The following is a 57671-nucleotide window of genomic DNA, read 5'->3' as shown; positions in this document are numbered from 1 at the left end:
ACCGGCATTTTGCAGGGTAATCATCATCATTTGGCGTAATGAAGCCGAATCATCGACCGTCAATATTCTGATCATGTTCTTCCTGCTTGTTAAGATTAAAAACGATCTCGTCATGCAGACCGGCAATGTCTACCGCCTCTTGCAGACTTGGCGTGATGGCCTGCCATTGCAAAGGCAGCGATAATTGTTGCGCCTGCCTGGCAAAACCCAGTAGTAACTGCAAACCGGCCGCGTCAACACGCGTGACCTGACTCGCATCCACCGAAACTGGCTGACCAGCGACCAAGGCCGCTACAAGGCGCTCGTAACAAGCTGGCGCTTCAGCGATGGTCAGCCGTTCTGGTAACGCAATCTGATTATATTGGCTATCCTGCATAGTCAGGTTATCGACCCAACCCCGAAATTCCGTAGTGTGATTACTGAAAAAATTAACGCTTACGCTGGCGCCGCCATAAACTCACGCTGAACTCATCATTTAAGACTTGCTCTCGACGCGATGCGGACAGTACTTCATGTTGCTGGTAACGCTCCATCAGGGTTTGCATAGCTTGCATTTTCTGACGTGCCTGACGCCAGGCCTGCTGTTGTTGCAGCACCTGATTATGCTGCTTTTGTACCTGTTGCTCCTGCAATACAATCGCCTGTTCAAGCTGCACCAGAAATGCGCGCAGATCCAGTGCTTTGCGAGCTGAGACAATCTGCGGATCAACGCGACGAAATCGCTGCAAATACTCCTCACGATAGTGTTGCAGCTCATGTAACTGCTGCTGTTCACGATGCAGCTGCCGATTCGCTTGAGCCAGCTTTAGCTGCGTCGCCTCAGCATCCTGTTTTGCCAGTTCAATAACCGGTAACAACTTTTGGGCGCGCGTCATACATTTTTCCCGAAAGCATTATTTTCTTGCCGTGACAGGCTGACCAATCGAACCAGTTTGTCCCCCTGCCGTATTTGTCTGCAGCGTTTGCTGTAACGTAGACAGACTTGCCTGCCAATCATGCGCTTGATGCATGTCCTGCTTCAAGAGTTTGCGTAACTTTGGATACATTTCAATCGCGTGATCAATTTGCGGGTCACTGCCAGCGCTGTAGGCTCCGATATTAATCAAATCCTGATTCTGCCGGTAGGTTGCATAAATCTGTTTAAATAATTGCGCTTGTTGCAATTGCTCACGACTGGTCACCTGAGGCATAACCCGACTGATCGATGCCTCGACATCAATGGCTGGATACACGCCGGACTCAGCCAGTTGCCTGGATAACACGATATGACCATCCAGAATCGCTCGCGCCGAATCGGCAACCGGATCCTGCTGATCATCCCCCTCAACCAGCACGGTATAAATGGCAGTTATACCCCCTTGTCCTTCACCGGCATTTCCTGCGCGCTCGACTAGTTGCGGCAATAATGAAAAAACTGAGGGTGGATAGCCCTTGGTTGCTGGTGGTTCACCAATAGCCAAGGCAATTTCGCGTTGCGCCTGCGCATAACGAGTCAAGGAATCCATCAACAGCAGGACTTGCTTACCTTGGTCCCTGAAATACTCAGCGATACTGGTCGCCAACATCGCGCCATGCAGCCGCATCAAAGGAGAATGATCTGCTGGAGAAGCAACCACCACCGCACGTTTCAGTCCTTGCTCACCTAAAATATCTTCAATAAATTCTTTAACTTCCCGACCACGCTCACCAATCAGCCCCACCACAATCACATCCGCTTCGGTAAATCGGGTCATCATGCCGAGCAGCACACTTTTGCCAACGCCGCTTCCGGCAAACAGCCCCATCCGCTGCCCCCGTCCGACACTGAGCAAGGCATTTATCGCCCGTACCCCGACATCGAGATGTTGTCTTACCGGCGCTCTGCTCAGTGGATTGACCGGTTGACCATGGAGTGGCACACGATCCTTAACCTTAATTGCGCCTTTGCCATCCAGTGGTTTGCCCGCACCATCAACAACACGCCCCAGTAAGGCTTCGCCGACAGGTATCAGGGAATCATTCTGAATAGGTCTGACTTTGGCATTCGGCACTAAGCCGCGGATATCACCCGTTGGCATCAGGTACAAGACATCGTCATGAAAACCAACCACTTCTGCCTCAACAGGCGGCTGTCCGCGAGCCTGAATTTCACAGCGACTGCCAATAGGTGCCTGAAATCCCACGGCCTCTAAAGTCATGCCGACCATCCGTGTCAGCCGACCTTCAACAGCCATGACCGCTTCCGGCTGTAATGACATTAATCGCTGTTGATAATCCTGGATCTGCTGATGCCAGCGACGGAGACCAAATTCAGGTTGTGCCATGATCAGGCACCGCACCGAGCATATGTTCAATGGTTCGCTGTATTCGGGTCTCGATACTGCCGTCAATAGACGTATCGGCTGTCTCAAGCCGCACGCCACCCCGTGACAACAAGGGATCTTCTAGCCATTGCCAGCGATTATCTTCCGCATCGATCGACAAGCCTTCACGAACCAGTTCGATATCTTTCGGGTTTAAAAATACTTTTAGCTTTCGGTCATTGACGGGTAACGCAGCCAAAGCAGAACGGGTTGCTTCAAGTATGCGCTCCGGCTGACATTGCAGTTCGTATTGAACCACCTGTTGGGCGATGGTCTGCACCAGCATAAGCAGATCTTGTTCAATCCCCTCATCCAGCGCTTGCAATGGTGTATTTAAATGATCAATCAGTGCCTGCCATTGTGCAGCCTGTTCACGAATTGTCTTCTTACCCGCAGCCAGTCCCGCTTTTTGACCCGCTTCATGGCCTTCTTCATAACCGGCCTTGAAGCCCTCCTCGCGCGCTGACTCGTGAATTTTTTCAAGCTCTACGGCCGTGATGGGCTTTGGCTGCGATGTCGATTTCTCGCCCGGCGCCGTCATACTCGGCGCCTGCCAGCGCTGATAAGCCTGAGCCAGTTCTTCTTCTGACAGAATATGCGTTTCTCGCGTGATTAACACATCATCAGATGAAGTCATCGCCACCACTTCCGCCTAACATGATTTCGCCTTTATCAGACAAGCTGCGTGCGGTAGACAATATTGCTTTCTGGGCACTTTCAACATCACTGACCCGAACCGGACCCATCGCCTCCAAATCATCGCGCAACATTTCCGCTGCCCGCTGCGACATATTCTTCAGGAATTTTTCTTTCAGACTTTCATCGGCACCTTTCAGTGCCAGTTGCAGCTGATCCGTCTGAATTTCACGCATCAACGTCTGTATGCCACGGTCATCGACATCAATCAAATTATCGAAGACGAACATCAGATCCTCAATGTTTTGCCCCAGGTCCGGCTCGGCTTCTTTGATTTTTTCCATGATAGCCGCTTCGGTACTGCCATCAACAAAGTTGAGAATATCCGCCGCCGTTTTGGGACCGCCAACCGTTGCCGTCTGCGTTCCGGCATTACCAGAAAACTGTTTTTCCAGAATTTCGTTTAACTCATTCAACGCCGCCGGTTGGACTCCTTCAAGGGTGGCAATACGCAACAAAATTGTCGATTGATCGCGCTCTGGAAACAAATTCAACACAGCCGCCGCTTGATCGGCTTCAAGAAACGAACAGACAATCGCCACGATCTGAGGATGCTCCAGACGGATCACTTCATAAATCCCTCTGGCGTCCATCCATTTAAGTTGATCAAGGCCATTAGTATTGCCCCCGGATAAGATCCGATCCAGTAGGCTGCTTGCGCGATCTTCTCCTAAGGCACCGACTAACATTCGGCGCACATAATCATGCGAGCCAATACCCAGTCCGGTCTCTTTTTCCACGGTCTCAACAAACTGACCCAATACGCTGCGCACCTCATCACGGGTCACATTAGTCAACGTTGCCATCGATTGACCAATTTTCTGTACTTCCTTGGGATTCATGTGCTTCAGCACTAATGCCGCATCTGCTTCGCCAATACTGCGCAGGAAAACTGCCGCTTTTTCAGTGCCCGTTAATTTACGGCTTTGCTCGGCCATCAGGCATCACTCGCTGTCCAGTTTTTAACGACTTGCGCAACCAATGCCGGATCCTGTTGAACCAGACTGCGGACATTATCCAATTGCGCCTCCACTTTTTCAGAACCCCCAGCCAGTTTAGCAATCTCTTCATCGCCAGCACCAGCAGCCACCGCTTTACGCGCTGACTCGGTATCGTCGTCAACCGCATCGGTTTGGCTTTTCGCCGGCGCTTTGCTGATATCTCTAAATGCAGGCCGTATCACACCGAATATCAAAAACAACACCACCAGCGCACCTAAAACTTGTTTTGCCACGGTCCAGAACCAAGCCTGCTCCCAAAGTGGGATTTCAGGTAAAGGCTCTGCCTCAACCGGCGCTTTAAACGGCGCACTGACAATATTGAGGCTATCGCCACGTGCCTCACTAAAGCCAACGGCATCCTGAACCAAAGCCGAGATTCGGGTCAATTGTAACGCCGGTAATGGCTGGGGATCGCCTTGTGCATTGACGGGCTCATCAATCAGAACGGCAATACTGAGTTTTCGAATAGCACCTGGCGCCATGCGGCTATGACTAATACGACGATCCAACTCATAATTACGAATTGTTCGTGAGGTACTGGCGCCGGGCACCACTGTTTGCGTTGTCGTTTCGTCATCCTCGTTTGCTTGTGCTGTTTGCTCGGGAGCAATGGCACCACCAGGCGGTTGATTAGTCAGCGCGCCGGGCACACCAATTGCGCCCGCACTGCCAACCCGCTCTTCTTCGGTTAATTGCTCACTGCGAATTGCTGCAATATCGGGGTTGTAGCTTTCGGCCGTTTGCTCTGTCAGGGTAAAATCAACATCAGCAGCAACCTGAGCCCGCACGCCATCAAGACCGACCATTGGTGCAAGAATAGCCTCGATACGTCGAATATAGTGTTGCTCCAATTTCTGGGTATAGTCGAGTTGACTATCACTGAGTGCGACATTGCTATCACGTTCAGGCTGGCTAAGCAGATTACCGCGCTGATCCACCACGGTGACATCGCTGTTATTCATGTTAGGCACGCTGGAGGCAACCATGTGACTGATTGCGTTGATATGCCCTTGATCCAGACTACGTCCAGCAAACAAATTCACCACAACGGAGGCTGTTGGTGGACGACGATCTCGAACAAATACTGACTGCTTGGGAATGGCAAGGTGAACCCGCGCCGAGCGGACATTTTGGATTTCGCTGACGGAGCGCGCCAACTCCTGCTCCATGGCACGTTGATAGCGAGCCTGTTCTATAAATTGACTGGTACCGAATCCTTGTTCCTGATTAAGCATTTCCATGCCCTGCGCTGAGCTGCGGGGTAAGCCTTCTGCTGCCAGTTTCAGGCGTAGGCTTTGAACTTCCGATGCCGGTACTAGCAGTGCGCCGCTATTCTGGTCCAGTTTGTAATCAACGCCCATCTGATTCAATGTTTCAACCAGTTCGGCAGATTCCTGTGCTGCCATCCCCGAAAACAAGACTTGATAAGACGGCGTTTGTGACCACATCAGTACATAGCCCCCGACCGCAATACTGGCAGCGATAGCCACCAGAAACAGGATTTGCTTCACGATTGGCTGCTGCGCCATATTGCTCTGCATGACTGCCAAAGGGGTATTGGTCGAACGTGACGCAGTGGTTACCGGCGCATTTTCCATAAGCTTTTCTCAGTTACTAAGATGAACAGGTTAAATCGACATGCGCATGACTTCCTGATACGCCTCAATCAATTTGTTTCGCACCTGTACTGTCGCTTCGAAAGCGACACCCGCTTTTTCCGATGCAATCATGACATCACTGAGTTCAATCCCCGGATCACCCATCTCAAATCCGGTTTTTAATGCCGATGAGCTTTGTTGCAAGCTATTTACCTGATTGACTGCCTGCTTCATGACATCACCAAAATCAAGGCGCTCAGACGGCGCTGAATCTTGTTGTGGGCGAACCTGTTCAGGACTCGCCTGCGCTTGCATGGCACGTAACTGGGTCAGTAGCTGGTTGGGATCAATCGCATTAATCATCGTGGTAACTCCTGCTGAAAAAATGACGCTGTTAAGCTGCTATGCAGATTACTTGCCAGCTTTACCCGGAATGGCAATACCTTGCTCACGAAACCGGGATATTTTGTAACGCAGTGTGCGCTCACTAATCCCTAAATCCTTGGCTGCTTTACGCCGGCTACCTTGATAGCGCGCCAATGTTTCCAAAATATGGCGCTGTTCATGGTGGCGTAAATCACCTTCAATATTATCTTCCGCCAGCGCGGCTGTCGGCATGCTGACATCCGGCAACACCGTCATTTTCTGACTCATTGCCTGAAATGCTAAATCCTGCGCCGTGATCAGGTTGCCTTGTTGTAGTATCAAACTACGCTGCATGACATTATCCAGCTCACGCACATTGCCCGGCCAATCGTGGCTGAGCAAACGTTGTTGTGCTTCTTCACCCAGTTGCGGCAAAGGTGTTTGCTGTTGTTGGCAATGCCGGTTCAGCAATTGATTCGCCAACGGTAGAATATCTTCACGCCGTTCACGCAACGGTAATAATTGCAGGGGGAATACATTAAGCCGATAGAATAAGTCCTCACGAAACCGACCTGCCTGTACTTCTTCATTTAAGGTTCGGTTGGTGGTGGCAATGACGCGTACATTTAACGGAATTACCTTCCTGCCACCAAGACGTTCGACTTCACGCTCCTGTAAAACACGCAGCAACTTGGCCTGCAACGATAAATCCATTTCAGAAATTTCGTCCAGCAACAAGGTGCCTTGATGTGCTTGCTCAAACTTGCCTGCATAGGCCTGGCTGGCACCAGTAAACGCCCCTTTTTCATAGCCGAACAGAGTGGCTTCCAGCATTGACTCTGGGATTGCCGCACAGTTAATTGCCACAAAAGGTGCATCATGACGCGGGGAATGGCGGTGAATATAACGGGCAAGCACTTCCTTGCCTGTGCCACTTTCACCATTCAGCAAAACCGTGGCATCGCTGGCAGCGACACGTTCAGCAAGTCCAAGCAAATGTCGTGAACTTGGTGCCTCGGCAACAACCTCATTCGTGGCTGGAACTGTACGAATATAGCGCGCAACCCGAGCAAGCAGCTCATCGGCATCAAAAGGCTTCATCAAATAATCACAAGCCCCGTCCTGCATCGCATCAACGGCGCTTTTTACCGTACCGTAAGCGGTCATCAACACCACGGGTAATGCCGGCTGCAGTTTGCGTGCTTTTTTTAGCAACGTGTGACCATCCATGGGCTGCATTTGCAAATCACTGAGCAATAGCCCCACGCCATCAACGCGAAGTTGCTCCAGTGCTTTTTGTCCTTCCTCCATAGCAATTACCTGATAACCAGCCATCTCCAGCGTATCGCAAACAGCGAGCCGTAACGAAGCATCATCTTCGACAACAATTATTTTTGATTGAGTCATACGGCCGCTCCTTGGCAAACAGATTCGCGAGATGATTGAACCGCTTGATAAACCGGCAAACGTAGGCTAAAGGTACTGCCCTCGCCCAGTTCACTATCCAGCCACAATATGCCTTTATGTGCCTTGGCAATCGATTGCACCACCGCCAGCCCCAGCCCCGTACCAGCCGACCGAGTGGTATAAAAGGGCTGCAGGATTTTTTCATAATCGGCTTCAGCTATACCGACCCCATTGTCCTCGACACTGATTTCAATACAATATTGCTCAGCCTCATCCCGAATCAACTCGGCGCTAAGGATAATCTGGCCTGCTGCACCACACGCCTCACGCGCATTATTCAATAAATTTAACAGGGCACTGGACAGCGCCGTTTGACTCCCAAAAACATAGCCATCGTTCACTTGATTATTCAGTTGTAACTGATAGTGATCCGTAGCCATATTATTTTGAAACTGGCGTGCTGTTTCTTCGAGTAACTCTGCAACCGAAACAGGCGCTGGCGCGGCCATATCGCCACGCGAAAAGGCCAGCATATTTCTAACCAGCTGCTCCATATGGCTGAGACTGTCATGCAGGCGCTGCGCATAGCGTTGTTGTGTGCTACCTGATTCTGCTTTCAATAACGGCGACAGATACAACATGGCCGATGATAAAGGAGTACGGATCTGATGGGCTAACCGTGCCGCCATTTCACCCATGGCAGATAACCGTTGCAGATGTGAGACCTTGCTCTGCAGACGACGCGTTTCGGTCACCTCTTGAAGTAACACGATCTGTCCCGGTTCACCTTCGAGCGGATTGGTTGAAATATGGACGCGGCGACCATCACGCAAAGACACATCGTGACCATCATCTGGTCTAGGTTGAAATGCTCGGTTAATTACCGTGATCCAAGGTTCGTATTGCAATGGCTTACCCAGCAAATCAATCGCTGCCGGATTGTATTCCTGAATTCGACCTGCAGCATCAAGAACAATTACACCTGCCGGTAACACGGTTAGCAATCGGCTCATTCGGCTGGCAGAACGACTGTCATCGGTCTCGACAACCGTCAAGGTCGTCTCTTTTCGATAAGGCGGGTAAGGCTCAGTCCAGTTGGCACGCATACTTTTTGACTCCAGTATCAGGTTTTACTACTGTCTGCAAAAAATATGCCCTTAAATTTTTACCAACAATTACAATTGGTTAGATAACTTTTAGTCAAAAAAATGACTCACCATCCTGTTATTCACCTTCACGCTGGATACCATGTTTACGCATTTTCTCAACCAGTGTTGTACGCCGCATTTTGAGTCGTTGTGCCGCGTGTGCCACGACGCCGGCCGCATCATCCAGCGCTTGCCGGATCAAGAAAAATTCCAATTGTGCCAAATGTTCTTTGAGGTCCAGCCCCTCTTCCGGTAATGCATTCGCGATCGCTGGGGAAGATAGGGTTGTCACCTCGGCTTCCACCTCAGTCGAAGCAGGCTCTTTGTTGACTTGTCTAGCCAATGCCGGTTCCGGACGGGCTGCTATCACTGCGCTGACATGCGCTGGCAAGGCCTCACCTGCAATTCGATATTTTTCCGGTAATTGGTCAAAATCAACCAGATCGTACGGGTATAAAATCACTAGCCTTTCGATCACATTGGCCAATTCCCTGACATTGCCTGGCCAGTTATAGCGGCATAGTGCGGCCATGGCGGCGGTCGTTAATCTGACTGAGCCTCGATTTTCGTGTTCGATACGCTGGATGATTTCATAAACGAGCAACGGAATATCCTCCGGGCGCTCGCGTAATGCTGGCATTTCAATCGGAAACACATTCAGCCGATAAAACAAATCTTCACGGAACAAGCCATCTGCAATATGCCTTTCAAGATTACGATGTGTGGCGGCGATCACCCGGACATTTGCTTGTTGTGTTTTGGTACTACCCACGCGTTCAAACGTTCTTTCCTGGAGGACACGCAACAATTTCACCTGCATCGGCATCGGCATATCGCCAATTTCATCCAGAAACAAAGTGCCGCCCTCAGCCAGTTCAAATCGACCTTTGCGCGCCGTAATCGCTCCCGTAAAAGCGCCTTTTTCGTGACCGAAAAGCTCACTCTCCAACAACTCGCCCGGAATCGCACCACAATTCACTGGCACAAAAGGTTTATCACGGCGAGAAGAAAAATAATGCAAGTTACGCGCAACGACCTCTTTCCCTGTGCCGGATTCACCCAGAATCAAAACATTTGCTTCTGAATCGGACACCTGATCTATCATCCGTTGCACCTGTTTCATTGCCAGGCTGTTACCCACCAGCAAACGAAAATTCAGGTGCGCGCGATCTGCTTTCTCCTGTTGCCCACGATATACCGTCGCCTGTTGCAAGGCATTGCTAAGTTGGGGATATTTGACTGGATATTGCAAAGCGCCAATGATGCCAGGGAAATCAGACTCTGCTTGTTGTTCGTGTTCGAGGGTAAATACCGGTAGCCGGGACTCATGATTGACCAGCAAGCGAAGTAATTCTCTTGTCTGTTGGTCACTACCACAATCCCCGATAATAACCATGGCAATATTATCCAGGTCATCGACTGCGGCTCCCCATTCCGGTGGATGCGCGACCAGAACCGGATGACAGTTAATAAATGTGATTAGCGTCGATAAGGTCTCGCGACGATTGGCGTCGGCTTCGATAACCAGCACTTGATTACTGCTCATTCAGGCTCCCATCTTGAACAATTGATACCAGAAAGGATGGCTTTCTGCTCTAGAGAGACGAAGTTAAGCATCCACCTGACTGATTGTCAAAAAAATGACGGGAAAAATTCAACGATCTTCGTATGCCTGACGCGCTTTATTGCCCTGATTAAAGTCTGCGACTTTTTTTGCCATCTCACTCCGCTGCTGCTGACATAGCGATTGCAACGACTGATTCAGTGACTGCAGCATTTCAAAACTTTCACGCAAGTCACCCAGTGATGACGGATCAATATCTTGGTTATCGACGTCAGTATTGAGCTGCGTTATTAATTGTTGACGAGCTGGCTCTGCCGCCAGCAAGGCATCCCAATCTGCTGCCTGGGCTCTGGTTATCTGTTCGCGGGTTAACTGACAGGCTTGTTCCACCTGTGCGACAGTTAATGACATTTATCGGTTGACGCCCGGTTCGCCATGAAATTCAGCAGGAATCGCATCCCAACCGGATTTGATTTCAATCATCAGCGACGCGACTTCATCAATCATCGTTGCGTCATTTTTGAGATTGGCTTCCAGTAACCGCGCTTCCATATAATCATACAAGCGTCCCAGGTTAATGGCGACGTCACCACCGACTTCTGTATTCAAGCAGGCGCGTAAACTGTCGATAATGGAAATAGCCCAACTGATATGCTCACCTTTTTTGGCTACCTGGCCAGAAGCCATAAAGCCTTTTGCTGCCAGCAGCTTTTCAAGGACACCCTCCATCAGCATTTGCACCAATCGATGCGGTGTCGCCGTTTCGACGCCACCATGAATATGATTCTGGCGATACTGCTGCATTGCAACATTGGAATTCATGTTTTTGTCCTTTTCCATTTCAGTGGCGATCCAAACACATAATCATTATCGGCTCCCGGCTAAATATCTTTAACCATAGGCTTGATTTTGCAGCAATTCAAGTTCATACGTTGCTGCATTAAATGTGCTTATCGATCCCGATTGATATTCGAAAGCGGCAAGTTCGCTAACTGCTGATCCAGATAGCCACTCAGACTTTGCAGCTGGGCGACCAAGGTATCCATCGCCGTAAACTGTGCACGATAACGTGCCTCCAGACCCTCAAGTCGCAAGGCAAGTCGTTCTCGTGAATCACCGATATCTTCCAGCTGATTTCGCAGGCCATTAGTTCGCAAATCCAGAATACCGTCTGTACTGGTATAACGTGTCAGCACGCCAGCCAATTGCACTGCCAAACCGTTTTCAGAAGCAAATAAATCCGCGACAGCGCTGAAATTCTGATTAATGGCATTATCAAGACGCTCGCTGTCAATCTGCAGATTTCCGTTGTCCTGATTGGTGGTCACGCCCAGTTCTGCCAACGTGCTGATGTCGACACCATTAATGGCACTGGTCAACGTTTGGCGCAGTTGCGTTTGTACGCCTCTTAATGCGGAATCGCCTAATAAAGCGCCAGCCGCCCCCGTATCTGCATTATAAGAAGACAGATTGTTAATCGTGGTATTGAGCGTATTGTAGGCGGCCACAAAACTTTCAACGCGCGACTTAACTGCGCTGTTATCCAGTTCGATGTTAGCGGTGGCAACCGTTTCTGTATCCGCCTTGAGCAGCGTAAATGTCACACCATCAATCACATCATCAATTGTGTTGCTATCACGACTGATCTGTTGTCCATCAATTAATATCTGAGCATCTTGTGCCGCATTAATGGTGGTCAAAGTTTGTAATTGACCAAGATCCACGCCATCGCTGGCATTGTCATCACTAGCGGAAAGCGTAATTTGGTTTGTCTCACCCAACTTTTCGGAGGTCAGAATTAAACGCTGATTACCATCATCTAGATTTATAACCGACGCCAAAATGCCCGGATTATCGGTGGCCGAATTTATCGCCTGTTGTATGCCAGCCAGGGTGTTATTTTCTGGATCGATTGTTATCTCAAAACTGTCACTGCCAAGAGACAGCGTCAGTGTTCCCGTTCCGAGAGCTTCATCGGCTTGAAAACTGTCAGAGCGCACCTTAGCAGCTTGTGCTAATTGTTGTACTTCAATGGCATAACTACCGCGCACCGCATCCTTGTCGGCGCTAACAGTAAACAGAGACTCATCAGAAGAAGTGGCGTTGCGTTCCAAGAAGTTATCCGGCGTCTGTAATGCTTTGACACTATCCTGAAATCGGGACAACGCTGATTTCAATGTGCCAAACGCCGACAAGTCCTGTTGAATTGATGCTTGTTTATTATCCAGGCGTTGGGTAACCGGATCGCCTTCTGCGCTAACCAGTTGAGATACCAATCCGTTAACGTCAATGCCTGAACCAATGCCACCTGCCGTGATTGCCATGATTTGCTCCTATGCGGCAACTATGCCTGCGAGTTGAACAAACTCAACCCATCATCAAATTGTGACGCAATCGATCTTGCAATGGACAAGACTTCTTCTGACGGAATTTGCCGAATCACTTCTTCTGTTTCTTTGTCGATAACCGTCACGACATTTCTGCCGCTCAGTTCATCAACACTGAATTGCAGTGATCGCTGCATATTCTGAACATAGTCATTAATTTGTGACACCGCTTGCGAGACCTCTTGTGCCGCATTTTCTGATTGGGTGCCACCCGCCTGCGCTGATTGCGAAGTTGCTTGTATTGATGCAACATCTGTTCCAGCTTCAGCAGCCCGGTTATCAACTTTCAATGCCAAATCCCCGCTGGTCTTTTGACCAGCAGGGGGCAATGAACTCAGATTGTTAATATCCATTTTTTGACTCCTTCTAATTCAATAAAAGGAGGTGTCCGCAGCAGTCTACGGACACCATCAGGATATTAGCCCAACAGGCCCAGTACTGTCTGAGGCAAAGCATTTGCCTGTGACAGAATGGAGATACCCGCCTGCTGCAGGATTTGCGCACGGGTCAGGTTTGCAGTTTCTGCCGCAAAGTCCGCATCCAAAATCCGGCTACGAGAAGCCGACAGATTTTCAACGGTTGAACCCAGGTTCGCAATCGTGGATTCAAAACGGTTTTGAATCGCACCGAAAGTACTACGCAGGTCACTGACTGAAGTCAATGCAGAGTCAATACGCTGTATAGCATCATTAGCCGCTGTCACATCATTAACATCAACCGTCGACAGGCTACCGGCAGCTGCAAAGCTGGTTGCGGTAAATACCGTGCCAGCATCACCACCAGCGATTGTAACTGTTTCTGAGCTGGTGATAGTCAGCACATTGTCATCACCAAGGCTTGCTGTTGCATTGCCACCCAATGACGTATTAATTGCCGCAACCAAATCATCAATAGAAGTGTAAGTCGCATTAGCAACCGCAACCGCAGTCCCGTCACCAACTTGAACCGTCAGATCGCTAATAGTAAGTGTCAGAGCAGCAGTATCATCAACACCAGCTACCTGAGTACCACCAGAAGCACCTGTGATAGAGGTGGTTTGAAAGTTATCAACAACAGCTGTGTTAGCACCAGTTGCAACACTTGTTATACTGAAGCTATCAGCATCAACGGCAGCCGCTGTGTACACACCTGCGCCACCGCTCAAACCATCTAACTCAGTTTGAAGGGCGGTTACTAATGCATCGATGTCAGCATAATCACCATCTAACGTAACTGTCTCACCATCAACATCAAATACTAAATTACTTGTTACGACTTCAGCCGTACCAGCAGCACCTGTTGCGCCAGTGAACTCCGCTTCGGTAGTACCTGTACCATTATCGATAACAACGGCATCAGTTGGATTGGCTGCTGTTGCAGTTTTAGTGATCGTGATGTCTGTACCATCATCAGTCACTACGTACTCACCAGCATTTGCTACGTCTAACTGATCTTGGATTTCTTGGGTAACACCCGCAAGGTCTGTGTAATCAGCATTTAGATTGATACCAATGCCATCAACATCAAACGTCACCGCTGCACCAGCTTGGTAGTCAGTGACTGAAATACCGCCTGTAGTAGAAGCTGAACCACCAGCAAACGGTACGGCAGCAGTCGAGAAATCAAGACTTGATAAATCACCAGTGGTGTATGAACCAGCAACACCAGTTGTTCCTTCAGCAACCAAAGTATCTAAATCCACCGTAGTTGCAGAAGCAATCGCGCCAATATCAGCTTGACGGATACTGGTATTCAAATCTAAAGAAATCGTTTCACCCACATTGGCACCGACTTGGAAAAGCGCATTACCAAAGGAGCCGTCGAGAATTTTACGACCGTTGAATGAGGTTTGCGAGGCGATACGATCAATTTCCGCCAGACGTTGTTGAACCTCTTGATCCAATGCGGCACGGTCAGAAGCCGAGTTGGTTGCGTTTGCAGATTGCACCGCCAGTTCACGGATACGTTGCAGGTTGTTACCGATTTCGCCCAGTGCGCCCTCAGCTGTTTGTGACAGTGAGATACCGTCGTTGGCATTTCGAATCGCCTGATTCAAACCACGGATTTGCGTAGTGAACCGTTCAGAAATAGCCAGACCTGCCGCGTCATCCTTCGCGCTGTTAATACGCAAGCCTGAAGACAAACGTTCCAACGAGACAGCCAGAGACGATTGTGAAGTGGTCAGATTACGCTGCGCATTCAGTGAGGCAACGTTAGTGTTAATAATTTGAGCCATGGTGATTTCTCCTAAGGGAAGTCGGGCACCTACCCGTTTCATTATTGGCAGTTAGACATTCCAGACATCTTTACTGCCTCCGGAGTGGTTAACGACCCGGCTGAACTAAACTTTAGGTTCCATGAACAAATTTTTAACTTATTTCAGAAAAGCGTGTGCTGCATCACATATTGCTAACAGGCAATTTTTGCCGGTTGACTTGAGATCATAGTAAAACCGGCAACTTTCGCCCAAAGAAAAACCCGCTTACCGTTTCCAGTAAGCGGGTTTAAAAAGTACTATTGCGCGGTTGGCTTAGCCCAGCAATGTCAAGACGTTCTGCGGCAAGGCATTGGCCTGCGCTAAAATGGTGGTGCCTGCCTGTTGTAAAATCTGGGCACGCGTCAGATTAGCAGTTTCCGCCGCAAAGTCGGCATCCAGAATCCGACTGCGCGAGGCCGACAAGTTTTCAACCGTTGACCCCAGGTTGGCAATCGTCGATTCAAACCGGTTCTGAATTGCACCAAACGTACTCCGCAAATCATTGACTGCTTTCAAACCTGCATCAACGCGGTTAATTGCTTCATTGGCCGCTTCGACACTCAGCACATTCACGCCGGTCATATTGCCAGCCGGTTCCGTGGTTTCATCCAATCCCAGCGTAACCAGACCGGTGGCGCCACTGACGGTAATGACATCAAGCGCCGTGATGCTGACTGTACCGTCATCATTCAAACTGGCGCGGCCATTACTGCCTAAGGTCACATTAATTTCATCGACCAAGTCTTGAGCGCTGGTGTAGGTACCGTTGGCAACGGCAACCGCATCGGTCGTTCCCACTTGAATACTAAAATCATCTGCAACAGTAATACTTTGGCCCGCCACAGCATCAGTTCCATCGACACTTGTGCCATTATCAAAGGCACTTGAGCCGACACCAGTAAAGCCATCAACCACCGCGGCAGTTGACGCCACACCCGTTGCAATATTGGTGATTTCAATTCCCGCTCCGGAAACGGCAACGCTGTAGGTGCCTGCCGCCGCCGTATCCAGATCGGACTGCACCTTGGCTACCAGATCAGCGAGGCTGGCATAAGTGCCATCCAAAGTGACGGTATTACCATCAACATCAAAGGTCACCGTGCCAACTGTGCCTGTAGCGCCAGTACCATTAACCAAACCCGATGCGGTTGCTTCGGCATTGGCGGCAGAAATTGTGACCGCATCCGCACTGAGATTATTGGTGATCTCAATATCAAAGCCGGTTGCGTTAACAGAATACGTGCCAGCACCTGCCAAGGCATTCAATGCCGTTTCAATATCCCCAGCAATACCCGTTGCATCCGTCGCACCGCTATAATCGGTATTCAGGGTGACGGCTAAACCATCAACAGAAAACGTTGCATTATTGACCGAAAAATCAGATGCCGTTGGGTTAGTGCCATCATTCGGAATTGTCAGCGTTTGAGAAACACCACCCGTGCCAGCACTCGACAGGTCTTGTCCGACCAGCGCCGCCAGCGATCCGGTTGTATAACTGCCTGCCGTCGCATCAACACCATCGCTAATCAGGCCACTTAAATCTAAGGTGTTAGCCACCGCAACCGCGCCAATACTGTTGAGGCGCATACTGGTTTCCAGCTCCAGACGGATGGTTTCGCCGACATTGGCACCCACCTGAAAATTAGCATTTCCGAAGGTGCCATCCAGAATTCGTCGACCGTTAAATGCGGTTTGCGAGGCAATACGATCAATTTCAGATAGCCGTTGTTGAATCTCTTGATCCAGCGCTGCCCGATCAGAATCTGAGTTGGTCGCATTAGCAGACTGAACCGCCAGTTCACGGATTCGCTGCAAATTGCTGGTCATTTCGCCCAACGCCCCTTCGGCGGTTTGCGACAAAGAAATACCATCATTAGCGTTACGAATCGCTTGATTTAAACCACGAATCTGGGTGGTAAACCGTTCTGTAATGGCCAGACCAGCAGCGTCATCTTTAGCGCTGTTAATCCGTAACCCCGATGAGAGTCGTTCGAGTGAAACCGCCAGCGACTCTTGCGATGTATTCAAATTTCGCTGCGCATTTAACGAAGCGATGTTGGTATTGATGATTTGTGGCATAACATAAATCTCCTGATTTAGCAGAGGCCCCACATCACATCCCGCTTAGCCTCTGAAATAAGTATTTAGCCAAAGCTGTTTGGCATTAATATTCAGTCACTTGAGAGTAAAAACTCACCATGCGTAGGGATTATTTAGCAAGGACCACGCCAACTTTTTGTTATTTAAATAAAGTTAAATAACGATAAGTTTTGGACTTGGGCAAAAGTTTGCTGTGCTGCCTGCAGGCTGGTTACTTCTTTGGTCAGTCGGGTAATGGCTTCGGCATAATCCAAATCTGAAATTTCCGAAATACTGCTTTTCAAACTAAAACTGACCGCGTCATTGACAGCGGTCTGTTGCTCAATCGCATTCAACCGGCCGCCTACCTGCGCGCGCTTGTCGACGATATTATCGAGCGCCGCAGACAGATTGCTGAGAAACAGCCCATTATTGGGGGAATCGTTTGGTCCCACAGCATCATTTTCCAGCGCATCGGCAAAATGGCTAATTGTCTGAAAAACAGGTTGAGTGGTGGCTGAAAGACTCCGTTCAATCGTTAGTGCGTCACCATCATTGGGGGCGCCATCAAGCCGGAGTGATAAATTTGGAAACTCACCATTTAGTTCGGTGAGGTCCAAGGTGTCACCTGCCTGGTAGGGCAAGGTCACCGTATTGCCATCGGTGTCCGTTATTGTCAGATCAAAAGTGCCGGGATTCAGCAGATCTTCGGCAAAGCCAAATGTCAGTGGGGCAAACGTACTATCCACATTACTGTCTCCCACAATATCCACGGTTATCGCCCCCGTGACCCCAGCGAGATCAATTCGCGTATCCGCAACCGGCGTTTCAAACACAGCCGAGCCCGGATCATTGGTGGCCACGGTCACGCCAGTGCTGATTTGTAAATTCCGTTGTCCTTCGTCACCTTGATAGCTGCCAAAAATACCGTCATAAGGTTGCGTGCTATTCGCAAAGCCCGCGAACACAAAATCACCATTACTATCTCGGCCATTGGCCAGAGACAATAATTGTTGATTTAACTGTCTGATTTCGACAGCAATGGCTTTACGATCATCTTGAGTGTTACTGTCGTTTAAGCCCTGCACAGCCAACTCGCGAACGCGCTGCAAAATATCGGCAGCACTTTTCAGCGAGGATTCTTCACTTTGTAATTTATTCGTCGCGATAGTCGCATTTGCCAGATATTGTTCCGTAATATTCAGTTCGCGTTGCAGGTTTAACGCTCTTACAGCGCCAACGGGATCATCTGAAGGTCGGGTGATTCGTTTGCCGGAAGAAACCTGATTCTGGGTTTTTGCCAAATTGGCCTGCTGCTCCAACATAGCGGATAAATTCTGATCAAAAATCTGGGTGGTTGAGATACGCATCAGCGTCTCCTATATAGAATTGATCAGCGTGTCGAAGATGGTATTTGACACAGAAATCACTTGGGCTGCCGCCTGATAAGACTGTTGAAATTTGATGAGATTGGCGGCTTCTTCATCAAGGTTAACGCCGGAAACGGACTGCGCTCGGGCAATCGTTTGTTCCAAAAGCCCTTTTTGTGTTTGTTGGTTGCTTTCAGCTTGTTGTGTTCTGGTGGCAATATCTGCCAGCAGATTGCCGTAAATATCGTTAAAACTATCTGTTGGCGACCCCGTCGCACCTGGATCCAATGTTTTTTGTACCTGTAAGCGCGCCATCGCTAGCGCATTGCGGTTATCGCCGGTTGCGGTAAAGTTGCCGCCCGTAAAGTTATTGCCAATCGAAAAGCTATCACCCGTTTCCGGTACGCCTTGTAAAACGATAGTCAGCGGTAATTCTGAGGTGAGCCCCAGCGCATTTAAATCGAACTCACGTCCGCTATCCGTAACCGGGTTATAAGTGAAAGTGACCGTTTCCCCGTTGTAATCCACCGTATACTCGTTGGTGGTGGCATCAAAGGTCAGTAATGCATTGCCGGTCAACGCGCTCGCCGCATTAAAAGCCGGATCGCTGCCATCAACAACGGCAATGCTGACCGCTCCAGTACCGGCATTTGTTGCCGTTGTTTGAACCGCAACCGGAAAGGCAACAGCAAGATCACGAGGGTTGCTTATCGCGACACGAATATTGGCCGCATTGGCTGGCGGCGTGCCAAGCGGATCCGAAGGTTCAAATAAATTGCCACCGGCGGCACCACTCAGCGTTAAACCGGCGGTATGCTGGGCATTCATGGTTTGCGTAAAACCGACCGCCAGTGCATCAATCTCACTACGCACTTTATCAATCACATTACCGCGAACCGTCAGTAATCCCCCTAAGCGGCCGCCACTGATTTGCGCACTGACATCAATATTATTTGGCCCATAAGCCACAATGAGGCGTGTGCTGTCGGTCGGATCTGGCAAGGTGCTTAAGGTAATGTTTGAATATCCCTGCACCACCGATTGGCCATTGCCAATGAAAACACTCAACGAGCCGTTATCTTGCTCCACCGTATTCACTGATACCAACTTGGATAAATCGGTCAGTAATTTATCGCGTTGATCTAATAAATCGTTGGGCAGACCGGTCGATGAACCACTATTGGAAGCATCGACAATCGCCCGGTTTAATTCCGCAATATTTGCTGTCAATCGATTAATTTCACGGACATTCGCTTCAAGGTTTTGATTAATTTGCTGGTTAAATCCGGATAACTGACTATCCAGCGTATTAAAACGGCTAGCCAGAATTTCTGCTTCGGTCAGTAATACCTCCCGAGCGGCTATGGAAGTGGGATCATCGGCTACCGCTTGCATGGCATTGAAAAAACTATCGAACCCGGCATTCAACGATAATTCTTCTGAACCGAGAATATCGTCAATTTGTCCAGAAAACTCGGTAAACACTGCCAGACTCTGCTCTTGCGAGGTTGTCGAGCGGATCTGCTGCGTTAAGAATTGATCAAACAGGCGTTCGATATTATTGATTGCCGTGCCGTTACCAAAATAATAACTGCCCGTGAAATTGGCTGGTAACGTGACCTGATTCACACGCTGCCGGTTATAGCCTTCCGTATTGATGTTACTAATATTATGACTGGTCGTTTTTAAGGCACCTTGGGAGGCGAGCAGTCCAGATGTTCCGATATTCAGCAGACTCATCTTAGTTGTTCCTTATTGACTGAGTAACACGCATAAAGTCACTTGCCTCAACGGATTGGGCTAACGTGTCACCTTGCATGATGCGTTTCAGTTTGCTGGCGTATTGCGGGTCCGTGGCATAACCCGCCTGATGCAGCTTCTCAACAAACTGGTGTGGATTGTCGGCATGGTTTAATGCGCTCTGATAACGTGGGTTTTGCTGCAGAAAATCGACATAATCCGCAAAACTATCGGCAAAGTTGTCATAACGACGGAATGCCGATGCTTGTTGCACTGGCCGCCCGTTAATAAATTCGAGTACATTTTTACCCGTCGACTCACCTTGCCAGCGACTATCGGCTTTAATGTTGAACAGATTAAAACTGCTACCTTGCCGATCCGATAAAATATGTTTGCCCCAGCCGGTTTCTAAGGCAGCCTGTGCCATGATTGCTTCAGGTGCGGCACCAATCTCAGCAGCAGCTTGTTCAGCCAGTGGCCATAAATGACGAACAAATTCCGCAGGCGTCGAAAAGTGTGTCGGCAAGGTATCGTTTGGATGCCGACTTGCTTCCTCATTGAGAGATTGAGTTGAATCCGATTCAGGTTGTGTGGCAACCGCGTTCAACTCTTTCACCCGATCCAGTAATCGTGGTAACACGCTTCTGGTTTGAATACTGTCGGCGCTAAACGTTTGCCCACCAAGTGCTGAGCCGGTTCCGGCCATCTCACCACCCAGTTGACGCAGAATCATATCCTGCAAACCCAACCCGCCGCTGGCAGACAAATCCATCGCCAATTGTTGGTCCGCCATTTCGCGATAAGTATTGCTATGTTGTGAATCAAAAATGCCATCGGCAAGCTGCGCCTGACGCATACTTTTCAACATGATGCCGACAAACAACGACTCGAATTGAGCGGCCACCTGACGTAAGGTCTGATCCGCGGGTGCCGTCTCATTTGCCGCAGCCCGCAGTTGATTTAAACCTTGAAAATCAAGCGTCGTATGGCGCGTGGTTGCCATCGTCATCAGATCACCACCAATTCAGCACGCAAGGCACCCGCCTGTTTCAGTGCTTCCAATATTGCCACCAAGTCGCCTGGCGCGGCGCCGACTTGATTTACCGCCCGTACAATCTCATCCAATGTCACGCCCGGATTAAACAAAAACATCCGGCTATCTTCTTCAGAAATTTCAATATCAAAATTGGGCGTCACCACCGTCTGCCCTTGCGACAAAGCATTCGGTTGGCTGACTTGCGGATCAGCCGAGATGGTGACGGATAAACTGCCATGCGTGACTGCCGCGGGGCTGACACGAACATTTTGACCAATCACCACGGTACCACTGCGTGAATTCACCACGACTTTAGCGGCAGCCTCGGCCGGCGTTAACTCAATATTTTCAACAATCGATAAAAAAGGAATACGCTGCGAAGGATTGCGTGGTGCACTTACCCGAACCGAACTGCCATCCAGCGAATACGCTGTGCCGGTTCCAAGGGTCTGATTAATCGCATCAGTCAGTCTGCTCGCCGTCGTGAAATCAGCTTGGTGTAAATTTAAAACAATGTGATCCCCCATATTAAGGGCATTATTGACGGTACGTTCAACGGTGGCGCCATTTGGAATGCGCCCGGCGCTTGGCACATTGACGGTGACGCGCGATCCATCGCCAGCCTCGGCACCAAAACCACCAACCACCAAATTGCCCTGTGCCATCGCGTAAATTTGTCCGTCAGCCCCTTTTAGCGGCGTCATAATTAAACTACCGCCACGTAAACTGGTGGCATCACCTAGTGATGACACGGTGATATCGATGGTTTGTCCCGGCTTGGCAAATGGGGGTAAATCGGCATGGACAGTGACCGCGGCAATATTTTTACTCTTCGGATTGACGCCTGGCGGTAACGTCACACCCAACTCGCGTAACATACTTCGAAGTGTTTGCCCCGAAGCTAAAAACTGCGTTTTGTCACCGGTGCCAGTCAAGCCCACAACCAATCCGTAGCCGACCAATTGGTTAGCCCTTACTCCCGCAATAGACGTCAAATCCTTAACCCGTTCAGCCAACGCGGTGCCGGAAAACAAACAATAAACCAATAGGGATACCAGTATTTTTCTCATGTTTCACATCTCTTAGAAAGGCATCAGGGAACTGGCGAAGAATCGGCTCAACCAGCCCATCACATTGGCATCACCGGTTGCCCCATCACCGGTATAAGCAATTTGGGCATCGGCAATACGGATTGAGGACACGGTATTATCGGCATCAATATCTCGTGGGCTGACAATGCCGGATAAACGCAGATATTCATTGCCCTGATTGATAGTGACAATTTTTTCACCGCGCACCAGCAAATTACCGTTTGCTAATACTTCGACAACCGAAACGGTGACATTGCCACTCAGGAAGTTGTTTTGCTCGCTTTCACCTTCCCCTTCAAAATCACTGTTTGAATTCAGGTTGAAGGCTAGATTATTGTCAGTCGTACTGGCGAGCGGTAAGGCGCCCGGTAAATTAAACTGCGGCGTTGTGCCGAATACGGTCGGGTTTTGCATGGCGTAGCCGTTTTGTTTGCTGATGGTGGTTTCTGTCTCTTTCTCAGCATCCGTTTGTTCTTCCAGTCTTACCGTCAAAATATCGCCGACGCGACCCGCCTTGTAATCCTCATACAAAGTGATGTTGGTTTGCGGATTAAAAATAGCCCCATCAGACCGCTCAGGCACCGGCGTTGCCACTGGCCGTACCGCCGCAAAGGCAGGGTCTCGTTTCGGCAAATCGTTGGCGCAGGCAGCCAGCAATAAAATGCTGAATAACAAACCAGTCCGGGAAAAAATTGTGTTCATTGCCTGCTCCAATCACATCGCTAACATCTACAAAGCAGACTTTGTGCCAAATCTCTGAGATGCCGTTTTAACTATCGCTCAGCACCACATCTGGCAGGCAAATGAGAAATCAAAAAAAAGCCGGTAAAAATTGCCGCTAGGCAATCTTTACCGGCTGGAGTACAACTTCAATTAGAGATTCTGACTGGCGTATTGCAGCATTTGGTCGGCAGTGGAAATGGCTTTTGAATTCATTTCGTAAGCACGTTGCGTTTCAATCATATTGATGAGTTCCGTCACCACATTGACGTTGGAGGTTTCTAACGCCCCCCCGATAGTCGTACCAAACCCATCAAGCCCCGGCACACCAGCAACCGGCACGCCACTGGCCGCTGTTTCACGAAACAGATTTTCACCGACCGGTTGCAGCCCAGTCGGATTGACAAAATCAGCCAGCTCAATTTCACCGACGATAACCGGATTACTATCGCCGGGCACCGTCACACTGACCGTCCCATCAATACCCACGGTAATCGATTGCACATCTTCCGGAATATTAATGGCTGGCTCCAATAAGTAGCCGTTTGACATCACCATGTCACCGTCCTGATTACGCTGGAAAGTGCCATCGCGAGTGTAGGCGATTTCCCCATCTGGCATCAGGATCTGAAAAAAACCACGTCCCTGAATCGCAATATCCAAGGCGTTTTCGGTTTGAATAATATTCCCCATCGAATGTTGTTTTTCAGTCGCCACGGTGCGCACACCGGTACCGATCATTAAACCGGATGGCAATTGGGTATCGACTGAAGACTGCGCCCCCGGCTGACGTATGGTTTGATAGAGCAAATCTTCAAATACGGCCCGATCTTGTTTGAAGCCGGTGGTGTTCACATTCGCCAGATTATTGGAAATAACCGACATCCGGGTTTGTTGTGCATCCAGACCAGTTTTGGCAATCCACAAGGCTTGGTTCATGGTGTGACTCCTGAAATATAAATAGCGCTAAATAAATGGATTACGCGCCGAGTTGTAACAATCTTGCTGATGCGGCACCAGTTTCATCGGCGGTCGCCATCATTTTTATCTGCATTTCGTACTGTCTTTGTAGCTCGATCATATTGACCAAAGCACTGACGGCATTCACATTACTGCTTTCCAATGTGCCGGATGCCACGGTAACGGTGGCATCTAAGGGGGCTTCTCCGCCATTTTTAAGCCGCATCAAGCCATCATTGTCTTTAAACACGTCATTCAAGTCTGGCCTGACCAGTTTAATCCGGTCCAGAATCGCCAAATCACTTTCAGGACTGCCGATTGGTCGGATTGAAATCGTGCCATCACTACCAATTTCAACTTTTTCTGCCGGCGGGATCGCAATCGGACCACCATCCCCCATAACTGGCAAGCCGGTTCCAGTTAACAATTGACCGTTTTCATTGATTTGCAAATCACCAGCCCGGGTATAGCCTTCGCGACCATCTTTACCCAGCACGGCAATAAAGCCTTCGCCTTGTACCGAAATATCCAGCTCTCTACCGGTCGAAATCATTGAGCCCTGCTGATAATCCGTCTGTGGTCTTTCAGTCATGGCATAAACACGACTCGGCAAGCCTTCACCGAAAACCGGCATCGCCCGAAATTGCTCAAAATCCTGGCGGAATCCGGTGGTATTGACGTTGGCCAGATTATTGGCATTTGCCGCTTGCGCCAGCATGATTTGCTGCGCGCCGTTCATGGCCAGATAAATCATATTATCCATAGACTGTATTGCTCCCCACTAACCGTTATCGCAAGTTGATAATCGTTTGTGTAATGGCGTTGTTGGTTTCTATCGATTTGGAGTTGGCCTGAAAATTTCGCTGTGCAGTAATCAGACCGACCAATTCTTTCGTGAGATCCACATTTGAGGTTTCTAACGCCCCCGACTGAATCTGACCAAAACTTCCGGTACCGGCTTCACCAATCCGAACTTCACCCGAATCCTGGGTCGCTTCCCAGGCGGTATTACCAATTTGTTTTAAACCTTGCGGATTAGGAAAATCTGCCAAAACAATCTTGGCGATACTGACGGTTTGACCATTGGAATACTCTGCCTGCACCAAACCATTTTCATTGATATCGAGCCCAGTTAATCGACCTGTGGCAAACCCATTCTGATCGGTATCCAGTACCGTAAATGCCCCTGAATTTTGAGTTGTTCCACTAAAATCCAAAACAAACTCCAAGTCGACCGCCCCGCTGCTCAACCCCGTGTGGGTATAAGTTTCGGTAGGACTGACACCGGCATCCAACTGTCCGCCCGTTGCCGGATCAAAAGTTAAGGTTTTGGTATTGACTGTGCCACCGACTCCGTCATCAAACTCCAGCAAGGTGGGAGTACCGGGTGGATCATTGATATAAACCTGCACATTCCACTCATTGGGCACATTGGTTTTCTGATAGTAATAGGTCAGATTATTTTCATTACCAAGCGAGTCATAAATCGTGGTTGAAGTTGAATTGGTGTAGGTCAGCGGATCGTTGGGATCAATAGGCGTCACCAACGGATCGATACCCGTTGCCGTTGACGGCAGGTTGGTAGCTAATTCCACATCCGTCGTTGCCTGTGGTGACCCTGCTGAAGCAGGCAATCTAACCGGGTTTGAACTGCTCAATGCGGTAGAGGTCACACTGCCATCATTGTTGACAGGAAAACCAAGCAAATATTGACCTGAGCTATTAGTAATAAATCCTTCACGGTTGACAATAAAGGCACCGGCGCGGCTGTACAACACATTGTTATCTTGTAAGTTTGGCGCTAAGGCAAAAAAGCCCTGACCACTGCCACCAATCGCCAAATCCAGCGAATTGGTGGTTAACTCCAGGTTACCGGCATTAAATTGCTGGGCGACATTATTTAGAACCGTACCACTACCAATCGCGGTCTGGCTGTTACCAAATGTCGATAAGGAATACACATCGCCAAACTCAGCGCGTGAGCCTTTGAAACCAATGGTATTCACATTGGCGATATTATTCGATTTCACGTTGAGATCGGCCGTGGCCGCATTCAAACCGGTTAATGCTGTATTAAATGACATTGCCGATACTCCTTAAATGATTTCTTGAACTTCATTAAATGGCACTGAACCAATGCCCGCCAGATTGACCGTCAAGCCTTGACTACCACTACCTACCAGCACGCTATCAACACGTGCCACGGTCGCGGTAGCAAAAGCCGTATTTTGTCCATTTACCGTGCCAGTCGCCTGAAACTGATAGACCCCGGCAGGCATTGGCTCACCTTGGGAATCAAAGCCGTCCCAAGTGAAATTGGTATAGCCAGAGGCTGACCCCATCTCAATCGTGTCCACCAGCACACCAGCCTCACTGTATATATTGACTTTCAAATCGGTGACCGACTCAGCCACATTAATTTGCCCTTTTAAGGGGGTATCCGGCGCCATCGTGCCAATGGATGACGGCACCAATACACTGCGACCAACCAGCGAAGAACCCTGCAACGCCTGATCCGACTGCATCGCTTTACTAAAGCTGGAGAAAGATTCTTGTAAGTCGGCAATACCACTAACCGTACCGAATTGCGCAATCTGACCTAGAAAATCGCCATTTTCCATTGGCTTTAGGGGATCCTGATTCATCAACTGCGTCGTCATCAGCGACAAAAAGTCAGACATGGCCAGCGCACCGGGATCACTATTCGCATCGTCATTGCTGGTCTGCTGTGTGCCATTAAGAAAGTTATAGGGGTTATTGCCCACGCCATCAATTGCCATCGGCCAGTCTCCTGTTATTCACCCAGCCGCAAGGTTTGCAGCAATAATTGTTTGGATGTATTAGCGATCTCAACATTGTTCTGATAAGAACGAGAGGCCGACATCATATTGGCCATCTCGGCAATGGGATCCACATTGGCGTGATAAATATAGCCATTGTCATCCGCCATCGGATGGGTTGGATTGTATTCTTGCCGGATAGGCGCCTGACTTTCAGTAATACCGTGCACTTTGACACTGCCTTGCTTAAAATCATTGTCAAAGCTATCCAGCACCGCCTGAAAAATCGGCTGACGAGCACGATAACTTTCATTGACGCTACTGCTGACACTATCCGCATTCGCCAGATTACTTGCCGTGGTATTGAGGCGTAGCGACTGGGCACTCATGCCACTGCCAGCAATATCAAAAATACTAAATAAAGACATAATTACTCTCCACGTAATGCTTTGGTCAGACTTTGGAACTTGCCACCCAGAAACTCCAGCGTCGCCTGATAATGCACTGCATTCTGCATAAATTGTGCCTGCTCTACTTGCTCATCAACGGTATTGCCATCCAGTGAGTCCTGAATCACCGTCCGATATTGAATTGCCGGGTTATCCACACTATTGGCATTCACTTGAAAATGTTGCTGATGTGTTCGTTCTAATTTGCCGCTTTGTTGATCGGCATTTGCCGCTTTCAGTGCCGCCTGAAAATCAATATCACGGGCCTTAAAGTTAGGGGTATCGGCATTAGCCAAGTTAGTTGCCAACATTTCAGCCCGCTGGGAACGCACACGCAAGGCCTCCGCATGGATACCGAGTGCTGCATCAAAGTTGATTGCCATCCCACTTCCCTCATTTTGATTTGGCTTGATTACAGCAGCATTCGTGCCATAGTTACTTTTTTATTATTTATCAAAAGCTTAATCCATTTAAATCCGTTATAATTTAGCGGCAGCGGCAGGCTTTGCCGCTTTTAGGAAAAAGGCACGGCATTTTTTTTGCGAACTAGCTAACAATTCGGCTCGCATGATTGATTAACACCTTGACCTGTAAGCAGTTTCGCGCTAAAAGCAGAGAGTAAATGCAGGGATTCATTTTATGAGTAGCAACATCACCCGACATGCGGGTTTTACCTTAATCGAACTTATCATTGTGTTGACCATCGTCGGTATTTTGGCTGCCATTGCTGCACCGGCCTTTCTGAATATTGTTCGAGATAATCGCCTGAGCACTGAAGCCAACAACCTGGTCGCATCACTGCAACTCGCCCGAAGTGAGGCGGTTAAGCGTGGTGTTCCAGTATTCTTAGAACGAAAAGGAGATGATTGGGAAGATGGTTGGCTGATGTTTACCAATTGGGAAATTGAAAACAACGACGTTTTTGATGGTGTTGAGTCGAATACAGATTGCAGCATTGAAGAGGACTGTATTCTGCGGGACGAACCGTCAATTAACAGCAATATGATGTTACTCACTTGTAATTTGGCCACTACTCTTGGCTATTTACCAAATGGTCGGGCGGTCGGCCACGTAGATGAGAGAAAAGATATTATATTTAGGCTTTTTGAGCAAAGTGGTGAACCGCCACTTTCACGCCAAATTGTTATCAACTTAACTGGACGTCCAGTGACTGAAGCTGAGGCTGGAGATTGCCCATGAAACAGAAAGGATTCACCTTACTGGAAATCATGATCGCCGTTTTCATTCTGGCGCTGGGTGTGCTGGCACTGGCCTACTTGCAAAGCAGTTCATTAAAGACCAATCAATCCGCACAATTCAGAAGCACCGCCTCCATTATGGCCAGTGATATTCTGGAGCGTATGCGAGCGAACCCGGAAGCAGCTAGAGATCCGGAAGCAGCTGGAGATGATGCCTACAATACCGCACTCAATGTCGACCCGAATACGAACGATGGCATTTGCCCGGCATCACCGGCAGTCAGACGAGACATCTGTCAATGGCTTGTTCTGCTCGAAGAAGAATTACCTGAGGGCGATGGCAGTATTGATTGTGATGGACGAAGTCCTGAGGGAGCAATCATATGCGCCATTGATATTCAATGGACAGAAGCGCAATCAAGTGGCAATTTGAGCGCAACCACTTTCAGTTATGAGGGGGCACTGTGATTATCTCGTCTCGTCAAAACGCTCGCGGTTTCTCACTGGTTGAGCTGATGGTTGCTTTGGTATTAAGCTCGATCGTAATTCTTGCGGTCATCGAAATCTTTATTGGGGCCCGGCAGATGTATCGCGTCCAAGAAGCGAAATCCCGACTTCAGGAAAACGCCCGTTTAGCGGTCCAATTGATCAGTCAATCTGCGCTTAACACTGGCTATCGAGGCTGTGGTAGCCGTGCCGCTATTCCGCTTGCCAACAGTTTAAACAACGCAACTGATTTTGAATGGGATTTTGGCATAGATGTGCTTGGTAATGAAGCCAGTGATAATAGCTGGTTACCGGCAAAACCCGATTTTATCACTACAGATCCTGAAGATCCTATAGTCTTTGATCTCATTACTTTCCGGACCATTCTGGAGCCGACTATTCCCGTTTTTGATCAGGATGGTGACGCGTTCGGTTCCGGTGACCTCAACGTTGGCGGCGCAGGCGATCTCGAGGTCAATGACATCGTGGTGGTCTCGGATTGCCTGAACGCCGCTGTATTCGAAATTACCGCCGCGGGTTCGGCAATCAGTCACGCATCCAGTGCCGCACCAACGACAACACCGGGCAATGCACCAACGACAACACCGGGCAATGCAACAACCCAATTAGGCAAACGCTATGAAAATGCCCAGTTAAACCGAATTGTTACACGTAGTTTTTTCTTACGTACGCCACCAGCAACTCCTCGTCCGCAAGTGCCCTCTCTTTACATGCGCGAAGCGCCATCGGGGCAAGAGGCTCAAGAGTTAGTTGAAGGTGTTGAAAATATGCAGATTTTATATGGTATTGATACCAATCTGGACAGCATGGCAGATGAATATCGCACCGCAAATAACGTCGGTAACTGGGAAAATGTGGTCAGTTTGGAGATTCAGCTGCTGATGGTTTCTGCGACAGATAACCTGACCATGGAACCACAAGAATACACCTTCGATGGCAATAACATCATCGCCAATGATAACCGTATCCGTGAAGTCTATTCCCAAACCATTGCCCTCAGGAACCGGCTACCATGATGCGTTCAGCAAAACAGGCACAATCGGGGGCAGCGCTGATTATCAGCCTGATTATTCTGGTGATTTTGGTCATTATTGGCTTAGCGGCAATGCGTACCAGTCTGCTCGAAGAAAAAATGGCCGGTAATTCTCGCGATATGGCGCTCGCCTTTCAAGCTGCCGAAACGGCCTTGCGTGATGCCGAAGCCTGGCTGGATGCGCAGACTAATGACCCATTGCCGACTGAAGATGGTAATAATCGCATCTGGAATTCCGAACAAGGTGATCTAGATGCCAACTGGAATAATAATTTGCCGTGGTGGCAGGAACCAACCCGCGGCACTGTCTGGTGGCAAGATAATGGGGTTCAGTACGGCGCCGATATCACGAATGTGACCACACGCCCTATGACCATTATCGAATATTTGGTTGAAATACCTGATGATCAGGTCATCCAAGATGGTAACCGGGATACGGGACGCTCTTTTTATCGTATTACAGCGCGAGCCACCGGCGGTTCTAACCAATCCCGGGTGCTATTACAGAGCACTGTTGCCAAGAGGTACTAACCATGGCTAAACAATCTTTACTGATTTCACTTTTTACCGCCCTGTTTTTACACAGTACCTATACGGCGGCGGCTGACCTCGATTTGGCGAATACGCCGCTTTACCTCGGTGGTGCGATTGAGCCCAATGTCATGTTCACCATGGACGACTCCGGTTCAATGCAATTTGAGATGATGCCCGAAAGTGTCCGTGGCAGCTATGCGAATTATTTGTTTCCGGCACCCAACAACGTTTATGGAAGTAGTACTTACACCAATCAAATTCCTAACTTTGATGATGATAATTTTCATAATTATTATCAACGCTCTGCTGCAAACAATGTCATTTTCTATAACCCGGATATTGATTACGAGCCTTGGCGAAATCACGATGGCTCATTGATGGCGAACGCTAATCCGCGTCAAGTGTATTATAACCCGCTGAATACCGGCGCTGGGTCTATGGATTTGCTGGCACAGCAATCTCAATATGCCTGTTGGTACCGAGCAGGAAATTTAAATGAAGCCTATGGTGATCCGTGTTGGGGGAATCATAGTTTCTGGCCCATTACCTACTATAACTATGACGGTACAGGCTCCCGATCAGATCGGGATAATTATGATCGAGTCAGAATAACCAGTGGCACAAGCGCCGGTACCACCTTTTCGAAGCCCAGCGGTGGTAGCCGTACTCGTGATGAAGAAATTCAAAACTTCGCTAACTGGTTTCAATACTACCGTTCACGGATTTTGTTATCTCGAGCAGGCGTTGGTAAAGCTTTCGCCCGGCAAAGCACTAATATGCGTGTCGGTTATGCCTCCATTAATACCGGTAGCAGAACGATTGATAGCGTCAATAGCAGTCGAGCCATTCTTCGCGGCTTGAGAACCTTTGACGGCAATGACCGGCGTGATTTTTTTAATACTTATCTTTACGGACAAAGTATCCCGACATCTGGTACGCCATTAAGGACAGCGCTTGATAATGTGGGTAAATATTTTGAGCGAGATGATAACCGCGGCCCTTGGGCGCGAACGCCTGGCACCAATTTGAATAATGATCATCTGGCCTGTCGGCAAAGCTTTAATATTCTGATGACGGATGGTTATTGGAATGGCAACAGCCCGGGCGTGGGCAACAGCGACAACAATAATGGCTCTGAACACAGTGACCCAGAGGATAATGTGTATCAATACACGCCAACACGTCCCTATCGAGATGACTCCTCGAATACCCTGGCGGACGTTGCAATGCATTACTGGAAACGGGACTTACGCGCTGACCTTGAGAATCAAGTGCCTATTTCAGGCAGTAATCCGGCTTTTTGGCAGCATCTGGTTAACTTTACGGTTGGCCTTGGTGTCACCGGCACCTTAAATCCGGCAACCGACTTACCTGCCTTAACTAGCGGTGCATTAGAGTGGCCTTCCCCATCGGCAGATAGTGAGCGCAACATTGATGACCTCTGGCATGCGGCTGTTAACAGCCGAGGTTCTTTCTTTAGTGCGGCCGATCCGGATCAGTTTGCCGATGCATTAACCAGCATTCTCAACGATATCTCTGATCGTACGGCTTCCTCTTCTTCTGTCGCCTTGAATTCGGGCACAGTGTCGGGCGATGCGCGCGTCTATCAAGCCCGTTTTGATAGTGGTAACTGGAGTGGTGAATTGCGGTCCCTGCCAATTACCGATGCTGGTGTAGGAGCCGCTCAGTGGGAGGCTTCTTCACTGATACCCAGTTGGAACAACCGGAATATTCTGACTTGGAGTAATGGCGATGGTGAGCGTTTTCGGTGGGGAAGATTAACTCAGACGCAACGCGATCAATTAGGCGAGCGGGCTATTCTGCAATATGTTCGCGGCAATCAGGATGTTGAGTTAGATAAACAAAATGGTCGCTTTCGAATTCGGAGTAGTTTACTGGGCGACATAGTCAATTCTGCGCCACAATTTGTGGGTAAACCAAGCCTGCGCTACCGGGATTATTGGGGCGAAGGCGCGGCAGAAAATGCCGAACCCTACTCTGAATTCAAAGAAGCCAACGCCAACCGGACGCCGATGATTTACGTCGGTGCCAATGATGGCATGCTGCATGCGTTTGATGCAGACGACGGAAGTGAGTTATTTAATTATATTCCGGGGGCGGTATTCCCGCGTCTGGCAGATTTGGCCAATCCTAATTTTACTCACCGTTACTTTGTCGATGGCACCCCCACAATTGTCGATGCCTTTATCGGTGGACAATGGCGGAGTATTCTGGTTTCGGGATTGGGTGGTGGCGGTCAGGCCATGTTTGCCTTGGATGTCACTAATCCCAATGACTATGAAAATGAGGCAGGTGGCGCCGCTCAGGTTTTATGGGAGTTTAGCGATGCCAATGACCGTGATCTTGGCTACACTTTCTCTCGCCCCAGTATCATTCGCCTAAAAAACGGAACATGGGCAGCCTTATTTACCTCTGGCTATAACAATACCGTGGACAACGATAATAACGGCAATGGTGGGGATAGCCTCACCGGCAATGGCGTCTTTTATCTAGTCAATATTGCCGATGGCAGTCTGATTAAACCATTTGACACTGGTGTCGGCTCACAACAGGATCCAACCGATAATGGCCGGCCAAATGGTCTTGCTACACCATCGGCTGTGGACGTCAATGGCGATTACATTACCGACTATATTTACGCCGGTGATTTATTCGGTAACCTTTGGAAACTGGACATGACCGGCGAAACGGCTGATTCATGGGATTTTTCTTCACGCCGAAATGGTTCGCCTGAGCCAGTTTTCCGTGCCTGTGATGGTAATTGTGGTGCCAATAACCGACAAGCCATTACGGGGCCTGTCAATGTGGTAAGGCATATTACGGGTGCCGGTAGTCTGGTGATGTTTGGTACTGGTAAATACTTGGAAGTTGGCGATAACAATAGTGTTGGCCAGACCACGCAGAGTTACTATGCGGTTTGGGATAAACCTGAAACTTCTGCAGAACCCAATCCGATTGCCTTTAATCGCAGCAGTTTGTTAAGTCAGACGATTATTGATGAAGGCACGGTTAATGGTGAAGAATATCGCGTTACCTCCGACAATAAAGTGAATTGGACCACGCATAAAGGCTGGTATATGGATTTCAATTATGGCGGCGTCAATAATGGTGAACGGCAAATCAGTGGCTCGGTAGTGACCGGTGGCCGGGTTATTTTCACTACCTTGTTACCGTCAGATGATCCCTGTGATTTTGGCGGCGACAGTTGGGTCATGCAATTGGATATTAACTCTGGTTCGCGATTACGATTTACGCCATTTGATTTAAATAACGACGGCACTGTAGACGATATCAAAGATCTATACAGCCTTAATGTTGATCCAGACGATCCGGATAATCCCACTGGATATGACGAAGATGGCAACTGTCGTGGCACATGCGTGTCGACCTCTGGTCGGAAATCCAATATCGGTATTACCAGTACCCCATCGGTTATTCGAACGGCTGATGGCCAGGAACGCATCATTCTGAGTGGGAGTGATCGCGGTGCCGGTGGTAATAATATCGAAAGCATCGTGACCCGACCGCAACCGGGCTACGAAGGACGTCAGTCATGGCGTCAATTACAGTTTATTCAATAAGCGAGGCGCTTATGAAACGATTACATCAAGGCATTGGATTGCTACTGCTTGGCCTGTCATGGTCGGCATGGGCTGCAGATTACCGTATCGCAGGTACCGTGAATCAGGTTGATACTGAACAAGAAGCGCCAAGTGTTCATATTGATTTTATTGAATATCAACTTAGCCCTGCCGTGAAAACCCATACCCTCTTTCCGATTGGCGAAAAAGGGCCGCAACTGCAACCTGGCATGCGGGTTGGTATCAATACCGGGCTGGATGATAACGGACAATTGGTCATTACTGATTTATGGATGTTGCCCAATGAGGAATAAGGTCAAAACACAGCGACATTCGGGTGGTTTTTCGTTGATTGAATTGATGATCGTCGTCGTGATTATCGGTATTCTTGCCGGAATCGCCTACCCCTCCTATATCGAAAATGTCCGCGAAACCCGCCGTGCTACTGCACAGGCAGCATTGGTTGAACTGGCCAACTACATGGAACGGTTTTATACCGAAAACTACACCTATCCGGATGCGGACACTGATATTCCTGCTGCCATTCAGAATGATCTGGAGCAATACACCTTGGCGATTGATGCCAGCACTGCAACCAGTTTTACTCTTTCCGCCGTTCCGCAAGGTGCGCAAACGGCAGATCGTTGTGGCGACTTAACCCTGAATCACATTGGTGTAAAAGAGATCGAAAACGCTGATCCCGGAGTCGAAGCCGCTGACTGCTGGTGAAAACTAACTAGCCTAAAACTGCCACTCGAAACAAGTTGTCAGTTTAAATAATTAGTGGGTCACCGTACTGCTGTTGAAGAAAATCAATCGTTGCTTCGACACTGCTAAAGTCATCCGTAATATTTACCAACGCTTCAATTCCTGCCTGAATAGCCTGATCCCCGGTTAATTTTTCAGAAACACCTTGCTCAGCAAAATATGTTGAGACGATTAAACGATTGTTCAAATAATTATCAACATAAATAGAAACCGGATCGTTAGGCGCATTGGCGATGACAGCCTTTGCTGTATCGATAATATCTGTTACCAGCGCAGCACGGTTGTCAGGATCAAACTGCGTTAGCCAGTAATTGATACCCTCGGGATCATTTTGTCTCGCATCTGGCCGCCCCAATACATTGGCATAAATTGTCGCAACAAAGTCAATGTCTGGCATGTCTGCGGTAAAACCACTAACATCTGAAAAATAAGCGACCGACGTATCGTAAAACGCATTACTGATTTCAGATATAGCCGCGTCAGCAGAAACGCCGCTTGCCGTTTGTTGCTGATACGTTTCCAACCAATAATTCAAGCCGCTATGCTCAGGAGCGCGATTGAAATAAGCGATATAGGTTTCCATAATGCGCAGTGCAGCATCTTGGTCAACTGTATCGAGAACCGGAATCGGGCTTTCTGGTAATGGCGGCCCCAAAGATTCAAAGTATAAAGCGTGATTAATAAATTCCGCTAAATCATTACCACTCGTCCCAAGTGGTAAAAATCCATAATAGGCCGTCTCGGCAACCGTATAATCACCGAGAAAGTTTGGGCTATCGTAGATGATAGAAACTATCTGGTTGTAGCTAAATGTGCCATCAGCCAAAACAATCGTTTCAATTCGATAATCCGGATCGCGCCAATTTACTATAGCGACCTGATCGCCATTACGAATATTTTTTACCAACACATGTTGACCGCCATTAATAGTGGCGACATAAACATCTGGATCAGTTACCGCAATACCAAACGCATATAAAGTATCACGCCCGCCGGTATCTAAAATGGTGATGGCTGAGTTAAAGCTCGCTTAATAGTGGTCATCCCCTTTGCCACCAACCATAAAGTTATAATCTGTATAAGAGTATGACGTGAAGCTGTCATTACCGGCATAACCAAAAGTTATCTGATTGTCACCAGTAATAAACTCATCATGACTATTCGTGCCATAAACATGTGGAAAGCGAAGTCTTGCCATCGAACACCTCCTTGTCAGATTTTTAAGATTACCGGTTTATAACTTATTTGACGAATCACGTTTTAAACGGCAATGCCATCCGCAAAACGCACATTAATAAGCCGTTGGTAATTTTCTAATGTTCGGCGTTGACCTAGTCCGTAATGCGCGATTTCGATCAGTGCAGCAGGATCCGTCGGTGGCATAGCAGAAAGTAAATAATGCACCCGCTGAATACTTCGCTGATTTAAGGCTGACCAGCGCTGATTATCATCCCAATGTCGTGGCCGTTGCTCAGGCTGATAATTATGATAAATAAGCACCTCATTTGGCGCGAAGCTATCCCAGCCCTGCGTCCACAGACGTGCAGACAAGGTTATCTCTTCACCAATAAAGTATAAATACGGATCGTAGATCACCTCGCGAAACGCTTGCGCTGGTGCAAAAATAAAACCACCCGCCACCAACGCTGATAAGGCTGGCAAAGCCGGACGCTGTCTATAAGGCGTGGTTTCCGAGTCCAGCGTCACAATACCGTGATGGTTAAATTTTTTCGGTTTTAATCGGGTAATCATCGGTTTGCCTAACTGATCCGGGGGCGTGTAAGCAACCGGATAGCAAGACAAGATCGGCCTTTGCGACGCACACGCCGGCAGCATGGCTATCATTTGCACATCCCAATCGGCTGCAAACCGCATGTGGCTGTCAATTTGCAAATAATAGGCGGCATCGGCAGGTAATTTTTGTTGAATATGATGCCGTGCCCAACACACCCCCAAACTGTCGCTGGCAGCCACTTGATCCACCTGCACTTGGGGATTCGCTGATATCCGACAATCTGTGTCTTCAGGTTCGATTTGATTCAAGATTTGCACATGCAACCGCTTTGGGTACGCGGCTTTGGCAAACAAATCCGTTACCGTGGCTGCCAACTCCGGATCACGATAACTGGCAATCGAGACAAAAATTTTTTCGTTCATGTCAGTCTTATATCACAGCATGTCTTTGCCACAGGCAAAAAAAAGCCCGCGATTGCTCGCGGGCTTGTGAAGGGTCAGACTCAGATTAGCTGTGGTCTATCGTGATGTTAGCACCACCCAGCAACGTTTCCAGGTCAGCGACATTATTGGTTGTGCCATCACCCAGTCCTTGCAAGGTAATACTGCCACCATTTTTCAGTGTCAACGTCACATCATCACCATTATTGGCAGCGCCTGTGATGACATCATTAACATCATCGTCCGCGATAACGTCTTTGAAGTTCAACACATCCGTACCCGGCTGGAAGTTAACAATAGTGTCATCACCCGTGTCTTCATCCATGCTGAATACATAGGTATCTTCCGCCGCTCCACCAATCAGGATGTCATCACCACCACGACCTTCAAGAATGTTTTCACCGGCCGCAGCGATTTCTTCAGCCGATGGTGCCTCGTTGTACAAATCTTGATAGTTATCACGGACAAACTGCATGATTTGTTCATCTGTCGGCGCGGTACCACTATTTTGCGCAGTCAGATAATCAATCACACCCTGGTAATCTTCACCACTGATTGCACCCATATTACCGGTGTACAAGGTGTCACCAAAGATAATGTCATTGCCATCACTACCGGTGAGGATGTCATCGCCCATCAACAGTAACTCATCCGTAGAGGAACCACTTTCCAGCTCAGCCGTTAATTCTGCTGCTGAATTGATGATTTTGACTTCGCCGACCGGGCCTGAAACATCGAGAGATACCGGTTCTCTTAGTTCGATATTATCGAGATACAAGGTTTCATTATTTTCCCACCATCCTGCCTGAACCTCATAAACCAAGCGGTAATTACCAACGTCAAGTTCGGAAGACTCTACACGACTACCTGAGCTTTGAGATAAACCACTACCTGATACTGTGTCCCAATTAGCTCCGTTTTGGCGTTGTAGAGACCAGCTAATTTGGTCACCATCAAAACTTTCAAGACTCGTTGTTCCATAGTCAAATCGCAGTATCGTATCTTCAACCGCAACAGCAAAAGCTTGGCTAGTCACAACGATTGAACCATCATTGCGTCGATCTGTAATGCGAAATACGCCATCATTACGACCAATGCTACCGTCTGAGTCGCCAGACTCAGTCCAATCACCAGTTGTATCCAATGGATGATTACTGCCTGAAAAGTCTGCTAACACCACTGTATTGGTCGTGCTGCCAAAGTTCTCCGTTGCATTACCCGTGGTGCTGGTGTTATCGAAGAAACGCAGATAGTCACTGTTGATACCATTACCGATACCAATCGCATTGACCTCACTGACGGCACTCAGTCCGGCAAAGGCCTCGACAGCATCCAACAAATCGCGGTACTCGGTCTCGTCGCCTTCACCATTATCACCATTATTACTAAATGTCGGATTACCATCTGTCATAAAGTAAGTAATGAACTCATGATCACCCGGCTGCCCGTTAAACCAGCTCACAGCAGAATCGAATGCCGCTTCATAGTTTGTGCCATCATCTGCATCCAGATTATCAATCGCAGTCAATAATGAACTCAATCCGCTCGGATTGTTGGATAAATCACTGACTGAAATTTTCAAGGACGCTGACTCTGCAAAACCAATCAGGGCAATATTAATCTCCCCATCATGAGTAGCTAAATCATTGACAAAGCTTTCAAGCGCATTTTTAAGCAAGGTATTACGACTACCTTCCATACTGCCTGACTCATCTGCAATCAGGGCAATACTGTAATCCATACCTGGCGTGTACTGCTGGTCACGACCACCCAAATCACCAATCAGCACATCATTACCGGCTGGTGTGGTTTTGGTGTTGTCGCTATTAGTGCCAACATACAACACATCCGGCACCGGCACCTGCACGTCCAAATAGACCGTTTCAGTGATGGTATCGCCATCGGCATCAGTCACGCTAAAGGTAAAGCTGTCTGCACCACTCTCACTTTCACCATCGTAGGTATAAGTAAACTCACCGTCTTCGTAAGTCACTGAACCTGTTGTTGGTTGCGTGAAGGTCACCGCATTTTCTTCAGCTTCGCCATCGGCACCAAAGTCAATATCGACGTCAATTGTCGCTTGATTGCCTTCACTGATGTCAACAACAAACGCATCGTCTTCTGAATCGTAATCTGAAGACGCGGTCGGTACATCATCATCAAAGTTGATGGTTAATGTGCCCGTCGCATCGTCACCATCGTTATCGACAATGGCATAGGTCAGATCAATTTCGACGTTGTTTTCATCATTCTGACCATCATCAGGATGCAACACGTTTTGCAACAAGGTGACGGTGTAGTCACCATTGTTAGATGCATCCAGCGTGACTTTGAAGATCTCGCCACGACCTTGAGTCGTACTGGTCGCTGTCAGCGTTTTATTTGCCCCACTCCAAGACAGCAGAACCGTTTCCTGGCCTAAATTGACTAGCTGATCATTCATATCCGCAAAGCTGATGCTGTTTGGTGTATCCACACTTGGCGTCAGATTCAAGGTGCCTGCAAAAGTGGACTCGTTATCATCCAGATCTGCATTCGACATAACCTCATCACCCGGACCACCTTCAATACCACCTGGCAGACCTTCATCATCCACAGTGGCGGTGCTGTCGCCCGCAGTTGGCTCATCATCAGGCACCGTCTCAGCTTGCTCGCCATCGATATTGATAGTCAACGTGTTAGACACTTGATCACCATCATCATCCATGGTGATGTAAGTGAAGGTTTCTACGCGTGGCGTATCAACTTGCTGGCTATCCCGAGCCTCACGACTCAAGGTATAGGTGTAGCTGCCATCACTTTCGACTTCCAGCGTACCAAAGTCACCTTGGATCTCACCTTGCACTTCGCCTTCCCAAATCAGGCTGCCTTGTTCTGCCGGCCCATCGGCACCGAATTCACCCGTTACCGACCCTGTCACAACAGGCAGGTCATCAGTGGACACGATTTTGGCAATCAAATCAAAGCTGGTTGACGCGTTTTCCTCCGTGATAACTTCCGTTACCGGCACGCCACCACTTGAGAAGCCCAGAATCTGCAACTCATAGGTTTTACCACCAACCGAGATAGTTTGCGTTGCCGAACTGCCATCAATGCTGATGGTATCGCGTGGGTCATCACTATCATTCGGCGTTTCATCGTGGTTGAAGGTAATCGTGTGATTCACCACCACATCGAAACCATCAATTTCAACCGTAAATTGCACATCCAAATCAACGCTATCAATTGAATCACTGACATCAATGACGAAGTTATTGTGGGTGAACGCTCCCAAAGCAAAATCATCATTAACAACAATCGGACTGTTGGTAATCAAGGCATCATTATCATCAAACTGATAATTAGAGCCATTTGGATTGCCCCAGCTCACTTCATCAAGTGCGCCACCGGTACCATCGACCAGTGCCGTGTCATTACCACCATCAATGTTGCTAAAGGCAGAAGTCAGATTACCGACACTAATATCGCTTACTGATACCGTGATGCTTTCTGAATCCGATTGTGCCGCTGGCATATCATCATCAAAATCGATGGTCAGCGTACCCGTGACATCATCACCATTACTGTCATTAACGGTATAAGTCAGTGCCACTTGATGGTTGTTTTCGGTATCGTCGCCTTGCAGACCATCCAGCGTGTCATGCATGACATTATCAAGCAGTGTCACCTGATAAGCACCGGTTGTTTGGTCGGTAATTTCAACCGTAAACAAGTTGCCTCTTGGACCCGCTGCCGTCAGAGTTGCACTGTTGGCATCCCAAGCAAACTCGACTGTTTCCTGTCCGATTGTAGCGGTTTGTTCATGCATCGCCGCAAAGTCGATCGTGCCCGGTGTGTCGTCACCGTAATCAAAGCCTAATGTACCGATGAAGGTTGCTTCGTTACTATCCGCATCCGGTAACATCACCTCATCACCAAGACCACCCTCAATACCATCAGGCACCAAGCCTTCATCATCAACAACGGCATTGGCTTCACCACCTGTTGGCTCATCATTCTCAGCAAGCAACGTGACGGTGGCTGGGGCACTGATTTCACCATCTGGATCGATCAAGGTGTAATCAAACACATCACCCTCATTAGCACCTTGGTTTGGCGTGTAGCTATAGCTGCCATCCAGATTGATAACTAATGTCCCGTTGTTCAACTCAATGACCGTGCCATCCGCCTCAATCAGCGTGACGTCATCCGTATTGTCATCCCCATCATCAAAAATAACGGAGTGAATAGACAGGTTCAGGACTGGTGTGTCGTTGTCATAATCACGACCGGTTTGCGCACCACCATTATTGTCATCATCGGTGATGATATTGCCAGTTGTAACACCATCAACTTGATAGGTGTTATCAGCTGCTACTGGCGAAAACGGCGTCAGCTCACCTTGCGGTACACCGGCCTCACCGTTAATGGTCAACGTTGCAGCGGCACTGTCGCCATCAGCATCCACGATGCTGTAACCAAACTGATCCTGATAGCTATTATCGCCAAGAGCAAAACTTTCGTATTCACTAATATTGACGAAGTAGTCCGAGTTATCGGCAGCAGCGTTGCCATCATCACTGTACGGTACTGACTCGAATACCAGCGTGTTAAAGGCACCGATATTACCGATAGTAAATGACCCAACGTTATTATCATCCATAGCAAATGGCGTGGATGAAGCATACGGATCATTGGCATCATCATTGTTGCTGACAATACCACTGCCAATCCGGTTACCATCGGCATCGAAGGCATGCCAACGCATCGCCTCACCACCATTTTCATTTTGGAACAGATTAGAGAACTGCACCGACGCTGAGAGTACTGGACCATCAAATTTGAATGCCAGTGCTTCACTCAGACTGTCAGAGTAATTAATTTGATCTGGGACAGAAGTATTTTGTCCAGAAGTGCCGCCAACGCCAAAGCCTGGCGCGTTACCGCCTGTCGTGATCGCACCCGTGCCGGTATCACTGAATTTACCATCTGCAGTCAGGAACGACTCGTCCAGTTCAAAGGCCGTCATATTGCTGCCTGTGTTCGTCCAGCCTTCAACGGTTTCGGTATTTTCTGGCAATTTGCTCGGATCAACCTCGTAGCTGTAGCTGCCATCTGCGTTCAGGGTCAGAGTACCGAATTCACCTTCAACTTCGGCTGAGCCATCTTCTGGAATCAATACCACCGTATCGCCAAAGCTGACTGAGGTAACACGACCCGCACCATCACTACCGAAGTCATCGACACCAGCGGGATCAGTCGTGGTATCAACCGCAGTCACCACATTACCGGTAGCGACGCCATCAACAACAGTATCCACATCATCAACGGCAACTGGGCCATCATCTTCAAAGGCCAGCAAGCTGCCAAGGTCAATACCGTCAGAAAGCATATCGCCATCACCGTCAGTCACGGTGGCATTCAGATAGAGCGCCCCCGAGTTAATTACCACTGGTGAGGTTGCTTCATCCGCATCCGTCGGATCATCGTGAATCACAGCGCGCAATTGCGTCAGGGTAACTTCCCCATCGCCATCAACGCTGACAGTGAACACGATTTGATCGCCACTACCATCGTTAACAAAGCCTTCGATAATGCCACCAACGCCGCTACGCAGCGCAACCTCTAAACCGGTTTCTGTATCAAACACACCGGTAGACGCTGAACCTACTTCCAAGTCGTAGGCGACGCTGCCTTCACCATCTGAACCAAAGTCGAATGCAAAGCTACCTGACAAGTCAAGCACTTGCGCCGCATCTGGCGAGCCAATATCCGTTTCATCAACGGTTAATAATCCAAGCGGGGTGACCACAACATTGATATTGATATCGTTAAAGTCATTATCGCTACCAGAATGTTTGTCTTCCCAATTAAGATTGCCCGGCTCAGCGTTATCTTGCACCGCAGTCGCACCATCTTCATTCAATGCCGGATTATCAAACCGGACATTCGTTAACTCACCAGACAGAGGAGTACCGTCCAGTAATACCTGCCAGTTACCCTCCCCATCCTTGGCAAACGTGACCTCTGCGCCATTGGCCAGACCACTATTTAAATCATTGCCATCAGGAATAATGAAGTAGCCAACCGTTGCCGGATCGGCATTGATAGTGATTTCATCAGAGAGATTACCTTGCACATTCGCCCAGATGATTTGACCGCTCACTGGCTCACCATCACCATTCATGATGTAGTAACCAAAGGTATTGTTATACCCTGCGCTACCACCCTCATTGGTCACGGTCAACAACAACGGTTGCTCTGGCTGCTCAACAGTCATGCTTGGGCCATCATCTTCAAAGGTAATTCTTGAACGATTCTGGTTCGCCAGCACAATATTGGCCGCAGCGGTATCGGTATCGCCATCCGCATCGGTCCGTGTAACCTCATATCTCAGCTTCAAGTTACCGCTTTCAGTCAGTAATCCTAATGCTTCATCGAAGGTACTGGTATCGCCATGTGCAATGGCTTCAAACAATGTCGTTTGCAACTGAGGCACACCAGCGATGTCAACAATCGAGATTGAGAACACGACGTCGCCGTCAGTGTCACGGCCTTCGATGTTGCCGCCATTGGTGAACAGCGAAATGGCACCGCCATCTGTCGCACTCAGGTTTGTTGCCAATCCTTCATCAGACAATTCCAGTGACAGGACACCTGTATCAACAACCGGCGTATCTGCACCTGCCGCACCACTGATGGTGAACAGCGCTGTCAGACCACCAACAACCTGTGTGTTCACTTGGGCAAGTACCCCAGTGGCATCGTCAGTATTGCCATTGACAACCTCACCAGCGGCAGCGCGATCATCACCGACGGTTTCATCCAGTGTGACTTCCAGCTGTTTGCCTGCTTGGTCAACTTTTCCAACTTCGATAGACGGACCATCATCTTCAAAGACAACTTGGATACCGCTGTCAGAGGTGACTGTATCGCCATCATTATCGGTGACAGAGAAGTGAATCAGGTCAAGAACGGCTTGTTCACTATTACTTTCCGTATCCGCATGCTCAATCGCTTTCAACTGAAGCAGTAACAAGGCATCGTCACTACCGTCGCCGTTATCACCCGGTTTCAATCCCAACACAAATGCCGCGTCTTGCAACATATCGGCAATCGAACCGTATTGATCCAGACCGCCATCATTGGTCAGACCCACGACGACCTTGGCACCAACCTGGCCAAATTCGCTGTTGCTGATATTGATGCCAAACCCACTGAGGATGCCCTGCAAGGTAGAAAATATGCTGGCATCCAGAGTATAAAGATAGATTGGTTGATCGCCATTGCTGGTTTGCAAGCCAGTATCTGTCCCATCAAAAACATTGCCCTCAGCATCGGTCAGACTAACGAGATTAATGCCATCGGCCCCACCGCTGTATTGCACCGCACTGGTGTTGGTTTGCACACTGAGGCCGAAGAGATTGCCATCCCCCAGCAGCTCAGTAGCAATCTCAACGCCATCGCCATTTGGATCCAGGTCAAACAATCCCAGCGACGGTAAATCCAGGCCCAACAGTGAGATGAGATCACTTGCCGTGATATTCGCACCGCTTAAAGTGAATTGTGGGTCTTCATTTTGAGCCTCACCTGACTCGTCGTGTTTAATGGTAATGACACCATTATTGGTCATGACAGGAATATCATCCTGAATTTCAATCGCAAACTGACCTTCACCAGCACCGGTAACAGTATCACCGTCACTATCGGTCGCAACCAGAATACTGCTGAAATCAATGCCGCTGACTGAACCACCATCCGTGACTAACTCGACGTTTTCAGTGTTTGTATCATCGTCAACATGATCCAGCTGATCCTGTAGATCGAATACATACGAACCATCTGCATTGACCGTGAGGGTAAATACGGTCAGACCGCCAGCAGACGCAGTCAGCACATTACCGCTGACGCTGTAGCTGACCGCATTACCATTTGAATACAGGCTTGGCAGACCACTGACATCATCAGAAAGACTGATAGTCACCGGCGCATCGGCACCGGCGCTGAACAACGCGGACAGTGAGCCAGTTAAACCGCTGACTTCGTCATCATCGTTGGTATCACCAGCCTCTTTATTGCCTTCGCTGTTATCAAGCGTTAAGAACGACATACCATCTTCTTCAACACTCGCCGTAACCGCTTCGGCTTGTTCATTAACAATCGGTGCGTCATCTTCAATCCGATAAGCAATACCGCTCAAATCCAGATCCGCACTGACGGTATCGCCATCCGCATCAGTCACCGATTTACTCAACAGCAAGGTTCCCGCTTCCAGCAACATGCTCATCGCTTCGTCGCTATCGGTGGTGTCGTCATGCCAGATGTTTTGCAGCAGCTCCAGTGTTACAACACCGTTGCTATCCACGCTGATGGTGAAGTAATCAACACCATCAGCAGAGCCGACAATGGCACCACCGACTTCATTCAGGACAATTTCTGCACCCTGACCGTAACCATCGGTGTCAGCAGTAGACGTATCTGTGGTATCAACGGCATACAGACCAGTTACAATATTTTCACCACTCAGTGACAGGCTGTAAGCTGTCGTGCCGTCTTCGTCGGCACCCACGCTACTGGTGAAGTAGCCACTGAAATCAAAGCTGGCCGTGGCAGAGCTAACCGCACCCGTTTCAGGATTACCGTTCTCCAGACCTGATTCGTCGACCGCCAGAACTGGCAATGCAAACATATTGATATTGTCGAGGTAAGCCCCAAATTCGTTGGCGTCTCCTAACCCTTCAAAGGTCAATGTTTGCGGTGAAGTGGTGTCCATACCGGTGAATGTCAGTGTGATAGTGGTCCAGCCACCAGCCACTTCAGTCAATTCTGCCGTTACACCGACAGGCAGACCCTCAACGGTGACATTGCCACCGGCATCTGAATTCACGTTGAAGCTGTATTCACCAAAGCTGACAGACATATCACTGTCATCTTCATGATTTGGCCGCGGCTGATAATCAAAGCTCAGAATGACATCGGCACTTGGCAGTTCGACATCCGTAGAAAGCTGGGTCAGCAATGTCTCGTTATTATCCGTATCCAGCTCGGCATGCACATCGCCATCAGAGGCGGAGGCATCACCCGCATTACCGGATTGAATTTCAAGACCCGCGCCATTGACGTTCCAGACAATGCCGGCATCCCCAGACACCGTACCGCCACCAACGCCAACAACGGTAAAGCCATTACCACTCAGGTTTGGCGCAAAGCCTTCAAATGATTCGCTGAAGAAGTTAACAGCCAAATCCGTTGTCGCTTCAACAACCGGAATATCATCCTGCACATTAATGACAAACTGGCCTTCACCAGCACCGGTGACAGCATCACCGTCACTATCGGTCGCCACCAGAATGCTGCTGAAATCAATGCCGTTGACTGAACCGTCATCCGTGACTAATGCGAAATTTTCAGTGTTTGTATCATCATCGACATGATCTAGTTGATCAAGTAGATCGAACGCATAAGAACCATCGGCATTCACGGTCAATGTGAATACATCCACACCGTCAGCTGTCGCAGTCAGCACATTACCGACCACACTGTAGCTCACCGCATTCCCGTTTGAATACAAGCTTGGCAAACCACTGACATCATCAGAAAGACTAATGGTCACCGGCGCATCGGCACCGGCGCTGAACAACGCTGTCAGCGCGCCCGCCTCACCAGTCACTTCATCGTCATCGTTACTATCATCAACCGTCGCTTTGTTACCTTCACTGTTATCCGATGTTGCCAACGACATGCCATCTTCTTCGACCGTCGCTATCACGGCAGCTTCTGGATCCAGGTTTGCAACCGGTGCATCATCTTCAAAGCCAAATACGCCTTGGCTCAAATCCAGACTGCCTGTTGCCGTATCACCATCCGCATCAGTCAGGCTGTAATTAATTTCAATCGTGCCCGCATCTAAAATCAATGAGACGGCTTCATCGGCATCATTCACATTTGGATGCCAAACGTTATCTTCTTGGGTCAGTGTCACAACACCGGTTGCAGGATCAACGCTGATAGTAAAGTAGGTATTGCCATCCAGCATACCGGCAATGGTGGTGCTATCAACTTGTACCAGCTCGATTTCCTCACCCTGGCCATAGCCATCACCATCATCGCCTGCAAATTGCGTGTCATTGCTATCGACGGCAAACAAACCACTGCCGATCGGCTCCTCACTCTCTGCCAAAGTCAAGCTGAATTCTTCGGTACCCTCAATATCGGCACCTACGCTACCCAGGAAATAACCACTCAGATCCAGCGTTGCAGAGGCACTAACCACATCACCTGATTCTGGATTACCACCAGGCAAGCCGGACTCGTCAACAACCAAAAGGCTGTTGCCGTACAGATTGATGTTATCCAGATAAGCCCCTAACGTATCCGCATTACCCAGACCTTCAAACAGCAAAGTTTGTGGGCTGCTGGTATCCATACCGGTAAATTTCAGAACCACATTGGTCCAACCGCCACTGACCGATGTCAAACTACCTTCAACGCCAGCTGGCAGACCGGCAAAGCTGACATTACCTGCGCTATCAGACAGGATCGTCACTTCAACACCACCCAAAGACACCAGCATATCGCTATCATCTTGGCTGCTCGGACGTGGCTGGTAATCAAAGCTCAGCGTAATATCGCTGGTCGGCAACATGACTTCGGTGGAAATTTGCACCAGGCTATTGCCATTAGGATCTGCATCCAGTTCTGCATGAACATTACCATCTGATGGTGAAGCACCACCGGTGTTGCCAAACTGAATTTCAATACCTGCTTCGTTGACGGTCCAGATATGGCCGGCATCACCAGAGACGTTGCCGCCACCTAAACCAACAACATCAAAACCACTGCCTTGGGTTGAAAAGCCTTCAAATGATTCACTGAAGAAATTAACCCCTTGAACTGTGACAACCGGAACATCATCTTCAACGGCAATCACAAACAATTGACTACCGGCACCGGTGACGCTGTCGCCATCGGCATCCGTCGCGGTCAAAACACTACTGAAGTCAATGCCATTCACCGAAGTCACTGGCTCAACACCCGGTGCACTGGTTTGCAGCGCTATATTTTCGTCATTATTGCCATCATCAACGTGATCTAATTGCGCTTGCAGATCGAACTCATAGGAGCCGTCTGCATTCACCGTTAACGTGAACACGGTAACCGGACCAGCCATTGCAGTCAGCGTCGTGCCATCAGGGCTGACGCTGTAAGTAATTGCTGTGCCATTGGAATAAAGCGTTGGCAGCGCACTGGTGTCATCAGACAAACTGATAGTCAGTGGTGCATCCGCCCCAGAGTCAAACAAAGCGCTCAGGGTACCGGCAACACCGCTTACTTCATCATCGCTATTGCTATCACCACTTGCTGCTTTATTACCTTCGCTATTATCGCCAGTCGCCAAAGACATACCATCTTCTTCAACCATCGCACGTACAGGTTCAACCTGTTCGGCAACAGAAGGTACATCATCAATCACATCAACTGTGACTTGAGCATGGCCTAACAAACCATTGGTATCACTGGTAAAGACACCAATGCCGGTGATAGTGATCACTGAGTCACTCAAACCATCCGTATTATCGGGATCAGGGTGTGGCAATGGGCCAAGCAGTTGGACATTGACATCAACGGTACCCGCACCAAAGTTCGGGTTGCTCAGGCTGACAACGATGACATCCGTGCCATCCAATGCGCCGATGATCTGACCGCTTTCAATTCTCCAATCCAATTCAGGACCAGGTAATCCATCGACATTCACTGTCGTGGCAGGGCTTAAAGTCATACCAAAACCATCCAGCGCACCATCACCCGGTGTAAAGGTAACCGTGGTGGTTGCGGTATCGGTAATTTCGTCTTCCTGAACTTCTAATCTGACTGGTTGACCCGCTGGTGGATCAAATTCTGGCTCAGGAGTCGGTTCTGGCGTCGGCTCAGGGGTTGGTTCTGGCGTCGGCTCAGGAGTTGGTTCTGGCGTCGGCTCAGGAGTTGGTTCTGGCGTCGGTTCAGGAGTTGGTTCTGGCGTTGGCTCAGGAGTTGGCTCAGGAGTTGGCTCAGGAGTTGGCTCAGGAGTTGGCTCAGGAGTTGGTTCTGGCGTTGGCTCAGGAGTTGGTTCTGGCGTCGGTTCAGGGGTTGGTTCTGGCGTAACATCATCTTCCAGCAGATTAATGTCTTCTGGTGGTGCATCAAATTCGTTAAATACACCGATCGTTTCAAAGCCATTGGTTGGCGTCACTTCCGGATTCAGGTAATTCCGGAATACCAGCACAGTGCTACCCTCGGAGCCATCAACACCGGTACCCGCACCCGCGGCAGTTGCTTCAGCCAAAAGTGATGGGTCTTCGCCATCCAACAACGCTTGTTGAATCGCCGCCACATCGTCATCAATAACCGTCTCGGCTGTTTCTGTCACTGGTGCATCCGGATTAAATACATCCAGATCCAACAGCATTTGTGAGCTGCGTCCCATATCCAGCTGACTACCATCCAGGAAGGCTATTTCAATCGCCCCGGCTGCGCCTGTGGTAATGAGTTCATGTTGATAAATTTTATCGCCAACTTGCAGATTACGAATCGTGCCATCCAAGGCGGTGGCGGTGGCGGAACCGACAAGAACTGAAACTGTACCGATGACTGTAGCCATGATGTTTCTCCTGAAACCAAATAAAAGTTGTGAGTAGAGCTATCCTGATGATGGAGTTTGCACCGTGCAAAGCAGACTGACTACTGTACTTTGGTACTAATCAATGAAATTTTTTTAAAATTGTGTCGCCGCGCCCGCATTATCAACCTTTCAGCACACAGAAAAATGGGTTGTCACCGCGATGCTGTACGGCATCAGGCAATCAATTGATCGTCATCCAAAATGAGCCGTTGCGCACTAATAACCGAGGCACCACCGGGCAGCACACCCCCTTGCGGATCGCTGATATCCAGCCAGAAGTGCTCATTCGATTCGGCCGTGACATCCTCGATTAATTCGACCGCAATGACGGTCTGTTGCTGGCTGCCATAAATCACGGCACGCCCGGCAACCGCAATATAGTCTTCCCCTGCCAGCGCAGTGCCATCTCGGGTTTGATAAGCCACACTGACTGATTCACCCGGCGCAACCACACCGGTAAACTGCAATAGAAAATAAGCACGCTGCACCGACCCCGGATCACCTTCAAGAACCGCTGTCACAACCTCCTCAGGATGTTGCGGCGCATCCGGATAGGTCTGTTGAATTTGAGTATCAATCCATTGCGTGTAGCTACTCACACGCTGCCAGAATGCCAACTCACCAAAGCTGCTATCGATGGTTTCGTTGGTATCCAGATACTGATCGCCCTGAGCAAACCGAGCTATATAGCTGGCAACACCCGCCACCTGTCCATCTATAAAAGCCGGGCCACCGCTGTCGCCCGGCGTAATCAGTCCTTCCAAAAGGTTCTGACCAAGATCATTAACGCCCATCAATTGCCCCAGACTATCCAAAGCAACTGAGCCATCATCAAAGTCGGCGACCAGTTGCGTCCCCGCGACGGGTCCCCAGCTCATTTGATCAAAGGTAAATAAATCCAGCGTACCCACATCGGTATCAAAGCGATTTTGTGCAACCAGCCGCTCGGCACTGGTTGGAACCTCACTGGTCACGCCCTCGGCCCCCGCGCCCGGTCTGCCATACCCAACCAGATCAAACACCTGATGCAGTTCATCGCGCTGCCGATAAAGATCATAGCGTCGGGCATAATCAGGCGCCGGTTGCGCCAACGTCAGCAGTGCCACATCGTAATTTTGGGAAACCGAATCATAGGCAGGCAAAATCGTCAGCAGACTGGCAGAAATGGTAGTGCTGCTGCCAAAAGGGGCATCAAAGCGCACCTCAACCGAATCAGGGTTGGCATCAAACAAATGCGCTGCCGTTAAAATCATCTGCCCGCCGTAGAGCAGACTGCCAGAGCCAACAATGCCCTCAGCAAAAATTTTAACCACGCCGGAATAGCGCGCATCATCAGCGCCCTGATAAACAGACAAACGATAATCTTCAGTTGTCGCAACCATCCCGGACTCCCGCCGTTAATAATCGCTGATGTCGTTCAGCCTAGTTGATGATACACCTTGCAAGTTGCGTCGGCACACTGTTGCCAGGTCAACTGTGCTGCGCGTTGTCGGGCCTGTGCGCGTAGCGACAGGCCTGCCGTTTCATCCAGAAGCAGATCTGACCAGGCTGTCGTTATCGCGTCAGTTTCCTGCGGGTCAACCAATATCGCCGCGCCGTCAGCAAACTCAGCCATGGCAGAATGCTGTGAGGTCATGACTAAGGCACCACATGCCATCGCCTCTAAAACAGGCAAGCCAAAGCCTTCATACAAAGAAGGATATAAAAATAAACGACAACCGCTATACAGCGCGCGCAACGCCACCTCATCAACATAACCGGTATAGCGAATCACGCCCTGCTGACGACCGCGCTGGATTTGCTTTTGTACATCAGCAGACAACCAGCCTGGGTCGCCGGTTATCACGAGAGGAAAAGCCTGCCGCATGGACAATGGCAAATTCATAAAACTCTGGATCACCCGCTGGTGATTTTTTCGTGGCTCCAGCGTACCCACCATCAGATTAAAGCCACCTGCCGTCAATCCAAACGCCGCCAGCTCTGTTTGCTGTTGCGGCCCAGTGACGGGCTGAAAAAAGGGAGAAACACCAAGATGAATCGCCGTGATCCGTGACGCCTCCACGCCGAGCAAAGCCATGATTTCCTGTTTTTGAAACGCGGAATCAGTAATGATGTGATCCGCCTGTTTTGCCGTCTGATGGACCATATCACGCCAATAATTAACGCGTGCCGGCAGGTGAAATTCAGGAAATCGCAGGAAAGACAAATCATGCACCGTACTCACACGAGGCCCATGAAAGCGGCGCAGTTGATATTGCGGCGAGTGATAAACCGCCCCGGTCTGATGCCGCGTTTGTCGCCACAAACGTTGATCGGCAAGCCTTTGTTGCCCACTGCGTAACATTGGTCCCAATGAACTACTGGCAAGCGATTGCCGGAGCTGCGTGGTCACCGACCGGCTTTGCGCTACCGGTGCCGATAGCGCCGTCGGCGATAACACCTTGCCTTGACGAACCAGATGCAGCGACGCTATCTCTGGATGTGTGGCGAAAGCCTGCGCCAGATTCAGCGCATATCGACCAATCCCGGTCAGTGGCGCACGAATCACATCAACGTCAAAAAATAACTTCAAGATCCTGCCACCGTTTTAAAAACCCGCTTTAAGGCATTCATCCTCAGCGACGCTGGCGACCTTTAATCAAACTTAAAGGTGTCGTCGCCATCCTCACCAAACAACGCATCCAGATCAACTTCATCTACAGCGGCTGGCTGTTGCTGCTTGGCGATTTCATTATGCAGTTCCGTTAATTTTCTGAATACCGATAGGCGCGGTAAAGACAGTAATTGACCATACGCCACCCCCAACGCCCCGGATTTGGCCAACGCCGCCAACGTATCCGGCGCCAATGCCTTGAGCTTTTTATCATCGACGATAAACAGCTCTTTCAAATAATCCGGGTTTTCTTCCGGATTTTTCAACATCGTGCGCCAAGGTTTCAAAATACCGGCATCTGCCAAGGCGGTAATCGCTTTTTCGGTCACATCACGACTGCTTTCATACACTTCCAGAAAACGGACAATTTTTTCTGTTTGCGGTGTCAACGCCCCATTGTCATCAAAAAACCGCTGATCGCCGGACTCTGCCTGCGCAACAAACCGGTCACTGCGACTATCAAAGCCCAGTACCCTTTTGCCCTCAGGAGTGTGAATCATCTTGAACGGATAAGTCCGAAAGGTCGCCGGTAGATAACCGCCCAGCCAACGCCCATTGGGATGTAGGAAATCATTTTTTCCTGGCACAGGCGACAACACGGCCACCATTAACCAGCGGGATGACTCACCTTGCTTGATCGGCATAAATGCCACCGGCATGGTCGCCATGACATGCGCCAGTTCATCAGCGACAATCGGGGAGATGTGAAAGGTTTTGGCAAATTCAAAGCCATGTCTCGGCTGCCAGCCGGCTTTAGCATGTTGCTGACTGTCAATCGCGAAAACGTGCGGTTGCTTTGATTCGGTCATATTTCTCGATCCTCCGCTATTGCATCTGAATTAACCGGAAAAGCGTCTGCACAAATATTGATAAATTTCATGCAGGGCCGAAGGACCATCCTCACCTTCCTGATCCTCTGCAGCCGACGCGCGTGCTTTTCTGACAGCCTGCATCTCTTCACCAAGCAATTGCACAATCCGACGGTCAGCAGGCAATGGAATCAAACTATGAACCCAGCCAACCAGACACCATCGCTCGCCCTTGGTTACTGGATTAACACGATGACGGACACCCGTATCGTAGATAACAATTTCGCCCGCTTTTCCTTTCACTCTGCTTTTGAAGTGGCCGAAATCCATCTCGAGTTCGCCCCCTTCATAATCGTCATTTAAAAACAGGGTAAAACTCAAATCCGCGCGGCGAGCATCCATATGCGCATTATCAAAATGCCAATCATATTTGCCACCAGCCGGATAATGCGCAAACCTTAAGCTCAATATCAGTTTGGGAAACGTCAAAAAACGAAAGCGCGCATCGTCGTACAGATTCTTTTGAATTTGTGCCAACAAAGGCGCTGCTTTCGGGTTTGAGCTGCCCGCCTGAAGATTATTTTTAATATTCTTTGCGTAGCCCTTGGCAGTCTCCCGACCATCCTTGAGTTCAAGCTCACGCGCTGCATCGAGAATACGCTGCGCGTTTTCAGCCGTATAGAGCCTAATCAGTTTCATCATGTCACCTTATCATCAAGAAGACTGCCAGGTTTGATTGCCTGCGGATTAGTGTTTGCTGACGTCTTCAGGTAGCTGAGATTTCAAGGTCGCAACATACGTTGATCGTGCAGTGCGGGCCATTCCTAATTGGACATTTAAACGCTGAATCTCGTTATCTGCTAACTGTACATTGTGAATTTGCACGCGAGCGTCTTCAGACAAGTTGTCTAACTCGTAGCTCACGCCATCAATAGTGATTGTTTTAGATTGTTCGGACATTTTTCATTCTCCAGATAAACAAAAGCCCCACATGATAAACCATGCGGGGCTTGGGATTAAAGCATTTGGCCTTTGCATGTCACCGACAAGCGAATGACAACTAACCAAATCCCTAATTTGGCCTTAACACATTTCCAACCTTGGGCGAGTAAAAATCCTTTTCTTGCACCAAGATCGAATGTACCTAAATTGACCAAATTAGTAAAGTCAAAGTTCTACTGTTTAGCAATTTATGACCATTTTGTTACACCATTGATCCCCTTTTCATCCGCTTAGTCATCACTCGCTCGTGTGATAATGCTGTCAACGCGGTAAGTTAAGGGTGAATTGGCGTCACTCAGTCTCAAAAACCAGCGTTGCGTATACCGGCACACTCAACCCGATGGCATCAAGCCCAGCCACTTTTTGTAACGCCTTGATGCCGTTTTCCAGTCCAAAATCAGCGGCCTTGACTAAAATAGGGCGAATCGTCGTCGCCAGTACAGAATTCGCCTGGGTTTTGACAACTTGCAAGTCAGCATCCATCGTGACGCTATGCCCCTGTAACGAAATCTCTAACGGCAACGTCATTCGCGTCCGCTCTCCAAGTTGCATGGCGTTAATTGCTGCCATGTCAATTTGGGTCGTGATCTCTGCCGTCGGCATTGATTGCACCTGAAACAAGATCTCTCGCATTCGCTCATTGCGAATCGGAATCAGCGTTTCCACACTGCTCAAATCAATCGTTACCTGCGCCTCGCCTGTGGCATTGACGCTGCCCGACAATGCCGTGAAATGATGATTTTCAGCAACCTGATTATTTTTAATCGACGTGAAATAAAGATGCGAATTAGCCGCATCAAGCGTCATCTCGGCCATCACGGCCTGACTCAACAGCAGCCAGAGAGTGCTGGTCAGTATGGTCAATAATTTTTTTGGCATCATTTTTCTCCTAATTGATTAATTGGCAAGCCGGCGCGGATGCTTACTGTCGTCCCATAATGCCAGACGCGCTATAAAACCGACATGATAGATTCGTCTGCAAACCCTTTGTTTGTCCCTTTTGTTATACCAAAGGTTGCTTGGCGGACTATCCTATCGAATAAAGACAACCTGACTGAAAATACCGATGCTTATCTCAGCACATCTACCGACCCTGTTGGACTCGGCGGCGTGGTGGATCGGTCATAAACGAAGTCGTTCTGGCAGGCAGCGGTGGCACATCAAAGGACACCGGCGGCTTGTCAGCGAGGTGCTGCGCCGCCATGTGCTGATACGCCATTTCGAGATGTCGCGTGAAGCGGACGGTATCAAATAACGGTTGCACGCGACGCTGTTCACGGAGTTTTTGTTTTAGGGCTTGTAATGTTGCCGGCGAACGACTTAACGCCACGGCCAGATCGGCCATCTCATCAAGGTTATGGGTGATCAACTCCGGTAAGCCACATGCCTGCAGCAAACTGGCCGACACCCGCGAAGCAAAATGGCCACCTTTCACAGCCACTATTGGCACGCCTGCCCATAAGGCATCCACTGCCGTGGTATGGGCATTATAAATTTCCGTATCCAGCATCAGATCAGCATGCTGCATTCGTTCCAGATTTTTGGCTTGTCCCGTTCTATCCGCAAAGATCAGCCGCTGCGAGTCTATCCCGTGTGCAACCAGACTTTGTTGCAACACAACGCGTCCTGTTTGCGACGGTGCCAATACCCACAATACGGTTTCCGGTATCCGTACCAAAATAGACAACCAGCTTTGCCAAGTGGCCTCGGTGACTTTGTAAAGTTGGTTAAAACTACATAAAACAATGGCTTCCTGAGGTAAACCATGGTCCTCGCGGCAACTGGATGTTGTATCAATAAAGCGTTGATTATCGGTACAAAAATAACTTTCCGGTAGCCGGCAAACTGCCTCGCTATAGTGCACACGACTGGTATCTGGCACCACGATCGGATCGGCAATCACAAAATCGATAAAATCCGCTCCCGATGTTCTCGGCATGCCTAAATAAGTGACTTGAACCGGCGCAGGACGATGCGCCAAAATAGCCAACCGATTGTCCTTGGTGTGGCCTTTTAAATCGACCAGAATATCAATACCATCTGCTTCGATCCTTGCCGCCGCTTGCGCATCCGTCATGTCATGGATGGCGACGCGATGGCGCACCGTCTGTTCAAATAATTGCCGATAGTTATCAGACTTAGCGATGGGGCTGTGATCATAAGCCACCACCTCAAACCGGGATGTATCATGTTCGCGCAATACACCCAGAAACAAGTGCAGGGTCGCATGATTACAAAAATCACTACTCAGATAACCAATGCGCAATCGACGCTGCGACAGTGCTGGCATCCTTTTTATCTGTCGGTCGATACGCCCAAACAAACGGGCGCATACCGCCTGGCTCTGCTGCAAATTAATGGCCTCATCCTGACACCACGAGACATGATTGAATGGTGACTCATCCAGATAGGTTGCGGCGTCAGGCGCCTGATAGCGTTGCCATAACGCGCGCGTCATGATGCGTACCGCGTCCCATTGCAGATCTTGCTGCCACGTGCTCAAGTCTTTGTACCAGCGAACTTTAGCCTCAGGAAACAAACTCATGGCACGCACCATTAATTTGGCCGCCGCTGCCGTATCACCTAACTGATTTAACACCGTATAAGCCTGTTGAATCAGCAATATGCTGCTGGCATTTTCAGCCAGCCAACCGGCCTGCTGACGGGTTTGTTGCTGATCGCCCGTCTGCTGCGCCATTTGCATCAACAATAATCGCAACTGTGCATTATCGGGATCCTGATGCAGGGCTTTTTGGTAGGCGCTAACAGCATGTGGGTAATCACCGGCCTGCTGATAGCAGACGCCGGCTTGTTGCCAAGTACTGGCCTGTTGCACTGTTGGCAACAGCTTACTCAAATGCGCATAGGCACTGGCAGCGATGCTAAATTGCTTTTGCTGCTGGCTGTGTCGCGCCAGCTGTTGCCACAGATCGGCCCGTCGCGGCCATTGCCGACACTGCTGTTGCAACTTTTTGAGTGCTTGCGGGGACAATGCCGATGGCGGCGCAGATAAAGTGGGTTGCATTTTCAAACATCTTTTAACACAAAGCTTATCATAGTGTCAGTCATTTTTTTCAATCAATAGGTCGGCATCGACCATAAAAAACCCCATGCTGTTGCCAGCACGGGGTTTTTCGATTCAGCCAGCGGCTGCAAGCAACCGCTGTCAGAGGTCGACCAGAAAAGTCTCATGGCGTTAAGCCAAAGATATCTTCAAAGTCTGTTGTTGACTCCGCTGAACCAGTCAGGTTGATGTTGCCCAGTTCAGTGTTACCACCTTCCAGGCTGTAACCAAAGTCAATGGTTCCCAGCAAGGTCGCACCGGTGAAGCCATCGGTACCAGCGTTGTCTACGTCAGACTGGACGCTGAATACTTTGTATTCACCCGAGTTCAGGTTGTTTTCAACCAGTACGATAGATTGGTTCGTATCACCTACCTGATCAGTTTTCGCACCTTCAGATGCCGCATCACCAGCTTCATTGAACAGTGACAGCAATTGTGAACCGGTCAGTGAACTGAAGTTTTGGTCACCTAATGTACTGTCATAGTTATCAACGGTAGCAAAGTTGATGATCGCCACTTCATTGGCACCCAGGTCAGTGACCGCATCCAGCGTGGTATCAATACGCACTTCTGACAAATCATTCGGCGTATTCGCTGACGAATCTGATGTGTTAGTCAAAAACGCGGTGAAGTCCAAACGGTGCACACCCACATCAGCATAGTCTGAACCAACTGAATTAGCATCGTAAGTGAAGGCACCATCGAAGAAATTGACTAC

General features: G+C 49.1%; 46 protein-coding genes and 2 pseudogenes (2 of these 48 only partly in view). 7 read left to right on the top strand and 41 right to left on the bottom strand.

The genetic code is table 11. From position 1 onward, the window contains the following. The 28 genes from Q7C_RS11265 to flgB form a co-directional block, all read right to left on the bottom strand. Positions 1-75, bottom strand: the 5' end (the start) of a protein-coding gene (locus Q7C_RS11265) for a response regulator (RefSeq protein WP_014704906.1). Its footprint begins 291 nt before the window's first position; only the first 75 of its 366 coding nucleotides appear in the window; its start codon is at positions 73-75; its stop codon lies off the left edge, out of view. Further along, positions 50-376 (bottom strand): STAS domain-containing protein, encoded by a 327-nt coding sequence (locus Q7C_RS11260; RefSeq protein WP_014704905.1) that lies wholly within the window; start codon positions 374-376, stop codon positions 50-52. Before Q7C_RS11260 ends, Q7C_RS11265 begins: the two co-directional genes overlap by 26 nt. Before the next feature lie 52 nt (positions 377-428). Continuing rightward, on the bottom strand, positions 429-875 hold the full coding sequence (gene fliJ / locus Q7C_RS11255) for a flagellar export protein FliJ (protein ID WP_014704904.1): 447 nt from the start codon (positions 873-875) through the stop codon (positions 429-431). 18 nt (positions 876-893) lie between these two features. Further along, positions 894-2303: a flagellar protein export ATPase FliI gene (gene fliI / locus Q7C_RS11250; RefSeq protein WP_014704903.1), complete on the bottom strand. Its 1410-nt coding sequence runs from the start codon at positions 2301-2303 to the stop codon at positions 894-896. Then, complete coding sequence (locus Q7C_RS11245; protein ID WP_014704902.1) at positions 2290-2979, bottom strand: flagellar assembly protein FliH; 690 nt, start codon at positions 2977-2979, stop codon at positions 2290-2292. Before Q7C_RS11245 ends, fliI begins: the two co-directional genes overlap by 14 nt. Further along, the gene (fliG, locus tag Q7C_RS11240) at positions 2966-3976 is read right to left on the bottom strand and encodes a flagellar motor switch protein FliG (protein WP_014704901.1); all 1011 of its coding nucleotides are present in this window, start codon (positions 3974-3976) and stop codon (positions 2966-2968) included. Before fliG ends, Q7C_RS11245 begins: the two co-directional genes overlap by 14 nt. After that, entirely contained in the window at positions 3976-5637 is a 1662-nt protein-coding gene (gene fliF / locus Q7C_RS11235) for a flagellar basal-body MS-ring/collar protein FliF (RefSeq protein ID WP_014704900.1), read from the bottom strand. Before fliF ends, fliG begins: the two co-directional genes overlap by 1 nt. A gap of 30 nt (positions 5638-5667) precedes the next feature. Continuing rightward, positions 5668-6000 carry a flagellar hook-basal body complex protein FliE gene (gene fliE / locus Q7C_RS11230; protein WP_014704899.1) on the bottom strand — a complete coding sequence of 111 codons (333 nt, stop codon included), beginning with the start codon at positions 5998-6000 and terminating at the stop codon, positions 5668-5670. Positions 6001-6048: 48 nt separating this feature from the next. Next, complete coding sequence (locus Q7C_RS11225) at positions 6049-7410, bottom strand: sigma-54-dependent transcriptional regulator (protein WP_014704898.1); 1362 nt, start codon at positions 7408-7410, stop codon at positions 6049-6051. Then, positions 7407-8516, bottom strand: coding sequence for a sensor histidine kinase (locus Q7C_RS11220; protein WP_014704897.1), 1110 nt, complete (start codon positions 8514-8516; stop codon positions 7407-7409). Before Q7C_RS11220 ends, Q7C_RS11225 begins: the two co-directional genes overlap by 4 nt. A gap of 118 nt (positions 8517-8634) precedes the next feature. Continuing rightward, on the bottom strand, positions 8635-10104 hold the full coding sequence (locus tag Q7C_RS11215) for a sigma-54 dependent transcriptional regulator (protein ID WP_014704896.1): 1470 nt from the start codon (positions 10102-10104) through the stop codon (positions 8635-8637). 108 nt (positions 10105-10212) lie between these two features. Further along, entirely contained in the window at positions 10213-10533 is a 321-nt protein-coding gene (gene fliT / locus Q7C_RS11210) for a flagellar protein FliT (protein WP_014704895.1), read from the bottom strand. Next, complete coding sequence (gene fliS / locus Q7C_RS11205) at positions 10534-10944, bottom strand: flagellar export chaperone FliS (RefSeq protein WP_041367162.1); 411 nt, start codon at positions 10942-10944, stop codon at positions 10534-10536. A gap of 128 nt (positions 10945-11072) precedes the next feature. Next, entirely contained in the window at positions 11073-12446 is a 1374-nt protein-coding gene (fliD, locus tag Q7C_RS11200) for a flagellar filament capping protein FliD (protein ID WP_014704893.1), read from the bottom strand. Between the two features lie 20 nt (positions 12447-12466). Next, positions 12467-12862, bottom strand: coding sequence for a flagellar protein FlaG (locus Q7C_RS11195; RefSeq protein ID WP_014704892.1), 396 nt, complete (start codon positions 12860-12862; stop codon positions 12467-12469). Positions 12863-12927: 65 nt separating this feature from the next. Then, positions 12928-14724 (bottom strand): flagellin N-terminal helical domain-containing protein, encoded by a 1797-nt coding sequence (locus Q7C_RS14010; protein WP_014704891.1) that lies wholly within the window; start codon positions 14722-14724, stop codon positions 12928-12930. Between the two features lie 294 nt (positions 14725-15018). Next, positions 15019-16824: a flagellin N-terminal helical domain-containing protein gene (locus Q7C_RS14005; protein ID WP_014704890.1), complete on the bottom strand. Its 1806-nt coding sequence runs from the start codon at positions 16822-16824 to the stop codon at positions 15019-15021. 164 nt (positions 16825-16988) lie between these two features. After that, positions 16989-18194: a flagellar hook-associated protein FlgL gene (gene flgL, locus Q7C_RS11180; protein WP_014704889.1), complete on the bottom strand. Its 1206-nt coding sequence runs from the start codon at positions 18192-18194 to the stop codon at positions 16989-16991. 9 nt (positions 18195-18203) lie between these two features. Beyond that, positions 18204-19934, bottom strand: a complete 1731-nt coding sequence (flgK, locus tag Q7C_RS11175) for a flagellar hook-associated protein FlgK (protein ID WP_014704888.1) — start codon at positions 19932-19934, stop codon at positions 18204-18206. 1 nt (position 19935) lies between these two features. After that, the gene (gene flgJ, locus Q7C_RS11170) at positions 19936-20943 is read right to left on the bottom strand and encodes a flagellar assembly peptidoglycan hydrolase FlgJ (protein WP_014704887.1); all 1008 of its coding nucleotides are present in this window, start codon (positions 20941-20943) and stop codon (positions 19936-19938) included. Further along, entirely contained in the window at positions 20943-22040 is a 1098-nt protein-coding gene (locus tag Q7C_RS11165; RefSeq protein WP_014704886.1) for a flagellar basal body P-ring protein FlgI, read from the bottom strand. Before Q7C_RS11165 ends, flgJ begins: the two co-directional genes overlap by 1 nt. Before the next feature lie 12 nt (positions 22041-22052). Next, positions 22053-22763: a flagellar basal body L-ring protein FlgH gene (locus Q7C_RS11160; protein ID WP_014704885.1), complete on the bottom strand. Its 711-nt coding sequence runs from the start codon at positions 22761-22763 to the stop codon at positions 22053-22055. Positions 22764-22934: 171 nt separating this feature from the next. Continuing rightward, positions 22935-23720, bottom strand: coding sequence for a flagellar basal-body rod protein FlgG (gene flgG / locus Q7C_RS11155; protein WP_014704884.1), 786 nt, complete (start codon positions 23718-23720; stop codon positions 22935-22937). A gap of 40 nt (positions 23721-23760) precedes the next feature. Continuing rightward, on the bottom strand, positions 23761-24504 hold the full coding sequence (flgF, locus tag Q7C_RS11150; RefSeq protein ID WP_014704883.1) for a flagellar basal-body rod protein FlgF: 744 nt from the start codon (positions 24502-24504) through the stop codon (positions 23761-23763). 25 nt (positions 24505-24529) lie between these two features. Beyond that, a complete protein-coding gene (gene flgE / locus Q7C_RS11145; protein WP_014704882.1) occupies positions 24530-25825 on the bottom strand; it encodes a flagellar hook protein FlgE in 1296 nt (431 codons plus the stop codon). Positions 25826-25837: 12 nt separating this feature from the next. After that, positions 25838-26521 carry a flagellar hook assembly protein FlgD gene (locus tag Q7C_RS11140; protein ID WP_014704881.1) on the bottom strand — a complete coding sequence of 228 codons (684 nt, stop codon included), beginning with the start codon at positions 26519-26521 and terminating at the stop codon, positions 25838-25840. A 14-nt stretch (positions 26522-26535) separates the two neighbouring features. Continuing rightward, complete coding sequence (gene flgC / locus Q7C_RS11135) at positions 26536-26949, bottom strand: flagellar basal body rod protein FlgC (RefSeq protein ID WP_014704880.1); 414 nt, start codon at positions 26947-26949, stop codon at positions 26536-26538. A gap of 2 nt (positions 26950-26951) precedes the next feature. Then, positions 26952-27353, bottom strand: a complete 402-nt coding sequence (gene flgB, locus Q7C_RS11130) for a flagellar basal body rod protein FlgB (protein WP_014704879.1) — start codon at positions 27351-27353, stop codon at positions 26952-26954. Between the two features lie 256 nt (positions 27354-27609). On the opposite strand from flgB, the gene Q7C_RS13800 reads away from it, so the two are divergent. The 7 genes from Q7C_RS13800 to Q7C_RS14000 are packed head-to-tail and all read left to right on the top strand — an operon-like array spanning position 27610 to position 34574. Continuing rightward, positions 27610-28170, top strand: a complete 561-nt coding sequence (locus Q7C_RS13800; RefSeq protein ID WP_014704878.1) for a GspH/FimT family pseudopilin — start codon at positions 27610-27612, stop codon at positions 28168-28170. Further along, entirely contained in the window at positions 28167-28637 is a 471-nt protein-coding gene (gene pilV / locus Q7C_RS13385; protein WP_014704877.1) for a type IV pilus modification protein PilV, read from the top strand. Before Q7C_RS13800 ends, pilV begins: the two co-directional genes overlap by 4 nt. Beyond that, the gene (locus Q7C_RS11115) at positions 28634-29692 is read left to right on the top strand and encodes a PilW family protein (RefSeq protein ID WP_041366714.1); all 1059 of its coding nucleotides are present in this window, start codon (positions 28634-28636) and stop codon (positions 29690-29692) included. The genes pilV and Q7C_RS11115 overlap by 4 nt, the downstream gene beginning before the upstream one ends. Beyond that, positions 29689-30240, top strand: coding sequence for a pilus assembly PilX family protein (locus tag Q7C_RS11110; protein ID WP_014704875.1), 552 nt, complete (start codon positions 29689-29691; stop codon positions 30238-30240). Before Q7C_RS11115 ends, Q7C_RS11110 begins: the two co-directional genes overlap by 4 nt. Before the next feature lie 2 nt (positions 30241-30242). After that, positions 30243-33845, top strand: coding sequence for a pilus assembly protein (locus Q7C_RS11105; protein ID WP_014704874.1), 3603 nt, complete (start codon positions 30243-30245; stop codon positions 33843-33845). A gap of 11 nt (positions 33846-33856) precedes the next feature. Then, entirely contained in the window at positions 33857-34159 is a 303-nt protein-coding gene (locus tag Q7C_RS11100) for a hypothetical protein (RefSeq protein ID WP_014704873.1), read from the top strand. Then, positions 34149-34574, top strand: coding sequence for a type IV pilin protein (locus Q7C_RS14000; protein ID WP_014704872.1), 426 nt, complete (start codon positions 34149-34151; stop codon positions 34572-34574). Before Q7C_RS11100 ends, Q7C_RS14000 begins: the two co-directional genes overlap by 11 nt. A 43-nt stretch (positions 34575-34617) precedes the next feature. Here the strand turns inward: Q7C_RS14000 and Q7C_RS11090 are convergent, their stop codons facing one another. The 13 genes and pseudogenes from Q7C_RS11090 to Q7C_RS11040 form a co-directional block, all read right to left on the bottom strand. After that, the gene (locus tag Q7C_RS11090; RefSeq protein ID WP_014704871.1) at positions 34618-35523 is read right to left on the bottom strand and encodes a calcium-binding protein; all 906 of its coding nucleotides are present in this window, start codon (positions 35521-35523) and stop codon (positions 34618-34620) included. Between the two features lie 120 nt (positions 35524-35643). Next, positions 35644-35811 carry a hypothetical protein gene (locus Q7C_RS13710; protein WP_014704870.1) on the bottom strand — a complete coding sequence of 56 codons (168 nt, stop codon included), beginning with the start codon at positions 35809-35811 and terminating at the stop codon, positions 35644-35646. A gap of 62 nt (positions 35812-35873) precedes the next feature. Further along, on the bottom strand, positions 35874-36770 hold the full coding sequence (locus tag Q7C_RS11085; protein ID WP_014704869.1) for a glycosyltransferase (GlcNAc): 897 nt from the start codon (positions 36768-36770) through the stop codon (positions 35874-35876). Positions 36771-36855: 85 nt separating this feature from the next. Next, a pseudogene (locus tag Q7C_RS11080) lies at positions 36856-45378 on the bottom strand (DUF5801 repeats-in-toxin domain-containing protein); the annotation flags it as partial. A gap of 1230 nt (positions 45379-46608) precedes the next feature. Continuing rightward, positions 46609-49404 (bottom strand): annotated as a pseudogene (locus tag Q7C_RS14090) (retention module-containing protein); the annotation flags it as partial. A gap of 194 nt (positions 49405-49598) precedes the next feature. Further along, on the bottom strand, positions 49599-50807 hold the full coding sequence (locus Q7C_RS11075; protein WP_014704867.1) for a trypsin-like serine protease: 1209 nt from the start codon (positions 50805-50807) through the stop codon (positions 49599-49601). A gap of 35 nt (positions 50808-50842) precedes the next feature. After that, positions 50843-51997 (bottom strand): glycosyltransferase family 4 protein, encoded by a 1155-nt coding sequence (locus tag Q7C_RS11070; protein WP_014704866.1) that lies wholly within the window; start codon positions 51995-51997, stop codon positions 50843-50845. Positions 51998-52059: 62 nt separating this feature from the next. Then, the gene (locus Q7C_RS11065) at positions 52060-52887 is read right to left on the bottom strand and encodes a SapC family protein (protein WP_014704865.1); all 828 of its coding nucleotides are present in this window, start codon (positions 52885-52887) and stop codon (positions 52060-52062) included. A 30-nt stretch (positions 52888-52917) separates the two neighbouring features. Beyond that, positions 52918-53589, bottom strand: a complete 672-nt coding sequence (locus Q7C_RS11060) for a Fe2+-dependent dioxygenase (RefSeq protein ID WP_083839467.1) — start codon at positions 53587-53589, stop codon at positions 52918-52920. Between the two features lie 45 nt (positions 53590-53634). Next, complete coding sequence (locus tag Q7C_RS11055) at positions 53635-53847, bottom strand: DUF6447 family protein (RefSeq protein WP_014704863.1); 213 nt, start codon at positions 53845-53847, stop codon at positions 53635-53637. 333 nt (positions 53848-54180) lie between these two features. Next, positions 54181-54771 carry a YceI family protein gene (locus Q7C_RS11050; protein ID WP_041366713.1) on the bottom strand — a complete coding sequence of 197 codons (591 nt, stop codon included), beginning with the start codon at positions 54769-54771 and terminating at the stop codon, positions 54181-54183. A gap of 202 nt (positions 54772-54973) precedes the next feature. Next, positions 54974-56914 carry an O-linked N-acetylglucosamine transferase, SPINDLY family protein gene (locus Q7C_RS13380; RefSeq protein WP_014704861.1) on the bottom strand — a complete coding sequence of 647 codons (1941 nt, stop codon included), beginning with the start codon at positions 56912-56914 and terminating at the stop codon, positions 54974-54976. Positions 56915-57077: 163 nt separating this feature from the next. Beyond that, positions 57078-57671 carry the 3' portion of a hypothetical protein gene (locus Q7C_RS11040; RefSeq protein WP_151194764.1) on the bottom strand. The gene runs 1686 nt beyond the window's last position, so the window shows 594 of its 2280 coding nt (coding positions 1687-2280); its start codon lies beyond the right edge, outside the window; its stop codon occupies positions 57078-57080.

Origin of the sequence: Methylophaga frappieri (assembly GCF_000260965.1) — a bacterium.
GTDB classification, from domain to species: Bacteria; Pseudomonadota; Gammaproteobacteria; order Nitrosococcales; family Methylophagaceae; genus Methylophaga; species Methylophaga frappieri.
This window is presented reverse-complemented; position numbering and strand designations above follow the sequence as displayed.

Coding starts and splice junctions, on each gene's coding strand:
- fliT (WP_014704895.1), bottom strand. CDS start 10,533: ATGTCATTAACTGTCGCACAGGTGGAACAAGCCTGTCAGTTAACCCGC.
- Q7C_RS11140 (WP_014704881.1), bottom strand. CDS start 26,521: ATGGCAATTGATGGCGTGGGCAATAACCCCTATAACTTTCTTAATGGC.
- Q7C_RS13800 (WP_014704878.1), top strand. CDS start 27,610: ATGAGTAGCAACATCACCCGACATGCGGGTTTTACCTTAATCGAACTT.
- Q7C_RS11215 (WP_014704896.1), bottom strand. CDS start 10,104: ATGAGCAGTAATCAAGTGCTGGTTATCGAAGCCGACGCCAATCGTCGC.
- Q7C_RS11195 (WP_014704892.1), bottom strand. CDS start 12,862: ATGGATATTAACAATCTGAGTTCATTGCCCCCTGCTGGTCAAAAGACC.
- flgJ (WP_014704887.1), bottom strand. CDS start 20,943: ATGACGATGGCAACCACGCGCCATACGACGCTTGATTTTCAAGGTTTA.
- flgB (WP_014704879.1), bottom strand. CDS start 27,353: ATGGCAATCAACTTTGATGCAGCACTCGGTATCCATGCGGAGGCCTTG.
- fliS (WP_041367162.1), bottom strand. CDS start 10,944: ATGAATTCCAATGTTGCAATGCAGCAGTATCGCCAGAATCATATTCAT.
- Q7C_RS11050 (WP_041366713.1), bottom strand. CDS start 54,771: ATGATGCCAAAAAAATTATTGACCATACTGACCAGCACTCTCTGGCTG.
- fliE (WP_014704899.1), bottom strand. CDS start 6,000: ATGATTAATGCGATTGATCCCAACCAGCTACTGACCCAGTTACGTGCC.
- Q7C_RS11165 (WP_014704886.1), bottom strand. CDS start 22,040: ATGAGAAAAATACTGGTATCCCTATTGGTTTATTGTTTGTTTTCCGGC.
- Q7C_RS11085 (WP_014704869.1), bottom strand. CDS start 36,770: ATGAACGAAAAAATTTTTGTCTCGATTGCCAGTTATCGTGATCCGGAG.
- flgK (WP_014704888.1), bottom strand. CDS start 19,934: ATGAGTCTGCTGAATATCGGAACATCTGGACTGCTCGCCTCCCAAGGT.
- Q7C_RS11060 (WP_083839467.1), bottom strand. CDS start 53,589: ATGATGAAACTGATTAGGCTCTATACGGCTGAAAACGCGCAGCGTATT.
- flgL (WP_014704889.1), bottom strand. CDS start 18,194: ATGCGTATCTCAACCACCCAGATTTTTGATCAGAATTTATCCGCTATG.
- Q7C_RS14010 (WP_014704891.1), bottom strand. CDS start 14,724: ATGGCTCAAATTATTAACACTAACGTTGCCTCACTGAATGCGCAGCGT.
- Q7C_RS14000 (WP_014704872.1), top strand. CDS start 34,149: ATGAGGAATAAGGTCAAAACACAGCGACATTCGGGTGGTTTTTCGTTG.
- Q7C_RS11065 (WP_014704865.1), bottom strand. CDS start 52,887: ATGACCGAATCAAAGCAACCGCACGTTTTCGCGATTGACAGTCAGCAA.
- Q7C_RS14005 (WP_014704890.1), bottom strand. CDS start 16,824: ATGCCACAAATCATCAATACCAACATCGCTTCGTTAAATGCGCAGCGA.
- flgC (WP_014704880.1), bottom strand. CDS start 26,949: ATGTCTTTATTTAGTATTTTTGATATTGCTGGCAGTGGCATGAGTGCC.
- fliG (WP_014704901.1), bottom strand. CDS start 3,976: ATGGCCGAGCAAAGCCGTAAATTAACGGGCACTGAAAAAGCGGCAGTT.
- flgG (WP_014704884.1), bottom strand. CDS start 23,720: ATGAACCAAGCCTTGTGGATTGCCAAAACTGGTCTGGATGCACAACAA.
- Q7C_RS13380 (WP_014704861.1), bottom strand. CDS start 56,914: ATGCAACCCACTTTATCTGCGCCGCCATCGGCATTGTCCCCGCAAGCA.
- pilV (WP_014704877.1), top strand. CDS start 28,167: ATGAAACAGAAAGGATTCACCTTACTGGAAATCATGATCGCCGTTTTC.
- Q7C_RS11225 (WP_014704898.1), bottom strand. CDS start 7,410: ATGACTCAATCAAAAATAATTGTTGTCGAAGATGATGCTTCGTTACGG.
- Q7C_RS11075 (WP_014704867.1), bottom strand. CDS start 50,807: ATGGTTGCGACAACTGAAGATTATCGTTTGTCTGTTTATCAGGGCGCT.
- fliF (WP_014704900.1), bottom strand. CDS start 5,637: ATGGAAAATGCGCCGGTAACCACTGCGTCACGTTCGACCAATACCCCT.
- Q7C_RS11245 (WP_014704902.1), bottom strand. CDS start 2,979: ATGACTTCATCTGATGATGTGTTAATCACGCGAGAAACGCATATTCTG.
- Q7C_RS11055 (WP_014704863.1), bottom strand. CDS start 53,847: ATGTCCGAACAATCTAAAACAATCACTATTGATGGCGTGAGCTACGAG.
- Q7C_RS11105 (WP_014704874.1), top strand. CDS start 30,243: ATGGCTAAACAATCTTTACTGATTTCACTTTTTACCGCCCTGTTTTTA.
- flgF (WP_014704883.1), bottom strand. CDS start 24,504: ATGGATAATATGATTTATCTGGCCATGAACGGCGCGCAGCAAATCATG.
- Q7C_RS11160 (WP_014704885.1), bottom strand. CDS start 22,763: ATGAACACAATTTTTTCCCGGACTGGTTTGTTATTCAGCATTTTATTG.
- fliI (WP_014704903.1), bottom strand. CDS start 2,303: ATGGCACAACCTGAATTTGGTCTCCGTCGCTGGCATCAGCAGATCCAG.
- flgE (WP_014704882.1), bottom strand. CDS start 25,825: ATGTCATTTAATACAGCATTAACCGGTTTGAATGCGGCCACGGCCGAT.
- Q7C_RS11110 (WP_014704875.1), top strand. CDS start 29,689: ATGATGCGTTCAGCAAAACAGGCACAATCGGGGGCAGCGCTGATTATC.
- Q7C_RS11220 (WP_014704897.1), bottom strand. CDS start 8,516: ATGCGTGCCAACTGGACTGAGCCTTACCCGCCTTATCGAAAAGAGACG.
- fliD (WP_014704893.1), bottom strand. CDS start 12,446: ATGGCAATCACGGCAGGTGGCATTGGTTCAGGCATTGACGTTAACGGA.
- Q7C_RS13710 (WP_014704870.1), bottom strand. CDS start 35,811: ATGGCAAGACTTCGCTTTCCACATGTTTATGGCACGAATAGTCATGAT.
- Q7C_RS11100 (WP_014704873.1), top strand. CDS start 33,857: ATGAAACGATTACATCAAGGCATTGGATTGCTACTGCTTGGCCTGTCA.
- Q7C_RS11260 (WP_014704905.1), bottom strand. CDS start 376: ATGCAGGATAGCCAATATAATCAGATTGCGTTACCAGAACGGCTGACC.
- fliJ (WP_014704904.1), bottom strand. CDS start 875: ATGACGCGCGCCCAAAAGTTGTTACCGGTTATTGAACTGGCAAAACAG.